General features: G+C 57.3%; 52 protein-coding genes, 1 tRNA gene and 1 other RNA gene (2 of these 54 running past the window's edge). 28 read left to right on the top strand and 26 right to left on the bottom strand.

Going from position 1 to position 57,002, the window contains the following annotated elements:
- On the bottom strand, positions 1-217 hold the 5' portion of the coding sequence (gene glyQ, locus ERD84_RS14555; RefSeq protein ID WP_130040384.1) for a glycine--tRNA ligase subunit alpha. Its footprint begins 692 nt before the window's first position; only the first 217 of its 909 coding nucleotides appear in the window; its start codon is at positions 215-217; its stop codon lies off the left edge, out of view.
- Between the two features lie 197 nt (positions 218-414).
- On the opposite strand from glyQ, the gene ERD84_RS14550 reads away from it, so the two are divergent.
- The 5 genes from ERD84_RS14550 to ERD84_RS14530 all read left to right on the top strand — a co-directional run bounded on the left by ERD84_RS14550 (position 415) and on the right by ERD84_RS14530 (position 5,811).
- Positions 415-1,182, top strand: coding sequence for a crotonase/enoyl-CoA hydratase family protein (locus tag ERD84_RS14550; protein ID WP_130040383.1), 768 nt, complete (start codon positions 415-417; stop codon positions 1,180-1,182).
- 70 nt (positions 1,183-1,252) lie between these two features.
- Positions 1,253-2,779, top strand: a complete 1,527-nt coding sequence (locus ERD84_RS14545; protein WP_130040382.1) for a fumarate hydratase — start codon at positions 1,253-1,255, stop codon at positions 2,777-2,779.
- A 166-nt stretch (positions 2,780-2,945) separates the two neighbouring features.
- Positions 2,946-3,776 (top strand): HTD2 family dehydratase, encoded by an 831-nt coding sequence (locus ERD84_RS14540; protein ID WP_130040381.1) that lies wholly within the window; start codon positions 2,946-2,948, stop codon positions 3,774-3,776.
- 11 nt (positions 3,777-3,787) lie between these two features.
- Positions 3,788-4,999: a CaiB/BaiF CoA transferase family protein gene (locus ERD84_RS14535; RefSeq protein WP_130040380.1), complete on the top strand. Its 1,212-nt coding sequence runs from the start codon at positions 3,788-3,790 to the stop codon at positions 4,997-4,999.
- Entirely contained in the window at positions 4,999-5,811 is an 813-nt protein-coding gene (locus tag ERD84_RS14530; RefSeq protein ID WP_130040379.1) for an HpcH/HpaI aldolase/citrate lyase family protein, read from the top strand. The genes ERD84_RS14535 and ERD84_RS14530 overlap by 1 nt, the downstream gene beginning before the upstream one ends.
- Before the next feature lie 9 nt (positions 5,812-5,820).
- Here ERD84_RS14530 and folK read toward each other — a convergent pair whose 3' ends face one another.
- From folK to hda, 4 genes are read right to left on the bottom strand one after another with little or no spacing between them, the layout of a single operon-like run.
- Positions 5,821-6,312, bottom strand: coding sequence for a 2-amino-4-hydroxy-6-hydroxymethyldihydropteridine diphosphokinase (gene folK, locus ERD84_RS14525; RefSeq protein WP_130040378.1), 492 nt, complete (start codon positions 6,310-6,312; stop codon positions 5,821-5,823).
- Positions 6,309-7,670, bottom strand: a complete 1,362-nt coding sequence (gene pcnB / locus ERD84_RS14520; protein WP_130040377.1) for a polynucleotide adenylyltransferase PcnB — start codon at positions 7,668-7,670, stop codon at positions 6,309-6,311. The genes folK and pcnB overlap by 4 nt, the downstream gene beginning before the upstream one ends.
- A 12-nt stretch (positions 7,671-7,682) precedes the next feature.
- On the bottom strand, positions 7,683-8,381 hold the full coding sequence (locus ERD84_RS14515; RefSeq protein WP_130040450.1) for an HAD family hydrolase: 699 nt from the start codon (positions 8,379-8,381) through the stop codon (positions 7,683-7,685).
- Entirely contained in the window at positions 8,381-9,082 is a 702-nt protein-coding gene (gene hda / locus ERD84_RS14510; RefSeq protein ID WP_130040376.1) for a DnaA regulatory inactivator Hda, read from the bottom strand. Before hda ends, ERD84_RS14515 begins: the two co-directional genes overlap by 1 nt.
- 116 nt (positions 9,083-9,198) lie before the next feature.
- Between hda and purM the strand changes: the two genes are divergently transcribed.
- Positions 9,199-10,251, top strand: coding sequence for a phosphoribosylformylglycinamidine cyclo-ligase (gene purM / locus ERD84_RS14505; protein ID WP_130040375.1), 1,053 nt, complete (start codon positions 9,199-9,201; stop codon positions 10,249-10,251).
- On the opposite strand, the gene miaA is transcribed toward purM, so the two are convergent.
- From miaA to ERD84_RS14480, 5 genes are all read right to left on the bottom strand, one after another.
- Positions 10,248-11,180: a tRNA (adenosine(37)-N6)-dimethylallyltransferase MiaA gene (gene miaA / locus ERD84_RS14500; RefSeq protein ID WP_130040374.1), complete on the bottom strand. Its 933-nt coding sequence runs from the start codon at positions 11,178-11,180 to the stop codon at positions 10,248-10,250. The genes purM and miaA overlap by 4 nt on opposite strands.
- The gene (gene mutL, locus ERD84_RS14495; protein WP_130040373.1) at positions 11,177-13,051 is read right to left on the bottom strand and encodes a DNA mismatch repair endonuclease MutL; all 1,875 of its coding nucleotides are present in this window, start codon (positions 13,049-13,051) and stop codon (positions 11,177-11,179) included. The genes miaA and mutL overlap by 4 nt, the downstream gene beginning before the upstream one ends.
- 111 nt (positions 13,052-13,162) lie before the next feature.
- Positions 13,163-14,524 carry an N-acetylmuramoyl-L-alanine amidase gene (locus tag ERD84_RS14490; RefSeq protein WP_130040372.1) on the bottom strand — a complete coding sequence of 454 codons (1,362 nt, stop codon included), beginning with the start codon at positions 14,522-14,524 and terminating at the stop codon, positions 13,163-13,165.
- Positions 14,458-15,012, bottom strand: coding sequence for a tRNA (adenosine(37)-N6)-threonylcarbamoyltransferase complex ATPase subunit type 1 TsaE (tsaE, locus tag ERD84_RS14485; protein ID WP_130040371.1), 555 nt, complete (start codon positions 15,010-15,012; stop codon positions 14,458-14,460). Before tsaE ends, ERD84_RS14490 begins: the two co-directional genes overlap by 67 nt.
- 13 nt (positions 15,013-15,025) lie before the next feature.
- Complete coding sequence (locus tag ERD84_RS14480; protein ID WP_130040370.1) at positions 15,026-15,922, bottom strand: AEC family transporter; 897 nt, start codon at positions 15,920-15,922, stop codon at positions 15,026-15,028.
- 188 nt (positions 15,923-16,110) lie between these two features.
- Between ERD84_RS14480 and ERD84_RS14475 the strand changes: the two genes are divergently transcribed.
- Both ERD84_RS14475 and ERD84_RS14470 read left to right on the top strand, forming a co-directional pair.
- On the top strand, positions 16,111-17,097 hold the full coding sequence (locus ERD84_RS14475; protein WP_130040369.1) for a tripartite tricarboxylate transporter substrate binding protein BugE: 987 nt from the start codon (positions 16,111-16,113) through the stop codon (positions 17,095-17,097).
- A 133-nt stretch (positions 17,098-17,230) separates the two neighbouring features.
- Positions 17,231-17,305: transfer RNA gene (locus ERD84_RS14470), tRNA-Arg, on the top strand.
- Positions 17,306-17,309: 4 nt separating this feature from the next.
- Here the strand turns inward: ERD84_RS14470 and ERD84_RS14465 are convergent.
- A complete protein-coding gene (locus ERD84_RS14465) occupies positions 17,310-18,203 on the bottom strand; it encodes a LysR family transcriptional regulator (protein ID WP_130040368.1) in 894 nt (297 codons plus the stop codon).
- 116 nt (positions 18,204-18,319) lie between these two features.
- Here ERD84_RS14465 and ERD84_RS14460 point away from each other — a divergent pair, with 116 nt between their 5' ends.
- From ERD84_RS14460 to ERD84_RS14450, 3 genes are all read left to right on the top strand, one after another.
- Positions 18,320-19,675: an acyclic terpene utilization AtuA family protein gene (locus ERD84_RS14460; protein ID WP_130040367.1), complete on the top strand. Its 1,356-nt coding sequence runs from the start codon at positions 18,320-18,322 to the stop codon at positions 19,673-19,675.
- 2 nt (positions 19,676-19,677) lie between these two features.
- Positions 19,678-20,031 carry an AtuA-related protein gene (locus ERD84_RS14455; RefSeq protein ID WP_130040366.1) on the top strand — a complete coding sequence of 118 codons (354 nt, stop codon included), beginning with the start codon at positions 19,678-19,680 and terminating at the stop codon, positions 20,029-20,031.
- A gap of 69 nt (positions 20,032-20,100) precedes the next feature.
- Positions 20,101-21,072 (top strand): Bug family tripartite tricarboxylate transporter substrate binding protein, encoded by a 972-nt coding sequence (locus tag ERD84_RS14450; RefSeq protein WP_130040365.1) that lies wholly within the window; start codon positions 20,101-20,103, stop codon positions 21,070-21,072.
- A gap of 70 nt (positions 21,073-21,142) precedes the next feature.
- On the opposite strand, the gene ERD84_RS14445 is transcribed toward ERD84_RS14450, so the two are convergent.
- From ERD84_RS14445 to xerD, 9 genes are all read right to left on the bottom strand, one after another.
- Positions 21,143-23,239, bottom strand: coding sequence for an acetate--CoA ligase family protein (locus tag ERD84_RS14445; protein ID WP_130040364.1), 2,097 nt, complete (start codon positions 23,237-23,239; stop codon positions 21,143-21,145).
- Between the two features lie 63 nt (positions 23,240-23,302).
- Entirely contained in the window at positions 23,303-24,277 is a 975-nt protein-coding gene (locus ERD84_RS14440) for a Bug family tripartite tricarboxylate transporter substrate binding protein (protein ID WP_130040363.1), read from the bottom strand.
- Entirely contained in the window at positions 24,274-24,627 is a 354-nt protein-coding gene (locus ERD84_RS14435; RefSeq protein ID WP_130040362.1) for a Zn-ribbon domain-containing OB-fold protein, read from the bottom strand. The genes ERD84_RS14440 and ERD84_RS14435 overlap by 4 nt, the downstream gene beginning before the upstream one ends.
- Complete coding sequence (locus tag ERD84_RS14430) at positions 24,624-25,769, bottom strand: thiolase family protein (RefSeq protein WP_130040361.1); 1,146 nt, start codon at positions 25,767-25,769, stop codon at positions 24,624-24,626. Before ERD84_RS14430 ends, ERD84_RS14435 begins: the two co-directional genes overlap by 4 nt.
- Before the next feature lie 26 nt (positions 25,770-25,795).
- Positions 25,796-26,569, bottom strand: a complete 774-nt coding sequence (locus tag ERD84_RS14425; RefSeq protein WP_130040360.1) for an IclR family transcriptional regulator — start codon at positions 26,567-26,569, stop codon at positions 25,796-25,798.
- A 173-nt stretch (positions 26,570-26,742) separates the two neighbouring features.
- Positions 26,743-27,384, bottom strand: coding sequence for a Vgb family protein (locus ERD84_RS14420; RefSeq protein ID WP_130040359.1), 642 nt, complete (start codon positions 27,382-27,384; stop codon positions 26,743-26,745).
- A 49-nt stretch (positions 27,385-27,433) separates the two neighbouring features.
- Complete coding sequence (locus ERD84_RS14415; protein ID WP_130040358.1) at positions 27,434-28,654, bottom strand: helix-turn-helix domain-containing protein; 1,221 nt, start codon at positions 28,652-28,654, stop codon at positions 27,434-27,436.
- Positions 28,655-28,720: 66 nt separating this feature from the next.
- Complete coding sequence (ybaK, locus tag ERD84_RS14410) at positions 28,721-29,212, bottom strand: Cys-tRNA(Pro) deacylase (RefSeq protein ID WP_130040357.1); 492 nt, start codon at positions 29,210-29,212, stop codon at positions 28,721-28,723.
- A 32-nt stretch (positions 29,213-29,244) separates the two neighbouring features.
- The gene (xerD, locus tag ERD84_RS14405) at positions 29,245-30,144 is read right to left on the bottom strand and encodes a site-specific tyrosine recombinase XerD (protein ID WP_130040356.1); all 900 of its coding nucleotides are present in this window, start codon (positions 30,142-30,144) and stop codon (positions 29,245-29,247) included.
- 150 nt (positions 30,145-30,294) lie between these two features.
- On the opposite strand from xerD, the gene modA reads away from it, so the two are divergent.
- Genes modA through ERD84_RS14390 form a run of 3 tightly spaced genes read left to right on the top strand, consistent with a single transcriptional unit; the run spans position 30,295 to position 32,485 of the window.
- On the top strand, positions 30,295-31,050 hold the full coding sequence (gene modA, locus ERD84_RS14400; RefSeq protein ID WP_130040355.1) for a molybdate ABC transporter substrate-binding protein: 756 nt from the start codon (positions 30,295-30,297) through the stop codon (positions 31,048-31,050).
- An 11-nt stretch (positions 31,051-31,061) separates the two neighbouring features.
- On the top strand, positions 31,062-31,751 hold the full coding sequence (gene modB / locus ERD84_RS14395) for a molybdate ABC transporter permease subunit (RefSeq protein ID WP_130040354.1): 690 nt from the start codon (positions 31,062-31,064) through the stop codon (positions 31,749-31,751).
- Positions 31,748-32,485 (top strand): ATP-binding cassette domain-containing protein, encoded by a 738-nt coding sequence (locus ERD84_RS14390; RefSeq protein WP_130040353.1) that lies wholly within the window; start codon positions 31,748-31,750, stop codon positions 32,483-32,485. Before modB ends, ERD84_RS14390 begins: the two co-directional genes overlap by 4 nt.
- On the opposite strand, the gene ERD84_RS14385 is transcribed toward ERD84_RS14390, so the two are convergent.
- On the bottom strand, positions 32,437-33,252 hold the full coding sequence (locus tag ERD84_RS14385; RefSeq protein WP_130040352.1) for a TOBE domain-containing protein: 816 nt from the start codon (positions 33,250-33,252) through the stop codon (positions 32,437-32,439). The two genes, ERD84_RS14390 and ERD84_RS14385, sit on opposite strands and share 49 nt — an antisense overlap.
- 67 nt (positions 33,253-33,319) lie before the next feature.
- Between ERD84_RS14385 and ERD84_RS14380 the strand changes: the two genes are divergently transcribed.
- The 9 genes from ERD84_RS14380 (at position 33,320) to ERD84_RS14340 (ending at position 45,304) form a co-directional block, all read left to right on the top strand.
- Positions 33,320-35,974 carry a PD-(D/E)XK nuclease family protein gene (locus ERD84_RS14380; RefSeq protein WP_130040351.1) on the top strand — a complete coding sequence of 885 codons (2,655 nt, stop codon included), beginning with the start codon at positions 33,320-33,322 and terminating at the stop codon, positions 35,972-35,974.
- Positions 35,964-39,317, top strand: a complete 3,354-nt coding sequence (locus ERD84_RS14375; protein WP_130040350.1) for a UvrD-helicase domain-containing protein — start codon at positions 35,964-35,966, stop codon at positions 39,315-39,317. Before ERD84_RS14380 ends, ERD84_RS14375 begins: the two co-directional genes overlap by 11 nt.
- 64 nt (positions 39,318-39,381) lie before the next feature.
- Positions 39,382-39,479: signal recognition particle sRNA small type (gene ffs / locus ERD84_RS14370), an RNA gene on the top strand.
- A gap of 97 nt (positions 39,480-39,576) precedes the next feature.
- Positions 39,577-41,565 carry a DNA polymerase III subunit gamma/tau gene (dnaX, locus tag ERD84_RS14365; RefSeq protein WP_130040349.1) on the top strand — a complete coding sequence of 663 codons (1,989 nt, stop codon included), beginning with the start codon at positions 39,577-39,579 and terminating at the stop codon, positions 41,563-41,565.
- Between the two features lie 33 nt (positions 41,566-41,598).
- On the top strand, positions 41,599-41,925 hold the full coding sequence (locus ERD84_RS14360; RefSeq protein ID WP_130040348.1) for a YbaB/EbfC family nucleoid-associated protein: 327 nt from the start codon (positions 41,599-41,601) through the stop codon (positions 41,923-41,925).
- Complete coding sequence (gene recR / locus ERD84_RS14355; RefSeq protein ID WP_130040347.1) at positions 41,925-42,533, top strand: recombination mediator RecR; 609 nt, start codon at positions 41,925-41,927, stop codon at positions 42,531-42,533. The genes ERD84_RS14360 and recR overlap by 1 nt, the downstream gene beginning before the upstream one ends.
- A gap of 98 nt (positions 42,534-42,631) precedes the next feature.
- The gene (locus ERD84_RS14350; RefSeq protein WP_130040346.1) at positions 42,632-43,672 is read left to right on the top strand and encodes an ABC transporter substrate-binding protein; all 1,041 of its coding nucleotides are present in this window, start codon (positions 42,632-42,634) and stop codon (positions 43,670-43,672) included.
- Complete coding sequence (locus tag ERD84_RS14345; RefSeq protein WP_130040345.1) at positions 43,665-44,474, top strand: ABC transporter ATP-binding protein; 810 nt, start codon at positions 43,665-43,667, stop codon at positions 44,472-44,474. The genes ERD84_RS14350 and ERD84_RS14345 overlap by 8 nt, the downstream gene beginning before the upstream one ends.
- Before the next feature lie 38 nt (positions 44,475-44,512).
- On the top strand, positions 44,513-45,304 hold the full coding sequence (locus ERD84_RS14340) for an ABC transporter permease (protein WP_130040344.1): 792 nt from the start codon (positions 44,513-44,515) through the stop codon (positions 45,302-45,304).
- A gap of 47 nt (positions 45,305-45,351) precedes the next feature.
- Here ERD84_RS14340 and ERD84_RS14335 read toward each other — a convergent pair whose 3' ends face one another.
- Genes ERD84_RS14335 through tal form a run of 3 tightly spaced genes read right to left on the bottom strand, consistent with a single transcriptional unit; the run spans position 45,352 to position 48,633 of the window.
- A complete protein-coding gene (locus ERD84_RS14335) occupies positions 45,352-46,434 on the bottom strand; it encodes a PA0069 family radical SAM protein (RefSeq protein ID WP_130040343.1) in 1,083 nt (360 codons plus the stop codon).
- 51 nt (positions 46,435-46,485) lie between these two features.
- Complete coding sequence (locus ERD84_RS14330; RefSeq protein WP_130040342.1) at positions 46,486-47,625, bottom strand: winged helix-turn-helix domain-containing protein; 1,140 nt, start codon at positions 47,623-47,625, stop codon at positions 46,486-46,488.
- Between the two features lie 48 nt (positions 47,626-47,673).
- Entirely contained in the window at positions 47,674-48,633 is a 960-nt protein-coding gene (gene tal, locus ERD84_RS14325) for a transaldolase (protein WP_130040341.1), read from the bottom strand.
- A 107-nt stretch (positions 48,634-48,740) separates the two neighbouring features.
- Here tal and carA point away from each other — a divergent pair, with 107 nt between their 5' ends.
- The 3 genes from carA to ERD84_RS14310 are packed head-to-tail and all read left to right on the top strand — an operon-like array spanning position 48,741 to position 53,919.
- Positions 48,741-49,895, top strand: a complete 1,155-nt coding sequence (carA, locus tag ERD84_RS14320) for a glutamine-hydrolyzing carbamoyl-phosphate synthase small subunit (protein ID WP_167667483.1) — start codon at positions 48,741-48,743, stop codon at positions 49,893-49,895.
- Between the two features lie 9 nt (positions 49,896-49,904).
- The gene (gene carB / locus ERD84_RS14315) at positions 49,905-53,147 is read left to right on the top strand and encodes a carbamoyl-phosphate synthase large subunit (protein WP_130040339.1); all 3,243 of its coding nucleotides are present in this window, start codon (positions 49,905-49,907) and stop codon (positions 53,145-53,147) included.
- A gap of 16 nt (positions 53,148-53,163) precedes the next feature.
- The gene (locus tag ERD84_RS14310) at positions 53,164-53,919 is read left to right on the top strand and encodes an SDR family oxidoreductase (RefSeq protein WP_167667510.1); all 756 of its coding nucleotides are present in this window, start codon (positions 53,164-53,166) and stop codon (positions 53,917-53,919) included.
- Here the strand turns inward: ERD84_RS14310 and ERD84_RS14305 are convergent.
- Complete coding sequence (locus ERD84_RS14305; protein ID WP_130040337.1) at positions 53,916-54,551, bottom strand: histidine phosphatase family protein; 636 nt, start codon at positions 54,549-54,551, stop codon at positions 53,916-53,918. The two genes, ERD84_RS14310 and ERD84_RS14305, sit on opposite strands and share 4 nt — an antisense overlap.
- A gap of 138 nt (positions 54,552-54,689) precedes the next feature.
- On the opposite strand from ERD84_RS14305, the gene ERD84_RS14300 reads away from it, so the two are divergent.
- Together ERD84_RS14300 and greA are read left to right on the top strand one after the other, a co-directional pair.
- Positions 54,690-56,015 carry a solute carrier family 23 protein gene (locus ERD84_RS14300; RefSeq protein ID WP_130040336.1) on the top strand — a complete coding sequence of 442 codons (1,326 nt, stop codon included), beginning with the start codon at positions 54,690-54,692 and terminating at the stop codon, positions 56,013-56,015.
- A 226-nt stretch (positions 56,016-56,241) separates the two neighbouring features.
- Complete coding sequence (gene greA / locus ERD84_RS14295; protein ID WP_130040335.1) at positions 56,242-56,718, top strand: transcription elongation factor GreA; 477 nt, start codon at positions 56,242-56,244, stop codon at positions 56,716-56,718.
- 142 nt (positions 56,719-56,860) lie between these two features.
- Here greA and ERD84_RS14290 read toward each other — a convergent pair whose 3' ends face one another.
- Positions 56,861-57,002 carry the 3' end of a YhbY family RNA-binding protein gene (locus ERD84_RS14290; protein ID WP_130040334.1) on the bottom strand. The gene runs 431 nt beyond the window's last position, so the window shows 142 of its 573 coding nt (coding positions 432-573); the start codon falls outside the window, past its right edge — the gene reads right to left on this strand; its stop codon occupies positions 56,861-56,863.

Genomic DNA, 57,002 nt, shown 5'->3' with positions numbered 1-57,002 from the left:
GCAGCCGGTTGGGGTTTTCACCATAGCGGCCATCTTTGGGGCGGCGCGAGGGTTGTACATAGGCGGCACGCCAGGGCTCGGGCCCGATGGATCGTAAAAAGGTTGCGGTATGCGAAGTGCCTGCGCCGACTTCCATGTCGTAGGGCTGTAGCAAGGCGCAGCCTTGTCTGTCCCAATATTGCTGAAGCGTTAAAATGATTTGCTGAAAAGTGAGCATGAGCGAAAGCCAGTAAAGCGATAAGCCGCAAAATTTTTCAATTTTAACTGGTTCGCACCAAAGGCGGTATGCCGCCGATCAGGTCCGAGTGCAATTGGTCGTATTATGTGGGCCTTGAGCTGTAGCCGGCACGGTCCGCAGCACTCGCACCATTCTATCGTTGGCGCATTGCGCCGCAGTTTTTTGGGAATAGATTTATGTCTGACTTGGTGAAGGTGGATGTTATTGATCGGATACAAATTATCACGATCAATCGGCCCGAGGCGCGCAACGCCATCAATTACGAAACCGCCCAGGAATTGGCTCGGGCACTTGAGCAAATGGACGCGTCCGACGATATTGTCATGGGTGTGCTGACAGGGGCGGGCAACACGTTTTCATCCGGTATGGATCTGAAAGCCTTCGCCCGCGGTGGCCAGCGACCCTATGTCGAAGGCAGGGGGTTTGCCGGCATGTGCGAAAAGCCGCCTGTAAAGCCCATGATTGCCGCAGTCGAGGGCTATGCCCTGGCGGGAGGTTTTGAAGTTGCGCTGTCCTGCGATCTGATTGTTGCCGCCCGCAATGCCAGTTTTGGCTTACCCGAAGTCAAAAGGGGTATTGTGGCGGGCGCCGGCGGAATGCTGCGCTTGCCCAGCCGTATCCCTTATCACATTGCAATGGAAGCCGTCCTGACCGGGGAAATGTTTTCCGCGGAGCGCGCTCATGGCTATGGCCTGGTCAATCGTCTGGTCGAGCCGGGCCAGGCCCTGGACGCGGCGCTGGAATTGGCGCGTGTCGTGGCAGCCAACGGCCCGCTGGCCGTGCAGACGGCAAAAGGCATCGTGACCCAGTCCCGCGACTGGAGTCAGGCTGAAATGTTTGATTTGCAGCGTCCGCGCATTGCTCACATTTTTACCTCGGCCGACGCCAAGGAAGGCGCCACCGCTTTTGCCGAGAAGCGGCCACCCGTATGGACCGGCAAGTAAGCGCGGCCCACTGTCAAGTATTCATGGGTGCGTTTCTGCGCCCGCCACTTTTTATTAGATAGCAAACACCATGACCACCACTATTAAAGAAAGCGATCTGATTCAGTCTATCGCCGACGCAATACAATTCATCAGCTTTTACCATCCTGTTGACTACATTCAGCACCTTGCCCGCGCCTACGAGCGCGAGGAAAGTCCCGCAGCTAAAGATGCCATTGCCCAGATTCTGACCAACTCGCGCATGTGTGCCGAAGGGCACCGTCCCATTTGCCAGGACACTGGTATCGTCAACGTTTTCCTGAAGGTCGGCATGAATGTGCGTTTTGATACGCAGCGCAGCTTGCAGGAGGTCTGTGACGAGGGTGTGCGCCAGGGGTATTTGAATCCCGATAATCCGTTGCGGGCCTCAGTCCTGAACGACCCATTGTTTATACGCAAGAATACGCGCGATAACACGCCCTGTATTGTCAACGTCGAGCTGGTTCCCGGCGACAAGGTCGACGTGCAGGTGGCCGCCAAAGGAGGCGGGTCCGAGAATAAATCCAAATTCGTCATGCTCAATCCCAGCGACTCTTTGGTCGACTGGGTGCTCAAGACGGTGCCGCAAATGGGGGCCGGCTGGTGCCCGCCCGGCATGTTGGGCATAGGCGTGGGCGGTACGGCCGAAAAAGCCATGCTGATGGCCAAGCAGTCGCTCATGGAAGACATCGACATGTACGAGCTGTTGCAGCGTGGCCCGCAAAATAAGCTCGAAGAGCTGCGTATCGACCTGTACCAGAAGGTCAATGCCCTGGGCATAGGCGCTCAGGGTCTGGGTGGCCTCACGACGGTGCTGGATGTCAAGATCAACACTTTCCCGACTCATGCGGCATCCAAGCCCGTGGCCATGATTCCCAACTGTGCGGCTACGCGCCATGTGCATTTTGAACTCGATGGTTCGGGCCCCGCCGAGCTGACGCCGCCCGCGCTGTCGGACTGGCCCGATGTGCATTGGGCTCCCGATTACAACAAGTCTTTGCAGGTCGATCTGAATACGCTGACCAAAGAGCAGGTTGCCAGCTGGAAGCCGGGTCAGACCCTGCTGTTGTCCGGGAAAATGTTGACGGGTCGCGATGCTGCGCATAAGCGTATACAGGACATGCTGGAAAAAGGTGAGCCCTTACCTGTCGATTTCACCAACCGTGTTATTTACTATGTAGGCCCGGTCGATCCAGTGGGAAATGAGGTCGTTGGCCCGGCAGGCCCCACCACCGCAACGCGCATGGACAAATTCACCGACATGATGCTGGACAAGACAGGCCTGATTTCGATGATAGGCAAGGCCGAACGCGGACCGGTGGCCATCGAGTCCATACGCAAGCACGGTTCAGCCTACCTGATGGCGGTGGGCGGCTCGGCTTACCTGGTGTCCAAGGCCATACGTGGTGCCAAGGTTGTGGGTTTCGAGGATCTGGGCATGGAAGCCATTTACGAATTCGATGTCAAGGACATGCCGGTCACCGTGGCGGTCGACTCGCAAGGCACATCGGTGCACGACACTGGGCCCAAGGCATGGAAGGCCCGTATCGCTGAAATCCCGCTTGTGCCAGTCGCCTGAGGGTATTCTCCGCGAGCCTGTCTGAAGACGCCGTCGGGTGCCTGGCCCGGCGGTAATGCCTTGCCGTTAGCCATATGTAAACCAGGCCTTATCCAAAAACTAATTCAAAAACAGTGTCCCAACTGGCAAGCTATGCCTTGTATTGATACTTATTTGGGAAGAACTCATGACGACACAGGGGCTGGACGACTGGATTGGGCGCAAGGAAAGTTGCGACGACAACCTTGATATTGGGCATATACAGAAAATCGCATTGAGTCTGGGTGCTTCAGCACCCAAAGAAGGCGAGCCCTTGCCCTTATTGTGGCAATGGGGGCTTTTCATCGGCGGCCTGCCTTATAGCGAGCTGGGCACCGACGGCCACCCCAAGCGTGGAGGCTTCCTGCCACCGGCGGACAATCGCAACCGTATGTGGGCTGGCGGCCGGGTCAATTTCCTTCAGTCGCTGCGAGCCGGCCACAAAGCGCACAAAGAGTCCACTATCCTGGCAGTCAAGGAAAAAGTGGGTAGCACCGGTAAGTTGCTGTTTGTAACGGTTCAGCATGATTATTCCCAGGATGGCAGCCTGTGTATCTCGGAAGAGCAGGATATCGTCTATCGAGAGCCCAGCCCGCCCAAGCTGCAGGGTTCCATTCCCACCCCTGCCGCCCAATGGAGTGACACAATAGAACCCAGCTCGATCATGTTGTTCCGCTATTCGGCAGTCACCTTCAATGGGCATCGAATTCATTACGATTATCCCTACACCACAGAAACGGAAGGCTATCCCGGTCTCGTCGTGCATGGCCCCATGATTGCCACCCTGATGTGCCGTGCCTTTACCAGGGCCCATCCTGATAAGGCCGTTATTTCACTGTCGTATCGTGGCTTAAGACCCCTGATTTCACCCACTCCTTTCAACGCACAAGGCATGCTGACCGAAGCAGGCGTTGCCCAACTATGGGCAGAGCAAGACGGCACACTGGCCCACCAGGCAGAACTGAGGTTCAAAGTATGAGCAGCGATCCCATGAATAAAAACCTTACTCGCCAGGCCGGTGCAGCTCGTCCCCTGGACGGTGTTACCGTCATCAGTCTTGAGCATGCCATTGCCGCACCGTTCTGCACTCGCCAGCTGGCCGATATGGGCGCGCGGGTCATCAAGGTTGAGCGTCCTGGCGTGGGCGATTTTGCCCGCAAGTACGACGAGCGAGTCAAAGGCCTGGCCTCGCATTTTGTCTGGACCAACCGCTCCAAGGAAAGTCTCACGCTGAATTTGAAGCACCCGGACGCGGCGGACATACTCGATCAGCTCCTGGCACAGGCCGATGTCCTGGTCCAGAATCTGGCGCCAGGTGCGGCAGCACGCTTGGGGCTGTCGTTTGAGGCCTTGCAAGAAAAAAATCCGCGCCTGATCGTATGTGATATTTCCGGCTATGGCGAAGGCGGTCCTTATCAGGACAAAAAGGCATACGACCTGCTGATTCAAAGCGAAAGCGGATTTTTGTCCGTGACGGGTGATCCGCAGAGCCCGGCCAAAGCCGGGTGCTCGATTTCAGATATCGCCGCAGGCATGTACGCCTACAGCAGCATTCTTTCAGCCTTGCTCTTGCGCGAGCGTACCGGAAAGGGCAGTCGTATCGACGTTTCCATGCTCGAAAGCACGGTCGAATGGATGAGCTTTCCTCTGTACTACGCTTTCGAGGGTGCTGCGCCGCCCCCACGGGCCGGCGCTTCGCACGCCACCATCTATCCCTATGGCCCGTTTCCGGTAGGCGACGGCAGCGAAGTCATGCTGGGCTTGCAAAATGAACGTGAGTGGGCGGCCTTTTGTACGACGGTGCTGCAGCAGTCCGAGTTGGCCCATGATGAGCGGTTCAACTCAAACAGCCAGCGTGTCGCCAACAAAGAAACATTGCGCGTACTGATTGTCACCGCGTTTGCCTCGCTGTCGCGCAAACAGCTTATCGAACGGCTCGAGGCCGCCGGTATCGCTAATGCCAGTGTCAATACGATGCAGGATGTCTGGGATCACCCGCAGCTTGCTGCGCGCAAGCGCTGGCGTACGGTTGATAGCAGTGTCGGGCCCTTGCCCGCCATGATTCCGCCCGCCACGAACTCTGCGTTCCAGGCGCGCATGGATAAAATCCCCGCACTTGGCGAGCATTCGTCGTCTTTGCTGACTGAGCTGGGTTATACCGAACAGCAAATACAGGCATTTACCAAAGAAGGGGTAATCTGATGCAAGCTCCCATCAGGGCCGCACTGTTTGTTCCCGCCACACGTCCAGAGCGTTTTGCCAAAGCCCTGGCTGCCGGCGCCGAGGCTGTCATTATTGACCTTGAAGATGCCGTCGAGCATCCGCTTAAAGATCAGGCCCGAGATAACCTGCGTCAGTTCGCCCAGGCCCATCCTGACACGTCGTTCCTGGTGCGCATCAACGATGCCACAACTGCGTGGTTCGAACACGATCTGGCCGTGTGTGCCGCATTGCCGTCGGTACGTGGCATTGTCCTGCCCAAGACCGAGTCAGCCCAGCAAATAAAGCGAGTGGCCGATACAGGCAAGACTGTACTGCCTATCGTGGAAAGTGCCCGTGGTGTATTGGGATTGAATGAAATCGCGGCTGCGCCGGGGGTAGAGCGCTTGTCCTTTGGCAGCCTGGACATGATGCTGGAGACGGGCACTACTCCCGACACAATGGGTGCCAGCATTCTCCTGGATCACATCCGTAGTCAGGTGCTTTTGTTCAGTGCCGCGCATGGCCTGCAGGCCCCGCTTGATGGCGTCTATCCGAATTTTTCCGACCTTGACGGGTTAGCGGCAATTGCCGGCCAGGTGCGCGATATGGGTTTTGGTGGCATGTTGTGCATCCATCCCAAGCAGATTTCAGTCATACAGTCTGTTTTCGCGCCTACCGCAGCCGATCGTGAATGGGCGCAACGAGTGGTCAATACAGCCGAATCCACAGGCTCCCTGGCGTTTCAGCTGGACGGCAAAATGGTGGATGCGCCTGTTATTGAGCGCGCCCGGCGCATACTGGCCGAGGCATGACAAACAGGCTCAGGCCTTGTGGTCTTGATCAGGAACAACGCTCAGTATCTGATCAGAGCAGGCCTGCAGCAGCATCGACAGCGTGCCCTGGTGCAGCTGCAGCGCAGGCGCCAGCTCTTGCAAAGGGCGTAATACAAAGGCCCGCTCATGCATGCGCGGATGCGGTACGGTAAGCTCCGGTGTGTTGATGACCCGCTCGCCGTATAGCAGCAGATCCAGGTCCAGGGTGCGTGGTGCGTTGCGATAAGGCCGGAGCCGCCCATGATGGTTTTCTATGACTTGCAGTGCGGCCAGCAAGTCGGTAGCGGGTAGGCGGGTGTGGATTTCGGCAACCGCATTTATGTAGTCCGGCCCGCTGGCGTCGACAGGTGCGCTTCGGTAGAACCGTGAAAGCCGGAGTCCGGTAATGCCAGGTGTGGCAGAGAGTTCGCTGGCTGCCTGTTGCAGGCTGACCAGCGCATCCCCCAGATTGGCGCCCAGGCCGATATAGGCCTTGATCATGCTTGTGGTGTATTGACCGCCTGTGTAGCGGGCCGTTTGCGTGGCCGCCGTCTGCGCTTGGCTCCTGCCGGGCGGTTGCCTCGTTGCTGGCTTTGATAGGTTTCGATCATTTCACCGCGTGTGGCGTGGTCGGCATTGGCCAGGTCCATCCACCATTGGGCTTGCACGCTGTCGACCTCGCGGGCCTCGGCGCGCAGCTGCAGGAAGTCTACGGCTGCCCGGAAGCGCGGCTGCTCTATCATCCGCCAGATGGCCTTGGCATTGACGCGCTCGAAGCGTGCCTGCATAAACCAGATCTCGCGCATATCGGCCTGGAAGCGACGTTGTATGGCCAGCTTGCGGGTTTGTTCGGCGACGACGGAATCGGCCGCCTGCATGAGTGCCTGCGCAGGATGCTCGCCTTCGGCACACAAAGCCTGCCAGCGTTTGTTGACCAGTTTCCAGAGCAGGGCGGCAAATAGAAAGCTGGGGCTGATGGTTTTGCCGGCGCGTACCCGGGCATCGGTGCGTGCCAGGGCAAGTTCTATGAACTGTTCGCCGCCGTCCTCCTGGAAGATCACATCGATCAGGGGCAGCAAGCCTTTGTGCAAGCCGGCTGTTTGCAGTTGACGCAAGCAGTCCATGGCATGGCCGCAAGTCAGCAGTTTAAGCGTTTCGTCGAACAGGCGTGATGACGGTACATGTTCGATCAGTCCGGACAATTGCGCGATGGGTGTCTGGGTGGCTGGGTCTATGGTCCCGTTCAGCTTGGCGGCAAAACGCAGTGCGCGCAACATGCGTACCGGGTCTTCACGATAACGTTTTTCGGGGTCGCCTATCATGCGTACCACCCGATTCTTCAGGTCGGCTACGCCCCGATGGTAATCGATGACTTCTTCGTTGATGGGGTCGTAGTACAGCGCGTTCAGGGTAAAGTCGCGGCGGTCGGCGTCTTCTTGTTGCGAACCGAAGAGATTGTCGCGCAGAATGCGGCCATGCTCATCAGTATGTTCGTCGCTGACTGCCGTGGCGCGAAAGGTGGAGGTTTCGATGATCTCTTGACCGAACACCACGTGCACCAGCTGAAAACGCTTGCCTATGATGCGGGCGCGTCGAAACAGTGGACGGATTTGATTGGGAGTGGCATTGGTTGCGACATCGAAATCCTTGGGTTCGAGGCCGACGATCAGGTCACGGACTGCACCGCCCACGATGTAGGCTTCGTAGCCTTCGGCACGCAGCACTTCGCACACCTTGATGGCATGGCGCGAGACATTGCGACGATCTATGCCGTGTTTTTCGCGCGGAAAACGCTCGGGAACACCTGGGGGTGCCGAAAACAGGCGGCTGACAAAGTTTTTTATTGTTTCTTTAAGCATGATGGCTGTATTTTAGGACTTTGAGTCCTGCATGTCCTTGAACAGGTCGAGTATGTTCCAGCCGCGCTCAAGCGCCAACTGTCTTAAGGCGGGACTGGGGTTGGCTGCGATGGGGTGGGTCACGGCATCGAGCAATGGCAGGTCGTTGAGCGAGTCGCTATAGAAATAAGAGGCTTCGAAGTCTGACAGCTTGGCCCCCATGCTATTCAACCAGGTATTCACGCGTACGACCTTACCTGCCTGGAAGCTGGGTACACCCTGTATTTTTCCGGTATAGCGGCCATTTTGGATTTCCGGGATGGTGCCGATCAAGTGTGGGATGCCGAAAGCGCGAGCGATGGGCGCAGTAACGAACTCGTTGGTGGCGGTGACTATCGCGCACAGGTCGCCTTGGGCAAGGTGCTGCTGGACCAGGTCTTGAGCGATAGGCAGAATGGCTGGGCGTATGACTTCAGCCATAAAGGCCTCATGCCATTCTGCCAGTTCAGCCATGCTTGCGCGGCTGAGCAATCCGAGCATGAATGCGGCCGCTTCTTCAGCCGTCAGGTTGCCCGCGTTGTAGCGGTCCATCAGTTCGTCGTTGCGCCGCTGTGCTTCGGCGGGGTCGCCAGCGCGGCCCGTACGGGCCAGAAAGTCAGCCCATTGATAATCGCTATCCAGGGGCAGCAGGGTGTGGTCCAGATCAAACAGGGCCAGGCGTTTTATAGGCATCATGGGTTATCGTTAACAGGCTGGCCTGAAGCCAGCAGTTCCTTCAGCAAGGGCAGTGTAATGGCCCGGTGTCGTTCGAGTGAGTAGCGGTCGAGTGCATCAATCAGCGCACTCAAGTGCCGCATGTCGCGAGTGTAGTGGGTGAGTACCCAGTTGATGACTTCAGGCGCAAGTTGCAGCCCGCGATCGGCGGCCCTGCTGGACAGCGCCTGGGCCCGGTCTTCGTCGGAAAGTTGTGCAAGTCGGAACACCAGATCCCAACCCAGCCGGGTGCGCAAGTCTTCTCGCAGGGGCATGGTCAGGGGCGCGCGATCGCCTGCCAGTACCAGGGCAAAGCCCTGGGGGGTGGCAGCGACCTCACGCCAGCGATTGTACAGGGCGAACAGCGCCGCTTGCCGGTCGTCATCCAGGCTTTCAACGTTGTCGATGGCGATAAGCGTGTAGGCGAGCTGGTCGGCGTTGGCGATATCACGCAGTGATTGTGCACTGCTATGGTGGTGAAAGTAGCCTGTATCGGGCCCCGAGGCTACCGACTGAAGCAGATGCGTACGTCCGGCGCCGGGAGCTCCCCAGAGGTAGACGGCCCGGCCTGGGCCGCAATCGCGCAATGCCTGGACGGCCTCTTGGTTTTGCCCGGCAACAAAGTTGTCCAGCGAAGGTGGCGAAGGAGGCAAAAGGTCTAGTATTAGTTGCTGCGTCATGTGCTGCCAGGGCCCTGGAAGTTGCCCGCCGCGGTAAAGTCGGCCATATTCATCGTAAAATCAAGCTTCGGTAATTCATTCAACACGCAATTCTTACATATCCCACGGCATTTCTCATGACAAACAAACATTCCGCCTCCTTGACCTACCGTGATGCAGGGGTCGATATAGACGCTGGCGAGGCGTTGGTCGACCGCATCAAGCCATTGGCCGCCAAGACCATGAGAGCGGGTGTCATGGCCGGCATAGGCGGTTTTGGCGCGCTTTTCGAGGTGCCGCGCCACCTGAAAGAGCCTGTGCTGGTATCGGGTACCGACGGTGTGGGCACCAAGCTCAGGCTGGCGTTCGAATGGAACCGCCATGATACCGTGGGCATAGATTTGGTCGCCATGAGCGTCAACGACATTCTGGTGCAGGGTGCCGAGCCTTTGTACTTTCTTGATTATTTCGCTTGCGGCAAGCTGTCGGTTGACACCGCCGCCAGCGTAGTGGGCGGCATTGCCAAGGGCTGCGAACTGGCTGCTTGCGCCCTGATTGGTGGCGAAACCGCCGAAATGCCGGGCATGTATCCCGATGGCGAGTACGATCTGGCCGGCTTTGCCGTCGGGGCTGTCGAAAAATCGCGCATTATCGACGGCAAATCCATCGCCGTGGGCGATGCCGTACTGGGCCTGGCTTCCAGCGGTGCGCACTCCAACGGTTTTTCCTTGTTGCGCAAAATCCTGACGCACGCCAATGCGCGTCCCGGCCAGGAACTGGCTGGTCGTCCACTCGAAGATGTTGTCATGGCGCCCACTCGCATTTATGTGAAATCGGTATTGGCTGCCCTGGCCGAGCACGGATCGGCTATCAAGGGGCTGGCGCATATTACCGGTGGTGGATTGCTCGACAACGTGCCGCGCATTTTGCAACCCGGTCTGTCGGCGCGCTTGCATCGAGATGCCTGGACGATGCCTGAACTTTTTACGTGGCTGCAGCAAAATGGTGGCGTGGCCGATGCCGAAATGCATCGGGTCTTCAACTGCGGCATCGGTATGGTTATTGTAGTGCCGGCCAATCAGGTTGACGCGGTGACGGCGACCTTGACGGCTCATGGTGAACAGGTAAGCCATCTGGGTGAAATTGTCGAACAGGAAGGCACCGCAGCGCCGCAAACCGTCGTCATCTAATTCCATTGCCGGGCAGCCTGGTCCACGACCTGCGCGGCGGCGTCGGAAGCCAGGCAGTCGATGACCTGACGCTCGGGCTGCGAGCGTAGCCAGGTCAGTTGGCGCTTGGCCAGCTGCCGCGTGGCCGCTACGGCTTGCTCTACGGCTTGCCCGATGCTGATTCGGCCATCCAGGTATTCCCACAGCTGCCTGTATCCCACGCATCGTACCGATGGCAGGCCATCGTGCAGGTCGGGTCGGGCGTGCAGAGTGCGAACTTCGTCCAGCAGGCCCTCTTTAATCATGGTGTGATAGCGTGCCGCAATTCGTGCATGCAGCGCCAGGCGATCCGAGGGTTCGAGACTCAGCGTGACGAACCGATGGCTGTCGTTTTGCGCGGGGCGTGCATCGGCCAGCCAATCCGACATGGGGCGGCCGCTGACGCGATAGATTTCGATGGCGCGCTGCAAGCGCTGGCTGTCATTGGGTGCCAGCCTGGCGGCTGTTACGGGGTCGTATTCAGAGAGCTGACGGTGCAGTTCGGGCCAGCCGCTGGTTCGGGCTTCGTTGTCGATGGCCGCGCGAACGGCGGGGTCCGCTTGGGGCAGGTTGTTCAAGCCTTCGCGCAGTGCCTTGTAGTACAGCATGGTACCGCCGCACAGCAAAGGCAGATTGCCACGGGCTTGTATCTGTTCGATCAAGAGGCTGGCATCACGCTGGAACTCTGCAGCTGAATAGCTTTCGGCCGGGTCGCGGATATCCAGCAGATGGTGCGGCATCGAGGCTTGCTCAAGTTTGCTGGGTTTGGCAGTGCCTATGTCCATGCCGCGATAGATGGTGGCGGAGTCCATCACAATGACCTCGATGGGCCAGCGTTGTGCCAGGGCCAGAGTGGCTGCGCTTTTTCCGGCGGCGGTGGGGCCGGCCAGACAGATAACCGGTTTGATCATTGCCCGCGCATAAAGAGTTTGTCGAGCTCTCCCACCTTCCATTGCACCCAGGTGGGCCGGCCATGATTGCATTGGTCGGCGCGCTCGGTGTGCTCCATTTTGCGCAGCAAGCCGTTCATTTCATCCAGAGTAAGCCGCCGGTTGGCACGTACGGACCCATGACAGGCCATGGTCGAGAGCAACTCATTGCGTTGCTCGGTCAGGCGTGGCGAGACGCCTACGCTGGCCAGGTCCCGGAGTACGCCGCGAGCTAGCGCTTCGATATCGCCATTGGCCAGCAGGGCAGGTACGGCGCGTACGGCAGCGGAGTTTGGGCCGGCGGGTCGAATGTTCAAACCCAGTTCGTTCAGCGTGTGTGCATGTTCCTCGATCAGACCGATGTCTTTTTCAGTCGCGTTGAAGACCAGGGGGACCAGTAGTTCCTGGCAGGGCAGGCTTTGGGCGTCCATGGCTTTCTTCAGTTCTTCGTAGACGACGCGTTCGTGCGCCGCGTGCATGTCGACCAGGACCAGTCCGTCGTGGTTCTGAGCCAGTATGTAAATACCGTGCAACTGACCCAGTGCCATGCCTAGTGGAAATTCAGTGGCGTCGGCCGTAACGGGGAGATGCGTCTGTGGGGCCGGAGCATCAAGTGGGCGATACAGGGATTGCCAGTCTTGCTTGCGTTCGGGAGTCTGGTCATGCAGGCGGAATGTGTGTTGCTGTTGCTGCGGCCGGTAGGATGCAGGTAACGGTATTGGGCTGCCACGCATGTTGTCGACGCCGCCAGATGCATGAAGTGGCAGCCCGGGTGTTGTGACATCTGTATTCGGACTCGTGGAGACTGCCGTTGTGTCGGCCTGATGAGCTGAGGAGGTGGGCTCGGCGCCAGTCAGGGATTGGCCGCCTGCAGCCGCCAGCACTTGGGTGAGCGTTTGGTTTACAAATCGATGAATGGCACCGCTTTCGCGAAAGCGTACCTCGTGTTTGGCCGGATGCACGTTGACATCGACCATGGTTGGATCAATAGTCAGGAAGAGGACGAAAGCGGGCTGGCGATCGCCATGAAGGACATCCGCATAAGCCTGGCGCACAGCGTGCGCTACCGTTCGATCCTTGACGTACCGCCCGTTCACGTACAGGTACTGCCGGTCGGCGCGGCTGCGAGCGTAGGTGGGGCGGGTTATTACACCCTGCAAGGCAATCAGGCCTTGCTCGTTCTGCACATACAGGCCCTGATCGGTGAACTCCTGACCTAGTACATCGCGCACTCGTTGCCCTACTTCGCTGGCCCGCCAGTTGCGCTGGGCTTTGTCATTGTGAAACAGCCGGAAAGCAATATGAGGGTGCGCCAGTGCAATGCGTTCAAGAGCATCGACGCAATGGCCATACTCGGTGGCTTCGGCGCGCAGGAACTTGCGGCGGGCGGGCACATTGTCGAACAGTTGGCGCACATCAATGGTCGTGCCCACCGAACCCGAGGCTGCCGAGGGTTCATCCTGTTCTGCTTCGATCTGCCAGGCATGAGGTTCGGTGGCGTTGCGAGACGTGAGTGTAAGCCGTGCCACGGATGCAATCGAGGCCAACGCCTCGCCCCGAAATCCCATGGAATCGACTGCCTCCAGCTCGTCCAATGACGCAATTTTGCTGGTGGCGTGACGCGTCAGTGCCAGTTTCAGTTCTGCCTTGGGTATGCCTGTGCCATCGTCGCTGACAGAGATCCGGCGTATGCCGCCGCCGTCCAGCCGGACTTCGATGGCGCGGGCACCTGCGTCGATGGCATTTTCGAGCAGTTCTTTCAGTACCGATGCGGGACGCTCGATCACTTCGCCGGCTGCGATCTGGCTGATCAGCAGGTCGGGAAGCTGGGCGATGGAGCGGCGTTCTGGCATGGCGGTGTGTCCTCGGCTAACGAATACAAAAGTGTCCGTTCGATTTTAGCCGGTTGCGCCAAAGGAATGGCTGCGGCGTGGCCTGTTGCGGTCAACAGGCCACGATGGCCATCATGTGCGGCGAGCCATGGTGGGGCTGGAGTCGAAATAGCTGTTGACACCCGTCAGCATGGCGCGGGCAATCTTGTTCTGATGAGAAGGGCTGCGCAGCAGGCGTTCTTCTGCAGGGTTGCTGATAAAAGCGGTTTCCACCAGTATGGATGGAATATCAGGGGCTTTCAGCACGGCAAACCCGGCGCGTTCCACCCGCTTTTTATGCAGGCGGCTGATTTTGCCGATTTCATGCAGTACCCGGTCTCCCACACGCATGGAGTCGTTGATCTGGGCTGCCGTCGACAAATCCAGCAATACCTGTGCCACCTGCTTGTTATGCGAACCTAGGTTCACCCCACCGATCAGGTCGGCATCGTTTTCACGCTTGGCCATCATGCGTGCGGCGGCACTGGTGGCACCATTTTGCGATAGGGCAAACACCGACGAGCCCCGCGCGCTGGGTTTGATCCAGGCGTCGGCGTGAATCGAAATGAACAGATCGGCCTTGACCCTGCGTGCTTTCTGTACGCGTACATGCAGGGGGACGAAGTAATCGTTGTCGCGGGTCAGATAGGCCCGCATATTGGGTTGAGCATCGATCAGCTTTTTAAGACGGCGTGCAATGCTCAGCACAATATCCTTTTCTCGCGTTCCTTGGGGGCCAATGGCGCCAGGATCTTCGCCACCATGGCCTGGGTCCAGAGCAATCAGTACAGGCTGGGCCTTGCTTGGTGGTGCCGACCTGGGTACAGGTGTGGGCAAGGACTTGGGCTTTTGGGCAATCGGAGGGGGCAGTTTTTGCCCTGGCATGGCCGGTACGGGAGCCTGATCGGCCGCGTTGGCGGCCAGCTCTTCGAGTACGTCCGCCAAAGGATCGGAGTCGGCGTTGTTCATGATTGCCAGTAGCGGATCCTGGGCAATCTTCGGATACAGGTCCAGCACGAGGCGATACTTGTATTCGCCTATGGGCTTCAGAGTGAACACCTGGGGCGCGATAGGTTGTTTCAGATCGAGCACCAGCCGTACGACGCCCGGCCGATTCTGACCAACCCGCACGGTGTCGATATAGGGGTCGTTGGGCTTGATCTTGGAAACCAAATCGTTGATGGCGCTATTAAGGCTCAGGCCCTGAATGTCGACGACCAGTCTGTCTGGATTTTCCAGGGCAAAATGCTCGGCCTTGAGCTCGCTGTCCATTTCAAGCGTAACGCGGGTGTACTCGTCGGCCGGCCAGGTACGGACCGCAACAATGGTGGCCGCCTTGGCCAAGGTGGGAATGACAGGCAGGATAAGCAAGCTGCCTGTGCCGGCGATCAAGCGCCGCCGGGAGGCATTCTGCGGGGAGACGTCTGCGCGGGCAAGGTGAGTGTCGTCAGCCATAATATTCCTTTGTCGCTGTGGGCTGTAAGGCTGGCGCACCGCCCAATATCTGCATAGTTCAAATGAATATCCAGGTCGGGTGGGGGTAATAAATCGCCCGCTTGCTCCGGCCATTCAATCAAAACAATCGCATCTTTTTGCAGAATATCTCGAAAGCCAGCATCTAACCATTCGCGAGAATCGCTAAATCTATAAAAATCAAGGTGATAGAAGTATAAGTTAGAAACATTATAGCTTTCAAGCAAAGCGTAGCTAGGACTTTTGATTCTTCCTGTGATTCCGGCGCTTCTTAAGAAGGCACGGGCGAAGCTGGTTTTACCCGCACCCAGGTCGCCGCGCAGGTGAATACGGCCACCGCAATGGGCCGGGCCTAGTGCAGGATGCGTTCCGGTGAGCATGGGTGCGATTTGCCTGGCTAATGCTAATGTGGCGTCTTCGTCATCTAAATGGACGCTTATAGAGGCTAAATCTTTGTTTTCTTGTTTCATGAGCGATTCGTCATCAGGCAGATCCCATCATGAGCCAGAAGGGAATGGTCAGGGCTGACAGCAAGGTGCCGATCGACATAGTGACGGCGACGAGGCGCCCATCTCCTCCCATTCTGGCTGCCAGCACATAGGCCGATGAGGCAGTGGGCAAGGCACCAAATAACAACAGTATTTGACTTTCGACCAAGCTCAAATCGAGGATCCAGCTTATGAAAATGGCTGCCAGAGGCATCACCATCAGGCGTAGCGTGATGATCCAGGTCATCAGTGTGCCGGCGTTGCGTGCGCCCTGGAGCGACAAGGTTGCACCTACGCACATCAGGCCTATGGCTATGGCGCAGGCGCCAAGACGGCTAAGTGCAGTGTCAATGGCGGCCGGAATGGGTATGCGTAGAAAATTGCATAGTAGTGCCAATACGGTGGCAATAATAAAAGGGTTGCGTACGATTTCACGCAGTGCTTTTCCACCGTTCTGGCGTGCCAGCGCATGCACTGCCGCTATATTGGAAATAGGTACGGCAAATCCCACCAATACAGCCATGACGGTTTGGCCTGTCGAACCGGCCAGGCTACCCGCCAGCGACAGGCCCATGTAGGTGTTGAATCGATAACCGCACTGAGCGACCGACGCGTGTGCAAGAGGGTCAGGGCGCAAAATAGGCATGGCCAGCCAGGACATGGCTACGCCAAACAGCATGACTCCTACGGAAGCCTGCAGCAATGTATAGGTGCCCGATAGGCTTAGCGGGGTTTGCGTGATGGAGTGGAACAGCAGGGCGGGAAACAGTACGAAATAAACTAACTGCTCTGCGCCATGGAAAAATTCACTGGAAAAGCGTAGTCTGTTGAATAGCAGCCACCCCAGCCCAATCAGCAGGAAGTCAGGTAATACGAGCAGAAATACAGACATGGAAAACGGGCGGAAGCAGAGCGGGTTTTGGTTTGGCTGCAGTCGGGTCATCGGCGAATGACATTCAACTGTAACAACTAAAGACACAGATAGCAGATTACTGTTATTCTGCGGATCGAATTTACGAGCTTAACGCAAAATTCAAACGCTTGTTTTTCAGATTCTTGAGATCACAGAGAGACCAATACATGGCAAAATTTCATAAAAAAATTGTAGCGATTACCCTTGCTGCAGGCGTAGCGTCTTTATTTGGCACAAGCGCCATGGCCGCTGATTACCCCTCACAGCCTATACGCGTTATTGTTCCTTTTGCCCCTGGCGGCTCAACCGACATCGTGGCCCGCATCGTGACACAACGCATGGGCGAGGCACTTGGTCAAACCATGGTCGTCGAAAACAAGGGCGGAGCAGGCGGTGCCATTGGCGCTACTGAAGCGGCTCGTGCCAAACCCGATGGCTACACCTTGTCCATCGCCACCGTTTCCACCATGGCAGTGAACCCGGCATGCCGTCCCGACGACTTGCCCTACGATCCGCTGAAAGACTTCATGCCGGTCACCAACTTCGCCAACGTACCCAACGTTATTGAAGTCAACCCCAAATTTCCCGCCAAGAATTTCAAAGAATTCGTACAGCTCCTGAAAGATAATCCTGGCAAATACACCCATGGCAGTTCGGGTACCTGCTCGGTACTGCACTTGTTTGGCGAGTCCTTCAAGCAGGCCACTGGTACTGATGCGATCCACGTTCCCTATAAAGGGTCGGGTCCCGCTGTAACCGATGCCGTTGGCGGCCAGATCGATAGTATGTTCGACAATCTGCCATCGTCCATGGGACAAATCCAGGCTGGCAATCTGCGTGCATTGGCTGTCGCATGGCCTGAGCGCGTGAAGGCTCTGCCCGACGTGCCCACCCTGGCCGAAGAGGGCTATCCTCAGCTGAATCAACCTGCATGGTATGGTTTGCTGGCACCGGCTGGCACATCCGATGACATCATCAAAAAACTGCGCGACGCAGCGGTGGTAGCTCTGAAAGATCCCAAAGTCATCGCAGCGCTTGAAAAGCAGGGCGCAGCACCTTCGGGCAATACGCCTGAAGAGTTTGCCAAAGAAATCAAAGAGCAATACGACTGGGCCAAAGACGTCGTAGCCAAGGGCAATATCTCGCTTAAATAAGCAGGGCCCATGCCGAAGACGCATGCCTGGTCGGGCGCGTCTTCACAAAAAACCGGAGCGCTGGTTTCAGGCTCCGGTTTTTTAATCAGATTCACACTCGTCGAGTCTGCTTTATAATCTCAGCCCGCACTGCGTCCCTGTAGTTAAATGGATATAACTTTCCCCTCCTAAGGGAAGATTGCAGGTTCGATTCCTGCCGGGGACGCCACGGTTCAATAAGTAGAAAAATGCTTTTCTACAAACGACAAAAAAGCACGTATGCGAGGCGCCAGCGAGCGTCCCTTCGGATACAGCACGTACATCGTGTCGTGTGTTTTAGGCTCGTATGCTTTCAACAACTCCAGCAATTTGCCCTGACGGATATCCTGGCCAATATGGAATTCCGCCAGCCTGACTATGCCCAGTCCTTGCAAGGCGAGGGTATGCAGTAATTCACCCTGGTCCGCGCTTACGGGGCCGTCGGGAATTGTCAGCATGTGGCTTTTTCCCTGTTCCATGAAGGTCCACGTATTCCAGTGGGTGCGTACGGTGAAGTTCAGGCAGCGGTGGTGCAGCAAGTCGTCGGGGCATTGCGGCATGCCATGCCGCTGCAAGTAAGCCGGCGAGGCTGCAATAGCCCACCGCCTGTGGAATAAAGGCCTGCCCACCAGCGACATTTCGGTGGGATTGCCGCTGTGTATGGCTACATCAATATCGCGTTCCAGAAAATTGCCGCGACTGGTGCCAATGACAAACTCGATCTGCAGCTTCGGATATTGATTCAGCAACAGGGAAAGTATCGGTGCCAGCTGATACTTTGCAAAGGTGAGGCTGGTGTGCACCCGGATCAGGCCGGATATTTGTTCTCCCTCGGGCAATACTGCGTTCTCGGCTTCGAGCATCGCGTCGATCACCCGCTGGCTGTGCAGCTGGAAGACTTGTCCTTCTTGGGTCAAGCGGATGGAACCGCCGATGCGATCAAAAATACGCACGGAAAGGCGAGCTTCGAGCCGCGATATTGTTTTGCTGACGCTTGACGGCGTCAGTCCAAGCTTGCGGGCTGCGGCCGAAAAATTGCCGTTTTCCACCACAGCAAGAAATACCTGAATTTCCTTGTATTTGTCCATAGAGGCTGATTATGAATCAAATTCACATCCTCTGTGCCTGATAAGGGATGGGCACAGACAAAAAGCGTGCATAGACTAGAGGACATTGAACAGATTGATCTAGAGGAGACACGTTGATGGGTAAAACGATAAGGGTCGGATCGGGTTCCGCGTGGTGGGGCGACAGGGTTGAACCGGCCGCCTTGAACGCCGAGAAAGGCCAACTGGATTATTTGTGCTTTGAAACGATGGCCGAGGCCACCGTTTCTGCGGCGCAGGTCCGAAGCCGCCGTGATCCGTCTTTCCCTGGCTATGACACATATCTCGATGATCGCATGCGCGCGGTGTTGCCGCATTGCATGCGTCAGGGCACCAGGATCATTTCCAATCAGGGTTGGATAAACCCCCAGGGGGCGGCCAAACGTATCGTGGAGCTATTGGGCGAAATGGGTATTTCCGGTGTCAAGGTGGCTGCTGTTACCGGCAGCCTGATCACCGAAAATGTCCTGGAACTGACGGATCGTATTCTCGAAAATGGGGAGCCTACCCACACATTGAAGACGAGCATGATTTCGGCCGAGGCTTATATGGGGGCCGAACCTATCGTTGAAGCCTTGCGCAATGGCGCGCAAATTGTCATAACCGGTCGAGTGGCAGATCCGTCCATTTTCATGGCACCCATGATGTACGAGTTTGGCTGGGATCCGCTCGACCACCATCATCTGGGCATAGGCAATGGCCTGGGGCATTTGCTCGAGTGCGGTGCTCAGGTCACAGGCGGTTATTTCTCTGATCCCGGATTCAAGGATGTTCCGGATCCCTGGAATTTCGGATTCCCCATCGCAGAAGTGCAGGCCGATGGTTCGGCGGTGTTGTGCAAAGTTGACGGTACGGGCGGGGCCATCAGCGTACAAACTGTGAAAGAACAAATGCTTTACGAAGTGCATGATCCCGCCAACTATATTACCCCTGATGTGGTCGTGGACTTTACCCAGGCACAGCTTGAACAGCTGGGCCCTGATCGCGTCCGCATTACTGGTCTGACAGGTAAGCCGCGTACACCAACCCTGAAGGTCTCGATTGGATGCACAGAGGGTTTTATAGGTGAAGATATGTTTTTCTATGCGGGTCCGGGTGCCTTGCGCCGCGCGCAGCTGGCCAAACGCATTCTTGAAGAGCGTTTCAAGATCGTCAAACTTGATGCAGAAGAAATCCGTATCGACTTCCTGGGGCTGAATGCCATTCATGGCGATGCAACCCCCGAGACCGCCCCTGAGCCTTATGAGATTGCGGTACGGGTTGCCGCCCGCACCGCAACACGTGAAGAGGCGGCCAAGGTGGGGCGTGAGGTTGACGGCATGGCGGTATCGGGCATTGCACACACCGGCAAGCGCGTGCCGCATCAAGAACGCACGCGCGAAATCATCGGTGTGTGGTCGTCTTTGGTACCGCGCGAAAACGTTCCTGCAACGATTACCTATCTGGAGGCTTAAGCATGCGAGTCTTACTTCAACATGTTGCCCATGCGCGTTCCGGTGATAAAGGCAATACATCCAATATCTCGGTCTTTGCTTATGAGCCCGAGTTTTATGGGCTGCTGAAAGAGCAATTGACGGCTGACGCTTTCAAGGCGTTTTATCGGCAAGCCATCAAGGGCGAGGTTGAGCGCTACGAAGTTGATAACATCAATGCGCTCAATTTTGTGGCACATGGGGCACTGGGCGGCGGCGTGTCGCGCAGCCTGTGCCTGGATAACTATGGCAAGGCGCTATCGGCCGCCATACTGGGTTTTGAGCTGGAAATTCCTGACCATTTGCAAGATAAGTTGCACGGTAAACATCTGCTTTAAGCATTTGTTTACCCATCATGATACCGTTCAGATATCGATAATATTTAAAGTGTGGACCACGGAGACAATATGAAAAAACTTACCCTGAGCCTGATTGGCGCCAGCCTTTTGTTTGCCTTTGGCAGCGCAGCTCATGCCGCCTATCCCGACCGTACGGTAACCATGGTGGTGCCTTATCCTCCGGGTGGCACCACCGATATTCTGGCACGTATCGTGTCGAATAAGCTCACTAACAAATTGGGTCAGACTTTTGTGGTCGAGAACAAGCCTGGTGCTTCGGGCATGATAGGTACGCAGCAGGTGGCGCGTGCCAAGCCCGATGGTTACACCATCATGATGGGCACCATAGGAACGCATGGCACCAACGCGGCGGTGTACAAGAATGTTCCCTACGACACCATCAAGGACTTCAATCCTGTCGTTATCGTAGCGTCCACGCCCAACGTCATGGTGGCCAATAAAAACGCTCCTTACAATACGATGGCCGAGTTCCTGGAATATGCGCGCGAGCATCCGGGCGAAGTCAACTTTGGCTCGACCAGCATGGGCGGCAGTCCTCATATGTCTGGCGAGCTATTGAAAGCCCAGACTGGCATCGATATCGTGAATATCCCGTTTCAAGGGGGCGGCCCCATGCTGAACGCTGTGATCGGTGGCCAGGTCCCAGTCGCCTTCGATAACCTTCCTTCTTCGGCGGGTCATATCCAGTCGGGTAACCTGAAGGCCCTGGGCGTCACCACGCCAGAGCGCTGGCCTTCCTTCAAAGATGTCCCAACGGTTGCCGAGTCGGGTGTGCCAGGCTACGAAGTACAGGCCTGGTTTGGCATTCTGGCTCCTGCGGGCACGCCCAAAGAGATCGTCATGAAGCTGAACACCACCATCTCGGCCATCATCGAAGAAGATGACGAGATACAGAAGCAGCTGGCAACCATGGGCGCCATGCATACGCCCAATACACCCGAGCAATTCTCCAAGCATATCGCTTCCGAGGTCCAGAAATGGACTGACGTCGTGGCCAAGAACAAGATGGAAAAACTCTAGGCCTTCTGAAAGTACTCTACATGACTATGGCGCGCTCTTTGAGCGCGCCATAGTTGTTTGGGCGAATCGATCAGATACGCTCGATCAGGGCGTCGACGGCCCATGCGCCTTCGCCCCGGTGGCCCACCATAACCGGATTGATGTCGACTGACTTGAGTCGCCCATTGCTGCCCAAGGCAAACCGGCTGAATTCCGCGACTAGCTCGGCGTAGGCTTGTATGTCGGCAGCCGGCTCGCCGCGGACTCCCTGCAGCAAGGGCCAGATACGTAATTGTCTTAGTTTGTCCATGACTTGCCCGGCGGAGAAAGGCGGCAACATGACGGCTACATCGGGAGTGGCTTCCACATATTTTCCACCCGCTCCAAAGACAACCACGGGGCCGAAAATCGGATCAAAATTCATGCCTGCCATCATTTCCTGCAAGCCCTTGCGCAGGGGAGCAACGATCCAGCCGTCGTACTGTACGCTCATTTTTTCGAGCGTCGCTTTTTGTGAACTGATCGCGTCATGGATGGCTTGCTCGGTGTTTAGGCCTAATGCAACAAGCCCATACTCGGATTTGTGGGGCAGTGCTGCCGAGCAGGCTTTCAACACAACGGGAACGCCATATTGGCGCCAGGCGTCAAGGGCGGATTCGACGTCCTTGCAGAGTTGTTGCGGTATGACCGAGATTCCATGTTCTGACAACAGAGACAGGCTGTCGAGCTCGGACAGCGTGCCTGAGCCCCCAGGCGGCAGCGTGACGTCGATAGCTGCGTCCGGCTTGATTTCTGAAGAATCGGCATGCATATAGCGGGAATGTTCTACCATGGCTGCCAGGGCTGACATGGCTTGCTGCTCATCGGCATACACCGGGACGCCTTTGGCGCGAAACGCTTGCGCCACTGGCTCTTGCCACGCCACGACGGCAACAGGCTTGCCCGAGCGCCGGGCAAAGCTGGCAGCGTCTTGCGCAAATGAGGGGACGTCGTAACCGCGCCCCGCAACAGGAATATCCAGGACGAACATATCGGCGGCGGGATCGTCTTCGATGGCCGTCAGTACTTCGCCGAACAGGCGGTTATTCGACAACAAGGCGGCTGTGATATCTATCGGGTTATTTGTGGTGGCAAAGGTGGACAGGACGGTAGATAGCCTATGCTGGCTGGTGTCGGCCAGCGACGCAATCTGCAAACCGGCGACATCGGCTGCGTCGGAGGCCAGTACGCAGCTGGCACCGGAATTACTTACGATGACCACACGCGAGCCACTGGGGTGGGCATCCTGAATAAACAGTTCCGCATATCGGGCGAGTTCCTGCGGATCGCGCGCACGCAAAATACCATGGTGTTCAAAGAAGGCTTGTACCGCGCGGTCTTCGTTGGCCAGGGCACCGGTATGTGAGGCAGCCGCCCTGACGCCGGCTTCCGAGCGGCCGGCCTTGACGGCAATAATGGGTACACCCCGCTGGCGGGCCATCTCGGCGGCTTCGGCCAGTGCTGCAGTATCCTGCAGTGACTCCAGGTACAAGAGCACAATGCGCACCTCCGGGTCGGCCAGCACTGCCCGGGCTAAATCGGCCACGGTTACGTCGGCTTCGTTGCCGGTTGCGTGCATATGGCGTACGCCTATGCCCCGCTGACGCAAAACCCCATAAATCATGGCGCTCATGCCACCGCTCTGGCTGATGACCGCCACTGGGCCGTCCTGGGGTTCGATCTCCAGGAACATGGTTGAGAAGCTGGCAATGGCACCCGTGCCGAAATTGGCCAGGCCCTGTGAGTTGGGTCCTACAATGCGCAGCCCCGCCTGGCGCGCACGACGTGTCATGTCGTCCTGCACGGCGCGGCCTTCAGGGCCGACTTCGGAGAATCCGGCCGAGATGACAATGGCGGCTTTCACTCCCAGCGCAGCGCAGTCGTCCACAGCCTCTACGGCTTTCATGCCGGGAACAGCCACGATAGCCAGGTCGGGTGCTTCGGGCAGGCTGGCGACTGTGGGCCAGGTTTTTTCACCTTGTACCTGCGGGCGTTGGGGGTTGACCGGATACAGTTTGCCCTGGTAGCCATGCCGGCGCATGTAGAAAATGGGGCGGCCACCGATCTTGTCGGGGTTGTCGGAAGCTCCCACAATCGCAATCGACGCGGGGTCAAGCAGAAAGTCCAGGTTGGACGATATAGCAGTCATGCAAACTCCAAAAAAGCCTGGGCTTGCGTCCAGGCTAATACAGGCGGATCAGTGGGTGTTCGGTTAGTTGACGGTGGCGCCCGATACTTTGACTACTTCCGCCCATTTTTCGACTTCGTTATCGAGATAGATTTTGAAGTCTTGTGGTGACATCCAGTTGGCGTCAAAGCCCTGTGCCGAGAATTTCTCTTTCACTTCAGGCTGGCTCATGACGTCTTTAAGTGCGGCATTCAGCTTGCTCACGACCTCGGCTGGCGTGCCCTTGGGTACTAGCAGGCCATTCCATGCGGTTGCCTGGTAACCATCGAGGCCGGCCTCGGCGACGGTGGGCAGATCGGGCGCGGCCGGAGAGCGCTTGGCGCTGGTTACCGCCAGAGCGATCATTTTTCCATCTTTGACATAAGGCATGGACGAGAGCATGGTGTTGAACATGACGTCGACTTGTCCGCCCATAACATCGGTCATGGCCGGTGCGCTGCCGCGATAAGGTACATGGGTCATTTTTATACCCGCCATGCTGTTGAAGAGCTCAGCCGCCAGATGTGTGGACTGACCATTACCCGACGAGGCAAAGGTTAGCGGCTGCTTGGCGTCTTTTGCCAGTTTGATCAGCTCTTGTATGTTTTTGACGCCCAGGTCGGGGCGGGTGACTACCACCAGCGGTCCTTCAGTAAGCCCAGAAACCGGTTCAAAGCTGGTGCGAGTGTCATAGCTCAAGTCTTTGAATAAAGACATATTGATGGCGTGCGCCGTGGTCGCCACCAGCAGGGTGTAGCCATCGGGTTTGGCGCGGGCGACGTGGTCGGCACCAATATTGCCGCCAGCACCGGCCTTGTTGTCGACGACGACGGTTTGGCCGAGCTTCTCGCTCAGGCCCTGGGCGGCAACACGGGCGACAATATCGGTTGGTCCGCCAGGAGGATAGGGCACAACCATGGTAATAGTCTGGTCAGGCCAGCCGGCCGCGCCTGCGGTAGAGGCTCCCAGGGCCAGGCTGATTACAGCCAGAGGCTTCAGAAGTTTGTTGAATGCTTTCATAGTGTCTCTTCCTTAGTGTGTTGTGGATTGAATCTGACGAGTTGTCGCTGCTCCAGTACCTGGATGCTTGCCTGCACATGCTGTCCAACGAACGCGTCGTTGTCGGCTTGCCCCATGACAGTGACGCCTTCCTGCAAGGCAACCAGCACCACGGTGTAGGGAACGTATTGACGCCAAAAGGAGTCAGGTGCGCGAGAGATAGTGGTTTTTGCCTTGATCTTGCCAATACCGCTGACTGGCCGAAGCTCCAGGTCGTGGCTGCCGCATTGCTTGCAGGCATAGGGATGCAGTGACCACCATGCCTTGCATGAGCGGCATTGCGTCAGTTCAAGCTTTAGCGTGTTTGTCATGCATTCTCCGTGCGATTAAGAATCAGGCTTACGTGCGCCGACAATACGCCCCCGTCGGCATGTACGAAGGCCTTGTTGCGTTGCCTGGAAAGCTGTCGGGTACCAGCATTGCCGCTGAGCTGGCGCCAGGCTTCGACAATATGAGCCATGCCACCGGCTACGCCCGAGTGGCCAAACGAAAGTAGCCCGCCGTGAGTGTTCAGGGGTAGCACGCCATCGGGGTCAAAATGGCCCAGGCGCAGGCGTTCGGCCGCCTTGCCCCTGTCGGCAAACCCGAGCTCTTCCAGCAGCATCAGCAATGTGATGGTGAAAGAGTCATAAATGGCCAGGTAGTCGATGTCGTCCAGCGTGGTCCCCGCCTCATCGAGGGCTCGCAGGCTGGCACGGGCGGCCCCGGTATCGAAGATATCGTTCATGGCGGACAGATGCTGGTGACGGTGGGCCTGGCCAGCGCCGCTGATGGCTACCGGACCAGGCTCGGCGCTGATGAGCAGGGCCGCCGCACCGTCGGATATCGGGCAGCAATCGAGCAAATGCAAAGGTGTGGCAATAGGCTTGGAGGCAAGAACCTCCTGCTGGGTAATGATCGCTTTCAGATGAGCGCCTGGATGTGCTGCCGCGTTCTGGCGCATACGCACGGCAAAATCGGCCAGGTCTTCGCGACGGGTGCCGGTGCGATCCATGTATTCGGATGCCAGCAGAGCGTAGTAGGCGGGAACCGATACGCCGTTGGGCACCTCGGCTTGCTGTTCGCCTACTTGCGCCAAAGTCTGTATGGCTGTGTCGGCGGCATGCCCGGTCAGGCGGTTTTCGCCAGCCAGTACCAATATATTCCGGCATCGCCCGACCCGTACCAGATCGCGCGCCAGCATGACCATGGCTGCTCCAGTGGCGCCGCCCGCCTGCATGCCGTGGGCATAGTCTGGCTGTATGCCTAGCTTTTCAGCCATGAGGCTGGCCAGCATGAGGTGGGGGTAGGTTGTGGCATAGCCGCAAAGGACGCCATCGATGTGCTGGCGGGCCACACCGCTTTCGTCCAGCAATGCGTTGGCGGCGTCGGCCATCAGGTCGGGTGCCGACTTGCCTTCCAGTCTGCCGAATGGAGTATGGGCGGCCGCGCGGATGTAAGCAGTATTGTGCATGAGGTTTTTTCCAGAATGTTGAGGCGTCATGGCAACCAGGCCTGCTCTATTGCATGAACTTCTTCTTGTAGTGCAGCCGCCAACTCGTGCTCACGGCTAACAATGCGTTCGGTCAGTGCGGCGATGCTGAGTGCCGCAATGGGCTGGCCGTTCGGGCCCTTGATGGCCAGACCCAGGCCGCCCATCTTTTGAATGACAACCTCGAGCAACATGGCATAGCCGCGATTGCTGGCGTGCTGTAGCTGTTCATTGAGGTAGTTGGTGCTGTACAGGGGGTAGCGCTTGCTCATGCAAGCCTGCACCGCAGGCATGACGGCTTGTCGTTCGGCGTTGCTCATGGCCATCAGCAGGGCCAGGCTACCCGCGCCGACGCCCAGTGGGCGCCTGCTGCCCACATGCAGGTAATTGGCACGTATGGGGTAATCGCCAAAGCATAAATCGATGCAGACGGATTCCCAGCCCATAGGTGCTGAGAGAATGACGGTATCGCCAAACAGTCTGGACAGACGAATCAGGGCGGGGCGGGCCTCGGCTTTTAAATCCATGCCAGCCACCATTGCATGATGCATGGCGTATACCTGTGGCCCCAGGACATATTGCTTGGTAAGTGGGTCTCGCTCTATGAAATTTTGTCCCTCAAGCTCTTTCAGAATGCGTAGGGTAGTCGACAGATCGAGACCGGAGTATTCGGCGATATCAGTCAGGCGGACATGGCGCGGATCGGTCATGCAAGCCAGGATTCGGCATGTCTTCTCTATAGAAGACAAGGGTTTGCCGGATGTTTTTGTACTGGTCGCCATGAGGTCTGAGCTGTTGTTACCGATGTCAGACACAATACCCAGGTGAGTTTTAGAGCGTAAAGTTGCACTGCAACATTATTTCATCAGATGAAAGTTTGTGGGTAACAGGGTTTTGGTGCATCAATACTGCCGATGCGCCAAAGCCTGTTGCTAAAGCGGGGGTTGTCGTTGGCTCAGGGGGCAGGACGCTGCTTGGATCGGGAAATAGTTCTGATGGTCTTGCTGTTGCCGCCCCCACAAAAAAATTGATCTCCGCCATCCGATTCCAACCCTGACACGTGTACCCCGGATGGCATATTGAGTGTTTCCAGCACTTTGCCTGTGCTGGGGTCTATGCGTCTCAGTTCGCTGACATCATGCTCCCATGTGCCATGCCATAGCTCGCCGTCGACCCAGGTGACTCCTGTGACATAGCGGTTGGACTCGATGCTGCGCAGGACGGCACCGGTTTCGGGATCAACCTGATCGATGCAGCGGTCTTTGTGGCGGCCGACCCAAAGCGTGCCTTCCGCCCAAGCCAATCCCGAACTGTCGTCTCCTCGAGGGGTCGGTATTGTGCTCAGGACTTCGCCTGTTTGTGGGTTGATCTTTTGAATGCGGCCGTCGGCGATTTGAAAAATATGCGTGCCATCAAAGGCTGTTCCTGCATTCGCCGAAACGTCCAGTGAGCGCAGTGTTTTGCCGCTGGCGGGGTCGAGTGCGTGAAGCTGCTTGCCAGTGGCAAACCATATGCTCTGGCCGTCATAAGTGACCCCGTGCACGCTGTCGGAAAGAGGGCCGTATTCACGGACGATGCTGGCTATAACGGTATTCATGCGTCTATCCTCATCAGAGTCGTGGAGTGAAAGGTGTAACGCTTCCATCCTAATTGCGTGACAGCGGAACGGGGAGTAACAAGATTGTCGTGAACCCGGGCACGGGTGGGATCGTCCAGCGCCGTGCACGCCCGCCGCCAAAGGACTGGACCTTTCCGTTTGCGGCCAATGATTCGAGTGCGCGTTGTATCGTGCGTTGACTGGCATCCAGTGCCAATGCCAGGGCCGAGCTTGACCATGGTTCTCCGTCGGCAAGCAAGGCAAGCAAGGCGGCATACGGCTCTTCCGTAAGCCTGGCCAATGTGACGACTTCGCTTGCGTGGGTGGGTGCCAGCTTATACCCTCGTTGGGTAGCGACGATATTCACCAGTGGCTTGAGCGTCATACGGAGCCGGCCGATTTCAACCCGTAGCCGGGCCCGATGTGATTCATCGGCGTATCGAGTACGGAATGCCTGCGCAATAAGCTTGTTGCGTGGTACATCCTCAGGCCAGGCCTGACTCAGCAGCTGGGTCAGGACAAAGAGCAGTGGACGTCTTGCAAGAGGGATGATGACCTCGCGATGCCGCACGGCGCGGCGGCATGCGTCAATGATAAGTGCTTCTGACGCCAGCAAGGCTTCGGTGTCTTCAAGCAAGAGCAAACGCGACTGACCGTGCGCTAGTGAACGAGCGACGGGTTTGCTCAGTGTTTGTGTTGCCTGTTCGACTTCTGCGCTCAGGGCTGGGATGTTTGCAAGCTGTGCATAATGCCTGCACCGGAGCAGGGCTTCCCGCGCTGGTTTGGCTTGCAGGCGGCGCATGGCAATGCCGGCAACAATAAGCTCATGCCCAACACTCAGCGCGGGCGGCAGTTGTTCGGGATCCAATCCGGCGATGAGACGCCCGGCATCGTCTGTGCGCCCCATCAGAAGGTGCCGTCGAGAGTCCAGATACAGGGCATGTGCAGCGTTTACATGGTCTCCATGCGCCTCCAGGGTCGCCCGCGCCTCGTCCAGCTCTTTTGTCGGCCAGCCCAGATCGCGGGAGGCGAAGGCGATTTCCGCTTCGGCCACGATACATCTGGCATGAGCTACCGGATTTTTTCTGCCAAAGCTGCGGGCGGCCTGGCGTACCAGGGACTTTGCCCGTACAAGATCGCCCAGTTGAGCCATGGCGATACCGCGCAGCGCTATGGCCGGTGCATCGTTGCACAAGGCGATTTGATTCAGTGCGGCGAGAGGATCGCCTGCAGCAAGCGCCTGTGCGGCTGTTCTGATCAGCCCGTTCATCGATGGTCCTCCTGGCGGCCTTCGCGCTCAGGGCGTTCAGGAATGAGTCAAGTGTGCTGTCTTATCTTATTTCGTCAGGCTGGCCTGTACCAGTTGGGCATCAAGCAGACTTTGCAGCGCGGAGGGTGCCACGCCGATCAAATAGCCGCGGCGGCCACCATTGACGTAAATGACAGAATAGCTCAGCAATTTTTCTTCAATCCATACCGGCATCTTCTTGCGTGTAGCAAAGGGGGATGTGCCGCCCACCAGGTAACCCGAATGTTTTTGGGCCGTCTGCGGCGCGCAGGGGGCGATTTTTTTGGCGCCGGTCTGGCGTGCCAGGTTCTTGGTGGATACTTCGCGGTCGCCGTGCATCACAACGATCAGGGGGCGGGCCTGCTCATCTTCCATGATCAGGGTCTTGGCCACCTGATGCAAGTCCAGACTCAGCTGTCGGGCGGCCTCGCTTGCTCCACCGTGATCCAGATATTCGTAGGGATGCTCAGTAAAGCTGATGTTGTGTTTTTTCAGGAATTGTGTGGCAGGTGTTTCCGAAACGTGTTTTTCTTTGGCCATATTGAGGAGGGTGCCAGAGTAAAAAAGAAGGGTCAGGCGCGCGGGTGGTGCTTGGCGTGCATGGTTTTCAGCCGTTCCCGCGCTACATGAGTATAGATCTGGGTCGTGGAAATATCGGCATGGCCCAGCAGCATCTGCACCACGCGCAGGTCGGCGCCATGGTTCAGCAAATGCGTGGCGAACGCATGGCGCAGCACATGGGGCGAAAGAGGCGTATGGATATCGGCTATGGCCGCGTATTTTTTTACGATCAGCCAGAATGACTGTCGTGTCATGGCGGCTGCGCGAGCCGTCACGAAAAGAGCGTCGCAGCGCCGTTGGCCCAGCAAACTGGGGCGCGACTGCTTCACATACAAGTCTATCCAGTGCAGGGCTTCGTCGCCCAGCGGTACCAGGCGGTCTTTGCCCCCTTTGCCTTCGGTCACGCGCACGACGCCTTCTGTCAGGCTGACGTCGAGCATGCCCAGGCTGATCAGTTCGCTTACGCGCAAGCCTGTGGCGTAAAGGGTTTCCAGCATGGCACGGTCACGCAGGCCCAGAGGGCTGCGGTCGTCAGGCGCTTGCAGCAGGGCATCCACCTGATCTTCCGACAATGTTTTTGGAAAGCGCGCGGCTTGTTTGGCGGCGCGTAAGGTCAGGCAGGGATCTTTGGCGACCAGACCTTGCCGCATGGCCCATAGGTAATAACGCTTCAGGGCGGCCAGGCGCCGATTGGCCGTTGTAGCCTTGGTGCTGGCGTGCTTGGCCGCAAACCAGTCCTGGATGTCGGCGGCATCGGCCTGTTCCAGTGTTTTGCCCGGCTTGGCGTGCAGCCACTGGGCGAAGGCGGAAAGGTCGCGCCTATAGGCCGACAAGGTATTCTGCGCCAGGCCATCTTCCAGCCAGATGGCATCCAGGAAAGTGTCGATGGAAGGAGGAGGTAGGTAAGCCAAGACTGTGGAGTAACAGATGTGAGTGCGAAAAGGGGATCTGAATGCTTTTCTCTTCATCTTAGCTCAAGCCATTGTTTGACACGTCGTTATATAGGTATATATATTACGAGTTGCTTGTAGGCTGTGATTGCTACCGGGCAAGGATAGACAATGAAATTCAAAAAATGGATTGCAGCGGCAGCTTGTGCGGCTACAAGCTGGCACGCTCAGGCGTCGGCCGCCGACATGCTGGTGGGGGCTGCTGCCAGTCTCACCAACGCTTTTACAGAGCTGGCCACACAGTTTCAACAGAAGCATCCCGCTACCAAGGTGTTGATGAGCTTCGCCAGTTCCGATGTTTTGGCAAAACAGGTGATTGAAGGCGCACCCATGGATATTTATGCCTCGGCTGATCAGACGGCTATGGACCAGGCGGTGGATGCCGGCAGCATCGAAACAGATACGCGGCATGATTTTGCGCGCAATGAGCTCGTGCTGATTGTGCCCGCCGATGACCCGAATAACATCAGGTCGCTGGCTGACTTGAGGTCGGCCGGCGTGAAGCGTATTGCACTGGGCAATCCGGCTTCCGTGCCGGTAGGCCGTTATACCAAAGGCTTGCTCGAGCAAGCCGGAGACTGGACTACGATCAAGAAAAATGAGGTGTTGGGCCAGAATGTGCGTCAGGTGCTTGCTTACGTTGCCCGTGGCGAGGTAGATGCTGGCTTTGTATATGCGACCGACGCGGCGATCATGCCCGGTAAAGTGAACGTTGTAGCAACGCTGCCCTCGACTACGCCGCTTTTGTATCCCATCGCGCTGGTCAAGCGCGACGGCCGCCATCCTGAGGCCAAAGCTTTTCTGGATTTCATCGATTCAGATGAAGGGCAGGCGGTGTTGTCCAAATATGGTTTCTCCAAACCCTGAGCCGACGCACCATGACGGAAATCAGTATTCCCTTGTTGTTGTCGCTGAAGGTGGCTGGCTGGGCTACTTTTTTTGCTGGTGTGCTGGGTATCACCGTGGCTTATGGCCTGTCGCGGTGGCGCTCGACCTGGGCTGATGCGGTTGATGCCATCCTGACGCTGCCTATGGTGCTACCGCCCACGGTCATCGGCTATTACCTGTTGGTGCTGCTGGGGCGCCGGGGCTGGCTGGGGTCCTTCTTATCGGATCTGGGTATCGAATTGGTCTTTACCTGGCAGGGAGCAGTCATCGCCGCCACCGTAGTGGCTTTCCCCATGGTGTTGAAAGCGGCACGGGCGGCTTTCGACGATGTGGACCATGCACTGGAGGACGGTGCGCGGATATTGGGCATAGGCGCATGGGGTATTTTCTTCAGGGTGACGCTGCCTCTGGCGGCACACGGTATTCTGGCTGGCGTGCTATTGGCATTTGCGCGCGCGCTGGGTGAGTTCGGCGCTACGCTGATGATCGCTGGAAGCATACCTGGGCGTACGCAAACCTTGTCGATCGCCATTTACGAGGCGGTGCAGGCGGGCAATGACGACACGGCAAACATGCTTGTTCTGGTGACGGCGCTGACCTGCGTCGTAGTGTTGCTGATTGCCAGCCGACTGGCACCGGATCGTTCGCGCATGATGGGTATGGCCCGGGGTAAGCGATGATCGATATCAATATTACGCGGCGCATTCGTGCTGGAAAACAGGCGTTTGGGCTGAATGTCCAGCTCAAATCAAAGGCCGGCCGTATTGCTTTGTTCGGTCCATCGGGCTCTGGGAAAACTCTGACGGTGCATGCCATCGCCGGCCTTATGCATCCCGATAGCGGGTATATCCGGGTCAATGAGCGTACTTTGTTCGATACAAGCAAAGCCATATGCCTGACACCACAGGAGCGCAAACTGGGTTATCTGCAACAGGATTACGGTCTGTTCCCGCACCTGACGGTGGCGCAGAATATCGGCTTTGGCCTGAAGAAGGGGATGTTCAATCCTGGACGGCATGCCTTGCCGGAAGCGGCGGCCCGGTGGGTCGAGGTCTTCGGTCTGCAAAACGTCTTGCACAGCTATCCGCGCGAAATTTCAGGTGGCCAGAAGCAGCGAGCTGCCTTGGCGCGAGCGTTATCGGTGCAGCCCAACTTAATGCTGCTGGACGAGCCTTTGTCGGCACTTGATGCGAGTCTGCGCCGCAAGATGCGTGAAGAGCTGGCTGCCTTGCAAGCCAGGCTGCAGATGCCGACCATTTTGATCACGCATGACATCGATGATGCCGTCATGCTGGCCGATGAAGTGCATTTGATTCGTGACGGCAGCATTGTCGGGAGTTGTCATCCGTCGAGTCTGCGCGAGCTTCAGTCCAGCACACCCAGCATGACGCTGGACGCCTTGAAGATTGCATAAGCGTCCTGACCTGCTTTCAGGCCCATGGAATGCTGGCTCTCTTTGGTTAGGACGGCAGCGATGACATGGCCGGTGGGAAGCTCTATGCAGACTTCCGAGTTGACGGCGCCTTCGACAATACGATGGATTGTGCCAAGCAACTGATTGCGTGCCGACAAGCGTAAGGTTCCGCCGGGTAGCCCCACCAGCACCGACGATGCCTTGATGAAGGCCAATACACGTTTGCCAGGCACCAGCCCCAGACTCTGCACGCTTTCCTTGGTGATGGAAGCCACAAGGCTGGTGTCTGCATTCAGCTCAAGTACGATTTCGTCATTGACCGCGCCCGGGGTGATTTGACGCACGAGGCCCATGAGCTTGTTGCGGGCCGAGGTGTCTACCATCATGTGCTGTATGAGTTCCAGGTTATGGCTCTGATCATTGACGGCAGCCAAGCGCGCCATAAAGCGTTCGTGCTCGGCATGTAATAAATAATAAACCCGTATCAGTTCCTGTGCCCGATCGGTCAGGTTTGCGCCGCCACCGCGCTGGCCACCTGTGTTGCGCAGCACCAGGGGTTCACCTGCCAGATTGTTCATGGTGTCGACTGCATCCCAGGCCGCCTTGTAGCTCAAGCCAATTTTCTTGGCTGCCGCTGTAATGGAACCTTCTTGGCCGATTGCGGCAAGCAGGGCCATGCGCTTCTGGTTGCCCCAGTTCTGCTGACCTGAGCGGAACCATATCGATCCGCCAAGTTCTACAGGTCGAACCTTATCGTCTTTCTCCATGGCTGGAGTGTAATGCCATTCGTTAGAATAGGCGCATTGCTAAACAGGCAGGGTAAACGGCAGACGAATGATAGACACCTTTCCAACCATCACGCTCGAGGCGCTGTCCCGGCTGGATACGCAAGATGTATTGGTGCTGACCGTCAATAACCGGCATGCGCGCCGCGTTTTGGCCGAGATGTCGGCTTCCCTTACAGGCACCCGTAGTGTCATGGCTGTCCCCGACATCATCCCTTTGTCTGCCTGGCTCAGGCAAGCGGCTGATCAGCTTTCCTTCAGTCCAGAATCGGGGCTGGCTGCGCACACCCTGGATGCGTTTGGCGCGCAGTGGCTTTGGCAGAAGGTAGTAGGCGAGGCCGAGTCTGATCGGGCCTTGCTTGATGTGGCCCAGGCTGCAAGGCTGGCCGCCGAGGCAGATCGCCTCATCGATGACTGGCACATACATATTCCGCCTGAGCTCGAAACCATCGACTATCAGCATTTTCGGGAATGGCGTCGGAGCTATCGGGCATTGTTGGCGCGGCTCGATATGGAAGACAGCAACCTTGCTTACGGACGAATCGTTCAGGCCGTAGTCAGTGGCCTGTTAAAGAAGCCTGCCGGCACGCTGGTCCTGGCAGGGTTCAACGAATTGTCGCCGCGCCTGTCCGGCATGCTGCTTGCAATGCAAGAGCAAGGCACCAGACTGGTTGTGCTCGAGCGGCCCGCACAAGAGGCTGAAACGGTAAGGCGTGTTGTGGCCTCCGACCCGGATGGCGAATGGCGGCTTGCAGTCCAGTGGGCGGCCGGGCAGCTGCGGGATCATCCGCAAGGTCGTTATGCGATCGTGGCCTCCCGTCTGGAGGCTGATGTAGTCCTGGCGCATCGTTGTCTGAGGGCCGAACTGGTTGATGCGCAAGGCAATGTGCTGCCGTATAACGTTGCGGTTGCCCGACCCATGAGCGATTGGCCATTGGTGGCTGCCGCTATTTCGTGGCTGCGGGTGCTGGCGGCTTTTGTCACCAAGAAAACATGCCCTCCCGCCGACGTGGGAGCAGCCTTGCTGGCGGGCGCTTGTGCTGCTGCACGGCACGAAGCCTCAGGGCGGGCAGCCATCGATGTGTTTTGGCGCTGGCGCGCTACGGTTACGGTCACGGAACCGGGGTTTGCCCGCCTGCTCGACCAGCATGCTCCTCAGCTCGCCCAGGCTTGGCGCAGCAGCTGCGACATGCTGTCGGAGCAATCGAATTCGGCCTCCATTGATGTCTGGGTGCAGCGTTTCCGCCAGAGCCTGCAGGCTCTGGCCTATCCTGGACAGTCCGTGCTTGATAGTCATTCTTATCAGCAGCTCGAGGCCTTTGACGGGCTCATGGACAACTTGGCCAGACAGGCACCCGTCATGGGCAGGGTGGGATTTTCCAGCGCAGTGGGTCTGTTGCAGCGCCTGGCCCGCGAAACACCTTTCCAGCCACAACGCGATCCGGCTGCACGTCTGGATGTGCTCGGTTTTCTCGAGTCCGAAGGCGGGCACTGGGACGGCGTTTGGGTGCTGGGGCTGACCGACGAGGTCTTGCCTGCGGCACCCAAGCCCAATCCATTTGTTCCGCTTGCCGTTCTGCGTCAGGCGCGTGCGCCACGTGCCACACCCGAGCGCGAGTTGCATTGGGCCAAAACCCTATATCGAAGTCTATTGGCCAGTGCGCCACAGGTCTGGTTAAGCCATGCCGAATATGAAGGTGAGCGCGAGCTACGGCCCAGCCCCTGTATCGCTGCCATAGCACCCAGCATCAACGTACCGGAGCAGGCGGCGACTGCTCCGTGTCCGCTGGAGTACATTCCGGATGAACAGGGGCCTCCATTGCAAACCGGTCATAGCACTCGGGGCGGTATTGCCGTGATTGATACGCAGGCGCGCAATCCTTTGTGGGCTTTTGCAAAATACCGCCTGGGGGCCAGCGAGCTGGCCAATTATGCCGAGCTGTCAGACCAGAACGCTCGTGGGCTGTTGTTGCACAAGGCCATAGAGCTGGTGTGGCGCATGCTGCCCGATCAGCAGGCACTGCTTGACCTTTATGCACAAGGCAGCTTGCGGGCTTTGCTGGAACAGTCGGCAGAACAGGCGGCAGACGAGTGTTTGCAAGACTATGGATCAGTGGTCAGGCGGCTTGAAACCGACAGAACCATTCTCATCCTGGAGCAGTGGCTGCAGCTGGAGCTGCGGCGTGAGCCGTTCCGGGTACGCGATGTAGAGCAAAACTATGTTTGGACGCATGGCGCCTTGCAGCTCAGCCTGCGTCTGGATCGTATCGATGAGCTTGAAGACGGGCGCTTGGCCGTCATTGACTATAAATCGGGTGGTGGGCGTCTTGACCCCAAGCCTGACTGGATGCGTGAACGGCCGGTAGGCCTGCAATTGCCGTTTTATGCCTCAGTGCTGGCCGCCGAAGATGCACGCGTGGCGGCATTGGTGCTGGCACGTTTGCATGCACGCGAGGTGGAGGTAAAGGGCCTGGCTGACGCCGATTACGGCTTTGACGGCTTGTCCACACTGACTGACTGGTCCATGTTTGCTGGCAGCACCTGGGAACAACTGATGAGCGAGTGGCGTCGCATTATTTGTCAGATGGCCGATGAGTACGCTGCCGGTGTGGCTCGCAATCACAGCTTGCGTCCGGATGATATTCAGTACTGTGATGTCTTGCCATTCTTGCGCCTGAACGAGGAATACACCCGTGTCGATTAAACAACCCAGTGATAGCGCAGTACGCGCCGAGGCCATCGATCCGACGCGGTCCTTCCTCATTCAGGCGCCCGCCGGCTCGGGGAAAACCGAGCTGCTGACCGATCGAATACTGGCCTTACTGGCCACGGTGAACCGGCCCGAGGAAATGGTGGCCATCACGTTTACCCGGAAAGCAGCATCGGAAATGCACGCCCGTGTTCTGGCTAAACTCAAGGCGGGGCAGGATGCGCAACCCGATGAGCCCTACAAGCTGCGCGGCTGGCAACTGGCCAGGGCCGTGCTCAAGCGTGATCAGGAGCTGGGCTGGGACTTGCTGGAGTACCCCGCGCGGCTCAGTATTCGCACCATAGATTCGTTCTGCACTTGGCTGGTACGCGCCATGCCCTGGCTCAGCTCCCTGGGGGGTGTACCCTCCATTACCGACAATGCCCGTGAGCACTACGAGGCTGCAGCGCAGGCAACTTTGGCCATGGCTGATGAAAACGCAGCCGTATCAGGCCTGATTGCGCATATGGACGTTGATATCCGGGCAGCGCAGGGCCTGCTGGCAGACATGCTGGCCAGCAGGGATCAGTGGCTGCCTCTGCTTGGTCAGCGGGCCGACATTGATGTATTGCTTGAGAACCTCAATAGCGCCATTGAGGCCGACCTGGCGGCGCTGGCCCGTGCCATGCCGATAGGCTGGGCGCAAGCACTGGCATCCCCGGTATCCACGGCGGCCAATGTGCTTGCCGCCGGTCAGGATACTTTGGGTCTTGGCGCATTGCAGTATTGGCAGGGCGAACCGTTGGGCGATGATATATCCAGTCTGCCGCAGTGGCAGGCGCTGGCCAACCTGCTCCTGACCGGAAAAAACACACTACGGCGTCGAGTCACCATCAAAGAAGGCTTCGAGGCCAAGTCGCCTCACAAAGATGATTTTCTGCGCTGGCTGAATGCCGCGTCCGAAGCCGAGGCCTGGGTGGCCCTGCTGGCGGGCATACGTCTGGCGCCGCGCGAAGGCTATACCGATGAGCAGCACGATGTCTTGCGCTTGCTGATCGAAGTCTTGTGGCTGGCCGCTGCCCAACTGAATCTGCGTTTTACTGAAACGGCCGAGGTCGACTTCACCGAGATATCGCAACGTGCCGTGCAGGCCTTGGGTCATCCCGACGAGCCCACCGACTTGCTGCTTGCTCTGGATACGACCATCCGGCATATTTTGATCGATGAGTTCCAGGACACCAGTCAATCACAGATTGATTTACTCGAACGGTTGACATCAGGCTGGCAACCGGGCGATGGACGGACCTTGTTCCTGGTGGGTGACCCAATGCAGTCCATTTATCGCTTTCGCAAGGCTGACGTGGGTTGCTTCCTGAGTGTCAAGGAACAAGGCCTTGGAGGTATTTCCTTGACTGCGCTTGAGCTTACCGATAATTTTCGCTCGCAGGCCAACCTGGTCGAATGGGTCAACACGACCTGTGGTCCTGTTTTTCCCAAGGAAAACCACGGTAGCCTGGGGGCGATCACTTACACCCCATCAATTCCTTTCAATGACGGCATCGATGGTGTCAGTGCCGAATATCACCCGGTCTGGCTGCACAAAGATGGCGCTGATGATGCTACTGATTCTGTGCTGGTGGCCGAATCGATTGCCATACAGCTGGCCAAAGAGGCTTTGCAGAAGTATCCGGAAAGCGAACATCCCGTAGCCATTCTGGTCAGGGCGCGCGCTCATCTTGACGGCATTGTGCACCGCCTGGCGCAGCAAAATATTCCATGCCGCGCGGTAGAGCTGGTGTCCTTGCAATCGCGGCAGGTGGTGATCGATCTGGCCCAGCTCGCACGAGCCTTGTCGCATGACGGTGACCGGCTGGCATGGCTGTCGGTCTTGCGTTCGCCGCTTTGCGGCTTGACACTGAACAGTCTGCACGCCGTGTTCGGTGCTGATCTCACAACCACCGTACCGGCCTTGCTGACTGCCTGGCAGGCGCGCGACGAGGTAGGCCATGCTGGTCTGGAAGAAAGTGAAGCACGCCGCTTGCGTCACGCTGCAAGCATATTGCTGGATACGGGCAACGCTTCGGGCACCATGCCTTTTGCTGCCTGGCTCGAAACCCGTTGGCAAGCCTTGGGCGGGTCCGATATCTACCATAGCGTCAGCGACCAGGCCGATGCCGAACGACTGTTGCGCCTGATCGAAGAATTGGCCCCCTATGGTGGCTTGAACCCGGTAACGCTGGAAGACAGACTGGCCAAGCTTTATGCTGCGCCCAGTAGCAGTGGCCGTGCTGTCGAGGTCATGACCATACACAAGTCCAAGGGTCTGGAATTTGAAACTGTGATCCTGGCAGGCCTGCATAAGCGGCCGCGGGCCGATACAGCGCCGCTGATGCGTTTTGAAATGGGGGGCGGGCAGTTGCTGCTGGGGCCCATCAAGCACAAGGCATCCGACGAACAGGATCCAGTGTCCGTTTATCTGGCAGAGCGTGAAAAAAAGCGTGCTGCTTATGAAACCGACCGGCTTTTATATGTCGCCCTGACACGGGCAAGACAACAGTTGCACCTGATAGGCGTTGTGGGTCTGGATGAACAGATGCAGATCAAGCCTCCAGCGGCCAGTTCATTGTTGGGGCGGTTGTGGGAGCATATCAAGACGCCCGTTGCCCCCGAGGCGTCTGATCTGGGCAGCGACGATGCTGACCAAGCTCCAGCGATGCATGGCGGACGCCTGCTGGTGCGTAGGGCGCCAGGCAGTCTGCCTCCGACCCAGGCTGTCACCGCGACGGGTGAACCGGGCACATCCTGGCAGTGGCGGCCCGAGTCCGGCAACGAGAGCCTGATCGGTACGGTCGCTCATGCCTGGCTCGAAAGGCTGGGTAAAGAGGGCATGGCGGTCTGGCCGGCCCATCGGATTCATGCAAGCATGCCGATTTTCCGCAAGCAACTGGCGCGGGCCGGCCTGGATGCCGCTGCGCTGGATGGCGCCGTACAGGTATTGTGCGACACACTGGTGGCTACGGTCGAAAGCGAAAAAGGCGCCTGGCTGCTGGGTGTGGCCCGGGCACATCGGGAGTGGTCGTTGCTGGACCTGAGCGGACGGGTCTCTGTCATTGACTTGGCCATCTCTCAGGAGCACGATTGGCTGGTAGTGGACTACAAGACCGGAGCGCCCCAAGAAGGTGAAACCCCCGATGCGTTTGCGGCGCGCATGCGCGAACGTTATCGCGACCAGATTGAGCGTTACTGTGCCCATGTCAGTGCCCTCGATGGCCGTCCGGCGCGAGGGGCTCTGTATTTTCCCCGTGCCGATATCTGGATAGAGTACGCAATACAGGCCGAGGTCCACGATGCAGGATAGTCAGAATGACATGGCTGGTCCCAGCTGACGGCACAAGCGTGCAAGTCCTGTTAAACTTCTACGTGGCGGGCCCCTTCGCATGGTCCGGCGGTGAAACTGGTCAGGTCGGGAACGAAGCAGCCATAGTCGCTCAGGATCAGTGCCGAAGTCAGGCTCGCCCTTCATTTCCGTCCTATATTCCCCCAAATACCCCAAGCTGCATCGAATCCGGTACACTTTTCGTTTATCGATTCGATCGCTTCTGCTTTAAGCTCCCTGCATGACTTATCTGGTACTGGCGCGTAAATGGCGACCACGTTCGTTTGAGACTCTAATCGGCCAGGATCACGTGGTTCGTGCGCTTACACACGCACTATCCACCCAGCGCCTGCATCACGCGTGGCTGTTTACGGGTACTCGCGGGGTGGGCAAAACAACCTTATCGCGTATTCTGGCCAAGTCGCTCAATTGCGAAGCAGGCATTACCGCCACACCTTGTGGGCATTGCCAGGCTTGCACCGAAATCGACGCCGGCCGTTTTGTCGATTACGTTGAGCTCGACGCAGCGTCCAATCGCGGTGTTGACGAAATGACGCAGTTGCTCGAGCAGGCCGTATACGCGCCCAGTAGCGGCCGCTTCAAGGTCTACATGATCGACGAAGTCCATATGCTGACCGGCCATGCTTTCAATGCCATGCTGAAAACGCTGGAAGAGCCGCCGCCGCACGTGAAGTTCATCCTGGCCACGACTGACCCTCAAAAAATTCCTGTCACCGTCCTGTCGCGCTGTCTGCAGTTCAATCTGAAGCAGATGACGGCAGAGTCCATTGTGGCGCATTTACAGGAAGTTCTTGGCCAGGAGAGCATGCAGTACGAAACTCCCGCCTTGCGTTTGCTTGCGCAGGCGGCGTCAGGCTCGATGCGAGATGCCTTGTCACTGACCGACCAGGCCATCGCCTATAGCGCCGGCAATCTCACCAGTGAGGCGGTTCAGGGCATGCTGGGCACAATAGACCAGCAGCATCTGGTCACGTTGCTCCGTGCATTGGCCGCGGGTAGCGCCGCGCAGGTACTGAGCGTAGCCGACGAGCTCGCCACACGCGGCCTGTCTTATTCTGGTGCATTGGCCGATCTGGCCGTATTGTTGTCACGTGTTGCCATCCAGCAGCGTATCCCAGGCACCATTCCTGCCGATGATCCTTTGGCTGACGACATCGCCCAGTTGGGCGCAGCACTACACCCTGACCAAACCCAGCTTTTCTATTCCGTTGCTGTGCACAGCCGCAGCGAGTTGTCGCTGGCGCCTGACGAATACGCCGGTTTTGTCATGGCTTGCCTGCGCATGCTGGCGCTGGTTCCACCTGACACCACGCCGCCTGCGGAGCCGCCGCCCGGCGGTGTGGCTGATACCGCCACTCCCGACAGCAAGCCCAAGCCTGCTTCGGTAGCCCAGCCAACATCACGGCCGGCCGTCCCGGCGCCTGCACAAAACATACACAAGGCTGCGGAGCCCACCGTAGAGCCGTCACCGGCATCAATGGCCCCTAGTCTGCCTGGCAGCCAAGATGCCAGTGATGTCCCCGCCTGGGAGGACGCGCCAAAAGAGTCCGAGCCGAGTTCGAATCCAGAGTCATTGTCTGCTGAACGGGCTGTCGAGCCCGAGGGCTTTGAAACCATGCAGTCTCATGCCGTCGATGAGGCGCACTACGAGCCGGTCGGCATGGACACCGCTGATTTCGATGGCCCGCCAGATGATTTTCAGGAGGCATCCTATGTGCTCGATGACATGGCACCCGATGATTTCGTGTCTGACGACGCCGTGCCTGCGGCGCTCGCAGGTGGCCGTAAAAAAACCAGGGCGCCGCGACTCAAAAGCATGACCGCCCAGGAATGGCCTGCCCTGGCGGCAGTCCTGCCCGTAACAGGGTGGGCCGCTGAGCTGGCCCGCCAAAGCGAATGGGTGGGCGTCGAGGGTGAGCAGCTGATTTTACGTGTGGCTATTTTGTCTCGTGAAGACAGTGCCGGCAGATTGCGTTTGCAAACCGTCTTGTCCGAGCATTTCGGTACAGTGATTCGACTAAAGATCGAATATGGCAGCACGGGCGACGAAACAGCCCATGCGGTCGAGCAGGCACAGAAGGCTGTTCGCCAGCAAGAGGCTGAGCACGCAGTGGCCAACGATCCCTTCGTCCAGACACTCATCTCTGAGTTTGGCGCCAAAGTCGTGCCAGGCTCCATTAGCGCCACACCTCAAACCCGTGCGGCGTAGTTCTTAATTTTTTACGTTCAGGAAAACCCAACCATGATGAAAGGTCAGATTGCCGGTTTGATGCGCCAAGCGCAGCAAATGCAGGAAAACATGAAGAAAGCACAAGAAGCGCTTGCCGATATCGTTGTCGACGGTGCTTCGGGCGGCGGGCTGGTCAAGGTGTCCATGACCTGCAGGCACGATGTCAAGCGTGTGACCATCGATCCGAGTCTGTTGGCCGACGATAAAGACATGCTTGAAGACCTGGTTGCCGCCGCCTTCAACGACGCACTGCGCAAGGCAGAAGCCACTTCGCAAGAAAAAATGTCCGCTGTCACGGCTGGCATGCCCATGCCTCCCGGAATGAAGCTACCGTTCTGATGGAATCGCCGCTGCCCGAGCCGGAGCCGCTCACCAGTCTTATTGAAGCGTTGCGCCGCTTGCCCGGCGTCGGTGTGCGTTCGGCCCGCCGCATGGCCTACCATCTGCTTCAGTATGACATCAGCGGTGCCGACCAGCTAAGTCGCGCCTTGGCTTCGGCGGTGCAGGGGTTGCGTCACTGTACCCGCTGCAATGGCTTTGCCGAGGAAGAGGTCTGCGCCACTTGCGCCAATCCAAAGCGAGATCCTTCTCTGCTGTGTATTGTCGAAACGCCTGCCGATCAAAACATGATCGAGTCCAGTCACGGCTATCGTGGCCTGTATTACGTGTTGATGGGAAGGTTGACTCCGCTCGAGGGCGTGGGTCCGCAAGCGCTGCAGTTCGACCGCCTTATTCAACGGGTCAGCGATGGTGTCGTGCAGGAAGTCATTCTGGCTACCAACTTCACAGCTGAAGGCGAAACCACGGCGCATTACCTTTCCGAGTTGCTGCGAGCTCGCGGATTGACGGTTTCGAGGCTGGCCCGGGGCGTGCCAGCCGGCAGTGAGCTCGAGTACGTTGATGCCGGCACCATTGCATGGGCCCTGATGGAAAGACGCCACACCTGAGGCCCTTGGCCAGAGCGGCCTGTGGGACAAATCCCGATAAGCCAGAGCGGGTTTCTCGGGTAATATTGCGGAAAATTGATATTCATCAGGAGACCTTCATGTCCATATCCCGTCGTGAACTGCTCAAGCTGGCTGGTGTTGCCGGTGCCGTAACCGTTGCCCCCGGTATCGTGCGTGCCCAGGAGCTCGAAAAGAAAGAAGTTTCTATTGCCGTTGGTGGCCAGGCACTTATTTATTACCTCCCCTTGTCCATTGCAAACCTCAATGGCTATTTCAAGGATGAAGGGCTGGATGCCAAGGTCGTGGATTTTGCCGGTGGCTCCAAGGCTCTGCAAGCGGTTGTGGGTGGCAGTGCCGACGTAGTATCGGGCGCCTTTGAGCACACCATCAACTTGCAGTCCAAGGGCCAGATGTATCGCGCCTTTGCCCAGCAAGGCCGGGCACCCATGATTGTGCTGGCCGTGTCTACCAAGACCATGCCCGATTACAAATCGCCTGCCGACCTCAAGGGCAAGAAAATCGGTGTGACCGCTCCGGGTTCATCCACCAACATGATGGCCAGTTTTTTCCTGTCCCAGCACGGCCTCAAGCCCAGCGATGTTTCTTTCGTGGGCGTGGGCGCGGGTGCAGGCGCCATCACGGCCATGCGCACTGGCCAGATCGACGCCATAGCTAACCTGGACCCGGTCATCAGCACCTTGCTCAAAGAAAATGCCATCAAGATCATTGCCGATACGCGTACCCTGAAAGACACCCATCAGATTTTTGGTGGCAATATGCCATCGGGCTGCCTGTATACCTCGCAGGAATTCATCGACGCAAACCCCAATACGACCCAGGCTCTGGCCAACGCCATCTTCCGTGCCGACCAATGGATACAAAAAGTTACGGCTGATGAAATCGCGAAAGTGGTGCCAGAAGGCTACTTGCTGGGTGACCCCGAGCTCTATAAGTTGGCACTCAAAGGCAATAAAGAAGCCTTGTCACCCGATGGCACGGTGGCTGAGGACGGCCCTGAGACCGCATTGAAGGCACTGGCGGCGTTTGTACCCAATTTCCCTACCGACAAGATCGACATTTCAAAAATCTGGACCAACGATTTCGTTGCCAAAGCAAAGCAAAAATACGCCAATGCCTGAAGCTGCACTACTGCTGGACAATATTACCTGCACCTTCGCGTCCAACGAGGGCGCGGGTAAAAGCTATACCGCTGTCAAAGAAGCCACCATTGCCATTGCTCCCGGGGAGTTTGTGTCAGTGGTGGGGCCCACAGGTTGTGGGAAATCCACCTTGCTTAACGTGGGGGCCGGCTTGTTGAGCCCCTCGTCAGGCCAGGTCAAGGTGTTTGGTGAAACACTCAAGGGGGTCAATCACCGTGCCGGCTACATGTTCCAGGGTGAGGCGCTCATGCCTTGGCGGAGCGCTCTGTCCAACGTGACGGCTGGGCTCGAGTTCGCTGGCGTACCGGCCGACCAGGCGCGTGCCCAGGGGCTGGACTGGCTCAAGCGAGTAGGGCTGGGCGGTTTCGAAAACCGTTATCCCCATCAAATGTCCGGAGGTATGCGCAAACGAGCCATGCTGGCACAAACGCTGATACGCGACCCGGACATCATCCTGATGGATGAGCCGTTTTCGGCGCTTGATATCCAGACGCGCCAGCTCATGGAAAACGAAGTGCTGGATTTATGGATGGCCAAGCGCAAAGCTGTGCTGTTCATTACCCACGACCTCGATGAAGCCATCGCCATGAGCGACAGGGTGGTGGTGCTGTCGGCCGGGCCGGCTACGCATCCCATAGGCGAGTTCACCATCGATATACCCAGGCCGCGTGATGTGGCCGAGGTGCGTACCAATCCACGTTTTATCGATCTGCACCAGGCTATCTGGAGTGTCCTGCGCGACGAAGTGTTAAAGGGCTATGCCCAACAGAAACGAGCTTAGAGCCGCGATCTTCTTTAATAGTGCTAATAGGCCCTTAGATGTCGAAACACCAATCCAACTCCTTCACCATGCGTTTCTGGCAGATTTTGCTGCTGGTGATTGTGCTGGTCGCCTGGCATTATTTGTCGCGCGACAGAAATTTTGCATTCTTCTTTGGTCAGCCGGTTGAAGTGGCTCAGGTCATTTGGGCCTGGTTTGTGACCAATGCCGATATTTATCGGCATCTGGGCATTACCCTGACTGAAACAGTGCTGGCCTTTGTAATCGGTACGGTCTCGGGGCTGGCATTTGGCCTGTGGCTGGGTCTCTCGCGGGGTGCCAGCGCCTTACTCGACCCCTACATCACGGCAGCCAACTCCATGCCGCGCGTCATTCTGGCGCCTATATTTGGCATGTGGTTCGGCCTGGGCATATGGTCCAAGGTGGCCCTGGCCGTGACCCTAGTGTTTTTTATTGTGTTCTTCAATGTATATCAGGGTGTGCGTGAGGTCAGCTCTACCTTGCTTGATAATGCCCGCATGTTGGGGGCAAACCGCAAGCAGCTTCTGCGTCATGTGTATATTCCATCGGCAACCAGCTGGGTGTTTTCCAGCTTGCACACCTCGGTGGGCCTGGCTTTTGTGGGGGCGGTCGTGGGTGAATACCTGGGTTCGGCCAGCGGCGTGGGGTATCTTATTTTGCAGGCCGAGGGTACGCTTGATGTAAATACTGTCTTTGCGGGTATTGTCGTCCTGACGGTGTTTGCCTTGCTGCTGGATGGGCTGGTAACTGTGGTCGAAGAGCGTCTGCTGTCCTGGAAGCCCAAGGCGGGCGAAACCGAAAAGTTGTAATCCCATTCTCAAAATCAATCGCACAATGTGTTGGTTGCACTTGCTTTTTAGAATAGCTCTCCCTGCTTGCCTGCCTGGGTGGGACGGCAAAAATCGGCGGTGTTCAACGCAAAATGCGCTCGGCGCTCGGGATTGAGTCCGGCCTTTGCGCATGCCTTCCGAAAGCGTTGCCGGATCAGGTCGGCAAAAATGCCGCTGCCTTTCATGCGTGTCCTGAAGTCTGAGTCGTAGGTTTTGCCACCGCGCATTTGCTTGAGCAGATTCATGACGTGCGCCTCTTTTAGCGGGTGGTGCGCAGCCAGCCACTCGCGGAACAGCTCGCTTATTTCAAGCGGTAGCCGCAGCAGGACGTAGGCGGCGTATTGTGCACCGGCTTCTTGCGCACTGAACAGGATTTTTTCTATGTCGTGGTCGGTGAGGGCGGGAATAACAGGGGCGACGATGACGCCTGTGGGGATGCCGGCCGCTGCGAGTTTGCGTAATGCATTGAGTCGCGCGCCAGGAGCGCTGGCACGTGGCTCCAGTGTTCTTGCGATCTCGCCATCAAGAGAGCCTATCGACATATACACCCGGACCAGTTTTTTGCTGGCCATTTGCGCCAGCAGGTCGATGTCGTGCGTAATGGATGCTGACTTGGTCGTGATGGCGACGGGGTGATTGAACTCGTTCAGCACCGTCAGTATGGACGAAGTGATGCGTAGCCGTCTTTCTATGGGTTGGTAAGGATCGGTGTTCGCGCCCAGGGCGATTAATTTAGGCAAATACGACGCCTGGGACAAGGCCTTGCGCAAAAGCTCGGCGGCATTGTGCTTGGCATAGAGCCTGGTTTCAAAATCAAGACCCGGTGAATGATTCAGATAGGCATGGGTAGGCCGTGCGTAGCAGTAGATGCACCCGTGTTCGCACCCGCGGTATGGGTTGATGGACTGATCGAAAGGCACATCGGGCGAATCATTATGGGAAATGATGGATTTTGCGGTTTCGTTGCTTACGATGGTAACCGGCCGCGGCGCGCAATTGTCTTGGTCACTGGCACCCCATTCGTCATCGAATGCGACGCGTTGCAATTGCTCGAACCGTGAGGTTCTGTTCGAGATACTGCCTCGGCCTTTGATGGGAGAGTGTTGCATGGCGCAAATTCACGATATACTGTATTGATATACAGTATATAGCAGGGTGGCTTACGAGGCGAATTGAAATTGCTCGAATAAATGCAGTTTTTCCTCGATCATCCGCTTATGCGCAGATTGGCCGGTTTTACCCAGTTTGCTCCATTTTTGCAGCACCAGATGGCCATTCTTGCGGTCAGCCTTAAGATCAAGAACACTCACGATTTCACCATCCACGAGCACCGGCAGCCCCAGGTAGCCAAAAACGCGCTTTTCCTTGGGTACATAAGCTTCAAACAGATGGTCGTAATCGAAGAATAGTTTAAGCCGTTTACGTTGAATAATGAGCGGATCAAACGGAGAAAGAATATGAACGCCTTCTGTCTCGGCGGGGGCGCTGGCCAGGGTTTCAGGGGTTGTCCAGTGCTCGACCTTGCCGGCATCGGCCAGCGTTACCGACAGCAATTCCCCACGTCGCATCCGGGTTTCGATAGCCTTGTGAACCAAAGGTTTTTGTTTGGGGTTCAAATGGCAAATGGAGTCCAGGCTGACGAGCCCCTGTGACCGCAATGCCCTGTCGAGCAGGTAATCAATGACCTGTTTATCGCTGGCTTTCCGAGGCGGGGTTTCCCACTGGAAGTGCCGGTCCATTAACTCGTAGGTCTTCAGCATGCCCGACCGTTCGCTGACGGTCAGTTTTCCTATGTAAAACGCCCATTGCAAGATACGTTTCGATGGCTTGCGGCTGGCCCAGGCATGATCTTTTTCCACCAGCGTGTCGTCATCGATGTCTCGAATGGATAAGGCGCCGTGTTCGCGAATGCGGCCGATGATTTTGCGAAGATCTTTTTCGGTCACATCCTTGAACCAGCTTCTGGGCGTTTTGCGTTGCTGTCTCATGTCACCGATAAAAAACGTCAAGTCACTGGTGGGTATGTACGATAAGGCGTGAGTCCAGTATTCGAAGACCGTTTTGTCGGTGGTTTGCGCCTGGCGCAGGTGGTCACGCTGGTATGCGGGGATTCGTGTCCACAGAATATGGTGATGGCAACGCTCGATGACGTTGATGGTATCGATCTGTACATAGCCAAGATGCTGGATCGCCGCCGGAGTGGCTGTGGCACCGTCCCCGAAGGGAGCGGTGCTGTCCAGCCTTTGGGCGTGCAGCCAGATGCGGCGGGCTTGTTGTTGGCTGATCTTTAGCGAAGGCATATGTTGTTGCCCGGGCTGTCTTGGTGATTTTCGTAAGACATGCCTGGGTTATTTGTTGCGCGCCTGGGCAATCAAGGTATCAAGCTTGATGCCATCGGCCACAAACACGCGTATGCCCTCAGCCAGTTTTTCGGTGGCCATGGCATCCTGGTTCAGTTCCGTCCTGAAGCTGACTTCATTGCTGGCCAGCCATTCAGGCGCATTTTGCTTGGCGTGCTCGGGTGCCAGCTGGCGCTCCAGCGACTCGGTGCTTTCTGATAGCTGGTTCAGCAGGTCGGGGCTGATGGTCAGCAGGTCGCAGCCGGCCAGAGCCCTGATTTGCCCTATATTGCGGAAGCTTGCACCCATGATCTCGGTGGGGATGTCGTAGGCTTTGTAGTAGTCGTAAATGCTCTTGACCGACTGCACGCCAGGGTCGGCCGCACCAGCATTTGCAGCTTCGTCCCACTGTGCACCGGCAGATTTTTTATACCAATCGTAGATGCGGCCGACGAAAGGGGATATCAGCTGGACTTTGGCTTGGGCGCAGGCCAATGCCTGCGGCAGGCAGAACAGCAAGGTCATGTTGCAGCGTATGCCCTCGGCCTGGAGGACCTTGGCTGCCTGTATGCCTTCCCAGGTCGAGGCCAGCTTGATCAGGACGCGCTCACGGGCAACGCCGCTACGCTGGTATAAATCGATAAGCTGGCGGGCGCGCTCTATGCTGGCCTGAGTGTCGAATGACAGGCGGGCGTCGACCTCGGTAGAGACTCTGCCCGGAATAATACTGAGAATTTCGCTACCGAAAGCAACCAGCAAATGGTCGACCAGCTCACTGCCCGATGCATTGCTGTGGTCATGTATGATTTTTTCAAGCAGATGCTGGTTTTCTTTCTGTTGTACCGCCTTCAGGATCAGCGACGGATTGGTGGTTGCGTCGGTGGGGCGATACTTGCGCATGGTGTCGAAGTCGCCGGTATCGGCCACAACGGTAGTAAATTGACGAAGTGAATCAAGCTGCTTGGACATAAGTATTTGCACCATCTTTAATTAATGCACAGACGTTTCATCGGTGCTCAAAGTTCTCAATGTATAATTAGAAGGTTTAATTATCGACTTTACAACCGGGGTTTACAGTGCTGCCGTCACTCTTTTCCAAGGAGCCAAATCTGGCTCCCTCAGCAATTCTTGCCTTGGCAGACGGTACCATCTTCAAGGGTGTCTCTATCGGCGCCGATGGATATTGCGTCGCCGAAATCGTATTCAACACAGCCATGACCGGCTACCAGGAAATCCTGACCGATCCCAGCTACAGCGGTCAGATCGTTACTTTAACGTATCCACATATCGGCAACACGGGTGTCAACGAAGAAGACGTCGAGTCCAATCGTGTGCATGCGGCCGGGCTGGTGGTGCGCGACTGTTCTTTACGCGTGTCCAATTTTCGCGCTACGCAATCGCTACCCGATTACCTCAAGGCCGAGGGCATAGTGGCCATCTCAGGTGTCGACACGCGCAAACTTACACGTATATTGCGTGATGGCGGGGCCCAGGGCGCCTGCATCCTGGTGGGTGACGACGCCGACCGCGCCGTGCAGCTGGCCAAAGGCTTTCCTGGCATGTCGGGGCAAGACTTGGCCGTAACGGTATCTACCAAGACGGCCGACAACTGGCGTGAAGGCACCTGGCAATTGGGGAAGGGTTTTAATCAATCTACCGATGCCACCTATCACGTAGTGGCTTACGACTACGGCATTAAAACGAATATTCTGCGTCTTTTGGCAGATCGCGGCTGCCGCATTACCCTGGTGCCGGCCCAGACGCCAGTCCAGGACGTCCTGGATCTCAAGCCCGACGGAATTTTCCTGTCCAATGGACCTGGCGATCCTGAACCTTGCGACTACGCCATTGCCACTTGCAAGGTGGCACTGGAGCAAAAAATACCGCTGTTCGGCATCTGTCTGGGGCAACAAATCCTGGGCCTGGGCCTGGGCGCCAAAACCGTCAAAATGAAAGCGGGGCATCATGGGGCCAATCACCCGGTACAAGACCTCGATACAGGGCGTGTTTTCATCACCAGCCAGAACCATGGTTTCAATGTCGATAAAGACAGTCTGCCGGCCAACGCCCGCATGACGCACGTGTCTTTGTTTGACGGTACCCTGCAGGGCTTCGAGCTGACCGACACCCCGGCTTTCTGCTTCCAGGGGCACCCGGAAGCCAGCCCCGGCCCACATGACATCGTGGTGCTCTTCGACAAATTCATCAGCCTGATGGCTGAACAAAAATAATTCAGCAATATGCCAAAGCGTTCAGATATTAAAAGCATCCTCATCATTGGTGCGGGTCCGATCATCATCGGGCAGGCATGCGAGTTCGACTACTCGGGGGCTCAGGCCTGCAAGGCCCTCAAGGCCGATGGCTTCCGCACCATACTGGTCAACAGCAATCCCGCTACCATCATGACCGACCCGGAAACGGCCGACGTCACCTACATCGAGCCCATTACCTGGCAGGCAGTCGAAAAAATCATCGAGCGCGAAAAGCCCGATGCCTTGCTGCCCACCATGGGCGGCCAGACGGCGCTGAATTGCGCGCTCGACCTCGTACATAACGGTGTCCTGGAAAAGTATGGCGTCGAACTTATCGGTGCCAACGAACACGCCATCGAAAAGGCCGAAGACCGCCAGAAGTTCAAGCAAGCCATGAATGACATCGGCCTCGAATCGGCCAAGTCGGGCGTTGCCCACTCTATGGACGAAGCCTGGGAAGTGCAGCGCCGTATCGGCGAAGAGGCCGGCACCGCTGGATTTCCGGTGGTCATACGCCCCAGCTTCACCATGGGTGGCTCGGGCGGCGGCATTGCCTATAACAGCGAAGAGTTCGAAAGCATTTGCCGGCGCGGCCTGGAGGCCTCGCCAACCAACGAATTGCTCATCGAAGAATCATTGTTGGGCTGGAAAGAATTCGAAATGGAAGTCGTGCGCGATAGCGCCGATAACTGCATTATTGTGTGCTCCATCGAGAATCTGGATCCCATGGGCGTGCACACGGGCGACTCGATTACCGTTGCACCGGCCCAAACGCTTACCGACAAGGAATACCAGATCATGCGCAATGCATCGATCGCGGTATTGCGTGAAATCGGCGTCGATACGGGCGGTTCCAACGTACAGTTTGCCGTTAATCCCGAAAATGGCCGCATGATCGTCATCGAGATGAACCCGCGCGTATCGCGTTCGTCGGCACTGGCGTCCAAGGCAACCGGCTTCCCTATTGCCAAGGTAGCAGCACGTTTGGCAGTGGGCTATACGCTCGACGAACTCAAGAACGAAATCACAGGCGGCGCCACGCCTGCATCCTTCGAGCCGGCCATCGACTACGTGGTCACCAAGGTGCCGCGTTTCGCCTTTGAAAAATTCCCTCAGGCCGATTCCCGCCTGACGACGCAAATGAAGTCGGTCGGCGAAGTCATGGCCATAGGCCGCACTTTCCAGGAGTCTTTCCAGAAAGCCCTGCGGGGCCTGGAGGTGGGTGTTGATGGGCTCAACCAAAAGACCACCGACCGCGAAAAGCTGCAGATCGAATTGGGCGAGCCGGGTCCCGAGCGCATCTGGTACGTGGGCGACGCTTTTGCTCAGGGCTTCAGCCTAGAAGAAGTCCATGGGCTGACCAGCATCGACCCCTGGTTTCTGGCTCAAATCAAGGAAATTGTCGACATCGAATTGGCCCTCGAGCAAAAGACGCTGGCCGATCTCGATTACGACACGGTATGGCAACTCAAGCGCCGTGGCTTTTCTGATCGCCGCCTGGCTTTCCTGCTCGACAGCTCTGAAAGCGAAGTTCGCAAATTGCGTCATCAACTGGGCGTGCGCCCGGTGTACAAACGTGTCGATACTTGCGCAGCCGAATTCCCCACCCGCACCGCCTACATGTATTCCACATACGAAGACGAGTGCGAAGCCGCGCCTACCGACCGCAAGAAAATCATTGTGCTTGGCGGCGGTCCCAACCGCATCGGTCAGGGCATCGAGTTTGATTATTGCTGCGTGCATGCCGCATTGGCCCTGCGCGATGATGACTATGAAACCATCATGGTCAACTGCAATCCCGAAACGGTTTCTACCGACTACGATACGTCTGATCGCCTGTACTTCGAACCCTTGACGCTCGAAGACGTGCTCGAAATCGTATACAAAGAGAATCCGGTCGGCATGATTGTTCAGTATGGCGGCCAGACACCTTTGAAATTGGCTCGTGCCCTTGAAGCTAATGGGGTACCCATTATCGGCACCAGCCCCGAGTCCATCGATGTGGCCGAAGATCGCGAACGCTTCCAGAAGCTGCTCAACAAACTGGGCTTGCGCCAGCCTCCCAACCGCACTGCCCGCACCGAAGGCGAAGCCCTGGCGCACGCTGCCGAAATCGGCTATCCCCTGGTGGTGCGTCCCAGCTATGTGCTGGGCGGCCGCGCCATGGAAATCGTGCACGAGCAGCAAGACCTGGAACGCTATATGCGTGAGGCCGTCAAGGTCAGTAATGACTCCCCCGTGTTGCTCGATCACTTTCTGAACAACGCAACTGAAGTCGATGTGGACTGTATTGCCGACGGCGAGGTGGTGTTTATCGGCGGCGTCATGGAACACATTGAGCAGGCAGGCGTCCACTCCGGCGACTCGGCCTGCAGCCTTCCGCCTTATTCGCTGTCACAAGAGGTCATTGCCGAAATCAAGCGCCAGACAGCGCTCATGGCGCGGGCACTGAATGTAAAAGGTTTGATGAACGTACAGTTTGCCATTCAGGATGGCGACGTCTATGTGCTGGAAGTCAATCCGCGAGCCTCCCGTACCGTGCCCTACGTGTCCAAGGCAACCGGCCTGCAGTTGGCCAAAATTGCCGCTCGTGCCATGGCTGGTAAAACACTGGCAGAGCAGGGCGTGCACAAAGAAGTGGTGCCCGATTACTACTCGGTCAAGGAAGCGGTCTTTCCTTTCGTGAAGTTCCCCGGAGTAGACACCATACTCGGACCCGAAATGAAATCCACCGGCGAAGTCATGGGTGTGGGCGAAAGCTTCGGTGAAGCCTTCGTGAAGTCGCAACTGGCTGCCAGTGCATGGTTGCCAGAGTCCGGCACGGTATTCATCAGCGTACGTGGGCAAGACAAACCCAAGGCAGTCGAAGTGGCCCGCGGCCTGAGCGATCTAGGCTACAAGATTGTGGCAACACGTGGGACCGCTGCAGCTATCGCAGAAGCTGGCTTGCAAGTCCAGGTGGTCAACAAGGTCACAGAGGGTCGTCCTCATATCGTGGACATGATCAAGAACGGCGAAATCGCCATGGTCATCAACACGGTCGAAGAGCGGCGCAACGCCATTGCCGACTCGCGCACCATAAGAACCAACTCCCTGGCCGCGCGTGTGACCTTCTTCACCACAATCGCTGGCGCGCGCGCTGCAGTCGAAGGGCTGCAGTATCTGCGTCAAGGTAGCGGCCTGAAGGTTTATTCCTTGCAAGACCTGCACGCCTCCTTGCCACAGCAATAAAGGCTGTGTCTTGGCATTGCGCGTATTCATTACCGGGGCCAGCAGCGGCATAGGTGCCGCGCTGGCCTTGTCTTACGCGCAGCAGGGCGCACAGCTGGGACTGCTGGGTCGACGTACACAGGCTTTACGCGATATGGCCGCTGCCCTGCCGGGTGACGGCCATGTCGTTTATTCGGCCGATGTACGCGATCGTCCCGCATTGCATGCCGCCGCTGCCGATTTTCTGGCCGGCGGGCCTGTTGACGTCGTCATTGCCAGTGCCGGAATCAGTGTGGGGACGCTGACCGAAGAGCTCGACGATTATCGGGTTTTCGAAGCCGTTATCGCCACCAATCTGACTGCCACGGTCGCGACTTTCGAGCCCTTTATTGCGGCCATGAAATTGCGTGGGCAAGGGCGGCTGGTTGGCGTGGCCAGCGTTGCAGCAGTACGCGGCCTGCCAGGGGCAGGTGCCTATAGTGCATCCAAGGCGGCTGTACGCGCTTACTGTGAAAGCCTGCGTGTGGAGCTGAGCCAGACTGGCGTCAAAGTGGTGACGATCGCGCCAGGGTTTATTCAAACTCCGATGACGGCCAACAATCCGTACAAAATGCCGTTCTTGATGCCTGTCGAGCAGTTTGCCGTTAAGGCAAAACAGGCCATCACGCGAGGGGTGTCGTATACCGTGATTCCGTGGCAGATGGGCTGGGTGGCAAGATTGCTACGCCTGGTGCCCGACCGCTTGTACGACTATTTTGCAGTACGGCGTGAGCGCAAGCCCAGGCAGAGTTAAAGTACGTCATCCAGGGCGGTATCTTCCAGATGCTCGGTTCGTCCCCAGGCAAGGGTGTTCCAGTGTCCATCGTTGCTAATGGAGAACTGGTTGATGCTCGCATTAAGGATGGGGGCGTGGCGTGGGGCATCGAGCGCGATGTCATTGGCTTTGCGCCAGGCTATGTCGATGACGCCGCCGTGTGAAAACACCATGACATTGTGGCCGCGGTAGCGCCGAGCCAGGTCTTCGAATGCATTGACGATGCGTTGCGCAAAAACGGGCAGGGTTTCTCCTTGCTCCACAAGTTGTTCCGGATTGCGAAAATCAAGGGTGCGCAAGCTTTCCAGGCTAGCCCAGTCTTGCCCTTCGTATACCCCGTAGCAGCGTTCGCGCAGTAGTGGATTGCGCTCGATAGGCAGTTCGAAGTGTCCCGCCGCTGCAACAGCGGTATCGTAGGCCCTGCAAAGGTCGCTGCTGATGACGGTGTCGATACGTGTGTCGAACAGAGGTGATCGCAGGTACTGGCCCAGTCGATCGGCCTGCCCGGCACCTATGCTGTTCAGAGGAATATCGAGGCTGCCTTGCAGGCGTCTTTCAGCGTTCCACTGGGTTTCGCCGTGCCGTATCAGCCAGAATTGTGTTGTATGCATGTTGGAAAACTGCGCTGGGCGCAGGTTGATGAGGTGCAAAGACCTAAGAGTATATGAATTATGTTGCAGTTAAGGGCGGCGTAACCGTACACTTTCGCCTGCGCAGTGCCCTCATTTTAATAAAAAAGGCGAGTTTCAATGTCTAACACTTTCTTTCCTCGTTGGCGCAAGGTTCAGGCCGGAGCCAACGGCGTTGTCGTTCAGCCCGACGAATGCATGTCGTGGCCGCAGAATATAGCGATGGGAGCCCAGCATGTCGTGGCCATGTTCGGCTCCACGATTCTTGCTCCTTTGCTGATGGGCTTCGATGCCAATGTCGCCATTCTGATGTCCGGCATAGGCACACTGATATTTTTCTTTTTCGTGCGCGGCCGGGTGCCCAGCTATCTGGGATCAAGTTTTGCCTTCATTGGGGGTGTCATCGCCGTCACGGGCTATGCCGGTGCGGGTCCAAACGCGAATATCGGTGTAGCCCTGGGCGCCATTATTGCTTGTGGTTTCGTCTATACCCTGATCGGCCTGCTGGTTTGGTGGATGAATGCCCGCTCGGGTGGGGCCGCGCGGTGGATCAACGACTGGATGCCACCGGTGGTGACTGGTGCCATCGTGGCCGTGATCGGTCTGAATCTGGCACCCATTGCCGCCAAGGGCGCTATGGGCGGCACGACATTCGATGCTTTGATGGCCTTGATGACTGTGCTGTGTGTAGGGGGTGTAGCCGTCTACACACGAGGCACTGTACAGCGCCTGCTCATTCTGGTGGGTCTATTGCTGGCCTGCCTTATTTACGCTGTACTGACCAATGGGCTGGGCTTGGGCCAACCCATAGACTTCAGTGGTGTGATGAACGCAGCCTGGGTCGGGTTGCCGCAATTTTCGGCGCCCGTGTTCGACATGCATGCCATGAGCGTGATCGTGCCGGTAGCCATCATTCTGGTGGCCGAAAACCTGGGCCACATCAAGGCTGTCAGTGCCATGACGGGGCAGGATCTCGACCGCTATCTGGGCCGCGCCTTTGTGGGTGATGGCATCGCTACCATGGTTTCGGGCGCGGTGGGCGGTACAGGCGTGACCACTTATGCCGAGAATATTGGTGTCATGACCGTCACCCGCATTTATTCGACCCTGGTGTTCGTGGTGGCTGCATGTATTGCCATATTGCTGGGTTTCTCGCCCAAGTTCGGGGCCTTGATACAAACTATTCCAGGCCCGGTGCTGGGTGGCATGTCGGTGGTGGTGTTTGGCCTGATCGCCGTGGCCGGTGCGCGTATCTGGGTGGTGAATCAGGTTGATTTCAGTGACAACCGCAATCTAATCGTGGCGGCGGTAACACTGGTGCTGGGCGCGGGCAATTTTTCGATTCAGTTCGGTGCGTTCAAGCTGGACGGTATAGGTACCGCCACGTTTGGTGCCATCATTCTTTATGCCCTGTTGCGCATAGGTTCGCGAAAGAACCAAGACTAGGGCTTGCAATTTCCCTGAAGTTTGCCGACAATAGCTACAGATCCCCGGTTACTGTCCAGGCCGGGGTTTTGTTTTAAGCTGGGTTCAATCGCTGTGTACAGCTAAAAAAAATCAGTGGTTCCTTTGCTTCATATCTTAGCGGGCCGGTAATACCAGCCAGGCAACAGTTTTTTATTAGGCGCTCCTTTGTGGGGAGCGTCTTTTTACTTTTTACTCAGGAATACCTATGTCTGCGATACCGTTGACAGCACGCGGCGCTGAGCGCTTGCAAGCAGAATTACATCGTTTGAAAACGATCGAACGTCCAGAAGTCATCAATGCAATCGCCGAGGCACGTGCCCAGGGCGATCTTTCCGAAAACGCCGAGTATGACGCTGCTCGCGAACGCCAAGCCTTTGTTGAAGGCCGCATCCAGGAGCTGGAAGGAACGCTCTCCAATGCGCAGATCATCGATCCGTCCACGCTCGATGTCGAAGGTAAGGCCGTGTTTGGCGCGACCGTCGAAATCGAAGACCTGGAATCGGGTGAGCGTGTCAAGTATCAGATTGTCGGTGATGTCGAAGCCGATATCCGCTCCAACTTGATTTCCGTTTCCAGTCCGGTCGCACGTGCGCTGATAGGCCGTGGTGAAGGCGATGTGGTCGAGGTCAGGGCGCCTGCGGGCATCCGCGAATACGAAGTGCTTAACGTCAGCTATTTGTAAAAGAATCCTGGCCGCGTGCCGGGATCAAGCCTGGCGCCTGACATAAAGTTAATAAAGCCCATACGCAATAATGCGATGGGCTTTATAATTCAGGCCGCCTGCGGTTTTTTGGCTGGAACAGAGCCGCTTGCGGTAATTGAAATCAGCGCTTGCCCGATCGGGCAGCACTGCGGCGTGCGCCGGCCCGCAAAGATAATGCACTGCCCGAGCGGCGTGGTATGCCATGAGCGGGGCGGTCAGTAGTGGCTGTACTGGCCCGGCGGGCACGTGGCGCTGCTGTTTCG

It is taken from the genome of Pollutimonas harenae, assembly GCF_004153685.1.
GTDB lineage: Bacteria > Pseudomonadota > Gammaproteobacteria > Burkholderiales > Burkholderiaceae_B > Pusillimonas_C > Pusillimonas_C harenae.
This window is presented reverse-complemented; position numbering and strand designations above follow the sequence as displayed.

Coding starts and splice junctions, on each gene's coding strand:
- ERD84_RS14300 (WP_130040336.1), top strand. CDS start 54,690: ATGTCTAACACTTTCTTTCCTCGTTGGCGCAAGGTTCAGGCCGGAGCC.
- greA (WP_130040335.1), top strand. CDS start 56,242: ATGTCTGCGATACCGTTGACAGCACGCGGCGCTGAGCGCTTGCAAGCA.
- ERD84_RS14435 (WP_130040362.1), bottom strand. CDS start 24,627: ATGACAAACACGCTAAAGCTTGAACTGACGCAATGCCGCTCATGCAAG.
- ERD84_RS14530 (WP_130040379.1), top strand. CDS start 4,999: ATGCAAGCTCCCATCAGGGCCGCACTGTTTGTTCCCGCCACACGTCCA.
- ERD84_RS14450 (WP_130040365.1), top strand. CDS start 20,101: ATGAAAAAACTTACCCTGAGCCTGATTGGCGCCAGCCTTTTGTTTGCC.
- modB (WP_130040354.1), top strand. CDS start 31,062: ATGACGGAAATCAGTATTCCCTTGTTGTTGTCGCTGAAGGTGGCTGGC.
- mutL (WP_130040373.1), bottom strand. CDS start 13,051: ATGCCAGAACGCCGCTCCATCGCCCAGCTTCCCGACCTGCTGATCAGC.
- ERD84_RS14545 (WP_130040382.1), top strand. CDS start 1,253: ATGACCACCACTATTAAAGAAAGCGATCTGATTCAGTCTATCGCCGAC.
- ERD84_RS14535 (WP_130040380.1), top strand. CDS start 3,788: ATGAATAAAAACCTTACTCGCCAGGCCGGTGCAGCTCGTCCCCTGGAC.
- miaA (WP_130040374.1), bottom strand. CDS start 11,180: ATGATCAAACCGGTTATCTGTCTGGCCGGCCCCACCGCCGCCGGAAAA.
- ERD84_RS14360 (WP_130040348.1), top strand. CDS start 41,599: ATGATGAAAGGTCAGATTGCCGGTTTGATGCGCCAAGCGCAGCAAATG.
- purM (WP_130040375.1), top strand. CDS start 9,199: ATGACAAACAAACATTCCGCCTCCTTGACCTACCGTGATGCAGGGGTC.
- ERD84_RS14445 (WP_130040364.1), bottom strand. CDS start 23,239: ATGACTGCTATATCGTCCAACCTGGACTTTCTGCTTGACCCCGCGTCG.
- tsaE (WP_130040371.1), bottom strand. CDS start 15,012: ATGAAACAAGAAAACAAAGATTTAGCCTCTATAAGCGTCCATTTAGAT.
- ERD84_RS14440 (WP_130040363.1), bottom strand. CDS start 24,277: ATGAAAGCATTCAACAAACTTCTGAAGCCTCTGGCTGTAATCAGCCTG.
- ERD84_RS14515 (WP_130040450.1), bottom strand. CDS start 8,381: ATGCCTATAAAACGCCTGGCCCTGTTTGATCTGGACCACACCCTGCTG.
- ERD84_RS14390 (WP_130040353.1), top strand. CDS start 31,748: ATGATCGATATCAATATTACGCGGCGCATTCGTGCTGGAAAACAGGCG.
- ERD84_RS14385 (WP_130040352.1), bottom strand. CDS start 33,252: ATGGAGAAAGACGATAAGGTTCGACCTGTAGAACTTGGCGGATCGATA.
- modA (WP_130040355.1), top strand. CDS start 30,295: ATGAAATTCAAAAAATGGATTGCAGCGGCAGCTTGTGCGGCTACAAGC.
- ERD84_RS14540 (WP_130040381.1), top strand. CDS start 2,946: ATGACGACACAGGGGCTGGACGACTGGATTGGGCGCAAGGAAAGTTGC.
- ybaK (WP_130040357.1), bottom strand. CDS start 29,212: ATGGCCAAAGAAAAACACGTTTCGGAAACACCTGCCACACAATTCCTG.
- ERD84_RS14305 (WP_130040337.1), bottom strand. CDS start 54,551: ATGCATACAACACAATTCTGGCTGATACGGCACGGCGAAACCCAGTGG.
- ERD84_RS14415 (WP_130040358.1), bottom strand. CDS start 28,654: ATGAACGGGCTGATCAGAACAGCCGCACAGGCGCTTGCTGCAGGCGAT.
- hda (WP_130040376.1), bottom strand. CDS start 9,082: ATGACGCAGCAACTAATACTAGACCTTTTGCCTCCTTCGCCACCTTCG.
- carB (WP_130040339.1), top strand. CDS start 49,905: ATGCCAAAGCGTTCAGATATTAAAAGCATCCTCATCATTGGTGCGGGT.
- ERD84_RS14465 (WP_130040368.1), bottom strand. CDS start 18,203: ATGGACAAATACAAGGAAATTCAGGTATTTCTTGCTGTGGTGGAAAAC.
- dnaX (WP_130040349.1), top strand. CDS start 39,577: ATGACTTATCTGGTACTGGCGCGTAAATGGCGACCACGTTCGTTTGAG.
- ERD84_RS14425 (WP_130040360.1), bottom strand. CDS start 26,569: ATGGCGACCAGTACAAAAACATCCGGCAAACCCTTGTCTTCTATAGAG.
- ERD84_RS14380 (WP_130040351.1), top strand. CDS start 33,320: ATGATAGACACCTTTCCAACCATCACGCTCGAGGCGCTGTCCCGGCTG.
- pcnB (WP_130040377.1), bottom strand. CDS start 7,670: ATGCTTAAAGAAACAATAAAAAACTTTGTCAGCCGCCTGTTTTCGGCA.
- ERD84_RS14480 (WP_130040370.1), bottom strand. CDS start 15,922: ATGTCTGTATTTCTGCTCGTATTACCTGACTTCCTGCTGATTGGGCTG.
- ERD84_RS14340 (WP_130040344.1), top strand. CDS start 44,513: ATGTCGAAACACCAATCCAACTCCTTCACCATGCGTTTCTGGCAGATT.
- ERD84_RS14550 (WP_130040383.1), top strand. CDS start 415: ATGTCTGACTTGGTGAAGGTGGATGTTATTGATCGGATACAAATTATC.
- ERD84_RS14330 (WP_130040342.1), bottom strand. CDS start 47,625: ATGCCTTCGCTAAAGATCAGCCAACAACAAGCCCGCCGCATCTGGCTG.
- ERD84_RS14345 (WP_130040345.1), top strand. CDS start 43,665: ATGCCTGAAGCTGCACTACTGCTGGACAATATTACCTGCACCTTCGCG.
- ERD84_RS14335 (WP_130040343.1), bottom strand. CDS start 46,434: ATGCAACACTCTCCCATCAAAGGCCGAGGCAGTATCTCGAACAGAACC.
- ERD84_RS14490 (WP_130040372.1), bottom strand. CDS start 14,524: ATGGCTGACGACACTCACCTTGCCCGCGCAGACGTCTCCCCGCAGAAT.
- ERD84_RS14420 (WP_130040359.1), bottom strand. CDS start 27,384: ATGAATACCGTTATAGCCAGCATCGTCCGTGAATACGGCCCTCTTTCC.
- ERD84_RS14430 (WP_130040361.1), bottom strand. CDS start 25,769: ATGCACAATACTGCTTACATCCGCGCGGCCGCCCATACTCCATTCGGC.
- ERD84_RS14350 (WP_130040346.1), top strand. CDS start 42,632: ATGTCCATATCCCGTCGTGAACTGCTCAAGCTGGCTGGTGTTGCCGGT.
- ERD84_RS14455 (WP_130040366.1), top strand. CDS start 19,678: ATGCGAGTCTTACTTCAACATGTTGCCCATGCGCGTTCCGGTGATAAA.
- ERD84_RS14475 (WP_130040369.1), top strand. CDS start 16,111: ATGGCAAAATTTCATAAAAAAATTGTAGCGATTACCCTTGCTGCAGGC.
- ERD84_RS14460 (WP_130040367.1), top strand. CDS start 18,320: ATGGGTAAAACGATAAGGGTCGGATCGGGTTCCGCGTGGTGGGGCGAC.
- recR (WP_130040347.1), top strand. CDS start 41,925: ATGGAATCGCCGCTGCCCGAGCCGGAGCCGCTCACCAGTCTTATTGAA.
- tal (WP_130040341.1), bottom strand. CDS start 48,633: ATGTCCAAGCAGCTTGATTCACTTCGTCAATTTACTACCGTTGTGGCC.
- folK (WP_130040378.1), bottom strand. CDS start 6,312: ATGATCAAGGCCTATATCGGCCTGGGCGCCAATCTGGGGGATGCGCTG.